At 61.2% G+C, this 57,335-nt stretch carries 48 protein-coding genes and 1 pseudogene (2 of these 49 running past the window's edge); 26 read left to right on the top strand and 23 right to left on the bottom strand.

All coding sequences use genetic code 11. The features are described 5' to 3' along the window. Positions 1–887: the 5' portion of a Gfo/Idh/MocA family protein gene (locus tag ACWKWE_RS12740; protein WP_483850708.1), read on the bottom strand. Its footprint begins 37 nt before the window's first position; only the first 887 of its 924 coding nucleotides appear in the window; it begins with the start codon at positions 885–887; its stop codon lies off the left edge, out of view. Between the two features lie 25 nt (positions 888–912). Further along, positions 913–2,133, bottom strand: a complete 1,221-nt coding sequence (locus ACWKWE_RS12735; RefSeq protein WP_483850707.1) for a XylR family transcriptional regulator — start codon at positions 2,131–2,133, stop codon at positions 913–915. Between the two features lie 164 nt (positions 2,134–2,297). Between ACWKWE_RS12735 and xylA the strand changes: the two genes are divergently transcribed. The 5 genes from xylA to ACWKWE_RS12710 all read left to right on the top strand — a co-directional run bounded on the left by xylA (position 2,298) and on the right by ACWKWE_RS12710 (position 8,282). Beyond that, positions 2,298–3,614, top strand: a complete 1,317-nt coding sequence (gene xylA / locus ACWKWE_RS12730; RefSeq protein ID WP_483850706.1) for a xylose isomerase — start codon at positions 2,298–2,300, stop codon at positions 3,612–3,614. A 169-nt stretch (positions 3,615–3,783) separates the two neighbouring features. Beyond that, a complete protein-coding gene (gene xylF, locus ACWKWE_RS12725; protein WP_341963962.1) occupies positions 3,784–4,785 on the top strand; it encodes a D-xylose ABC transporter substrate-binding protein in 1,002 nt (333 codons plus the stop codon). 194 nt (positions 4,786–4,979) lie between these two features. Then, positions 4,980–6,554 carry a D-xylose ABC transporter ATP-binding protein gene (gene xylG / locus ACWKWE_RS12720; protein WP_483850705.1) on the top strand — a complete coding sequence of 525 codons (1,575 nt, stop codon included), beginning with the start codon at positions 4,980–4,982 and terminating at the stop codon, positions 6,552–6,554. Next, positions 6,551–7,687 (top strand): sugar ABC transporter permease, encoded by a 1,137-nt coding sequence (locus ACWKWE_RS12715; RefSeq protein WP_483850704.1) that lies wholly within the window; start codon positions 6,551–6,553, stop codon positions 7,685–7,687. The genes xylG and ACWKWE_RS12715 overlap by 4 nt, the downstream gene beginning before the upstream one ends. Before the next feature lie 151 nt (positions 7,688–7,838). Continuing rightward, positions 7,839–8,282 carry a hypothetical protein gene (locus ACWKWE_RS12710; RefSeq protein WP_166595156.1) on the top strand — a complete coding sequence of 148 codons (444 nt, stop codon included), beginning with the start codon at positions 7,839–7,841 and terminating at the stop codon, positions 8,280–8,282. Positions 8,283–8,356: 74 nt separating this feature from the next. Here the strand turns inward: ACWKWE_RS12710 and dusA are convergent, their stop codons facing one another. Continuing rightward, complete coding sequence (gene dusA / locus ACWKWE_RS12705) at positions 8,357–9,358, bottom strand: tRNA dihydrouridine(20/20a) synthase DusA (protein WP_166595184.1); 1,002 nt, start codon at positions 9,356–9,358, stop codon at positions 8,357–8,359. A 571-nt stretch (positions 9,359–9,929) separates the two neighbouring features. Between dusA and tal the strand changes: the two genes are divergently transcribed. Beyond that, the gene (gene tal / locus ACWKWE_RS12700) at positions 9,930–10,856 is read left to right on the top strand and encodes a transaldolase (RefSeq protein ID WP_166595155.1); all 927 of its coding nucleotides are present in this window, start codon (positions 9,930–9,932) and stop codon (positions 10,854–10,856) included. A 302-nt stretch (positions 10,857–11,158) separates the two neighbouring features. Here tal and rssC read toward each other — a convergent pair whose 3' ends face one another. Together rssC and rssB are read right to left on the bottom strand one after the other, a co-directional pair. Then, complete coding sequence (rssC, locus tag ACWKWE_RS12695; protein ID WP_037009276.1) at positions 11,159–11,641, bottom strand: anti-sigma factor antagonist RssC; 483 nt, start codon at positions 11,639–11,641, stop codon at positions 11,159–11,161. Beyond that, positions 11,641–12,822 (bottom strand): two-component system response regulator RssB, encoded by a 1,182-nt coding sequence (gene rssB / locus ACWKWE_RS12690; RefSeq protein WP_166595154.1) that lies wholly within the window; start codon positions 12,820–12,822, stop codon positions 11,641–11,643. Before rssB ends, rssC begins: the two co-directional genes overlap by 1 nt. 266 nt (positions 12,823–13,088) lie before the next feature. On the opposite strand from rssB, the gene ACWKWE_RS12685 reads away from it, so the two are divergent. Beyond that, positions 13,089–13,388 carry a PilZ domain-containing protein gene (locus tag ACWKWE_RS12685; protein WP_166595153.1) on the top strand — a complete coding sequence of 100 codons (300 nt, stop codon included), beginning with the start codon at positions 13,089–13,091 and terminating at the stop codon, positions 13,386–13,388. Between the two features lie 111 nt (positions 13,389–13,499). On the opposite strand, the gene ACWKWE_RS12680 is transcribed toward ACWKWE_RS12685, so the two are convergent. Continuing rightward, positions 13,500–14,201 carry an MlaA family lipoprotein gene (locus ACWKWE_RS12680; RefSeq protein ID WP_166595152.1) on the bottom strand — a complete coding sequence of 234 codons (702 nt, stop codon included), beginning with the start codon at positions 14,199–14,201 and terminating at the stop codon, positions 13,500–13,502. A gap of 204 nt (positions 14,202–14,405) precedes the next feature. Here ACWKWE_RS12680 and pcrP point away from each other — a divergent pair, with 204 nt between their 5' ends. Next, positions 14,406–15,041: an HAD superfamily inactivated hydrolase PcrP gene (pcrP, locus tag ACWKWE_RS12675; RefSeq protein ID WP_166595151.1), complete on the top strand. Its 636-nt coding sequence runs from the start codon at positions 14,406–14,408 to the stop codon at positions 15,039–15,041. Between the two features lie 108 nt (positions 15,042–15,149). Continuing rightward, positions 15,150–15,413: a DUF4404 family protein gene (locus ACWKWE_RS12670; protein ID WP_166595150.1), complete on the top strand. Its 264-nt coding sequence runs from the start codon at positions 15,150–15,152 to the stop codon at positions 15,411–15,413. Between the two features lie 142 nt (positions 15,414–15,555). On the opposite strand, the gene queF is transcribed toward ACWKWE_RS12670, so the two are convergent. Together queF and copI are read right to left on the bottom strand one after the other, a co-directional pair. After that, positions 15,556–16,386 (bottom strand): NADPH-dependent 7-cyano-7-deazaguanine reductase QueF, encoded by an 831-nt coding sequence (gene queF, locus ACWKWE_RS12665; RefSeq protein ID WP_483850703.1) that lies wholly within the window; start codon positions 16,384–16,386, stop codon positions 15,556–15,558. A gap of 85 nt (positions 16,387–16,471) precedes the next feature. Then, positions 16,472–16,978: a copper-resistant cuproprotein CopI gene (copI, locus tag ACWKWE_RS12660; protein WP_166595148.1), complete on the bottom strand. Its 507-nt coding sequence runs from the start codon at positions 16,976–16,978 to the stop codon at positions 16,472–16,474. 160 nt (positions 16,979–17,138) lie between these two features. Here copI and ACWKWE_RS12655 point away from each other — a divergent pair, with 160 nt between their 5' ends. Continuing rightward, complete coding sequence (locus ACWKWE_RS12655; protein WP_483850702.1) at positions 17,139–17,819, top strand: heavy metal response regulator transcription factor; 681 nt, start codon at positions 17,139–17,141, stop codon at positions 17,817–17,819. Next, complete coding sequence (locus tag ACWKWE_RS12650) at positions 17,819–19,177, top strand: heavy metal sensor histidine kinase (RefSeq protein ID WP_483850701.1); 1,359 nt, start codon at positions 17,819–17,821, stop codon at positions 19,175–19,177. Before ACWKWE_RS12655 ends, ACWKWE_RS12650 begins: the two co-directional genes overlap by 1 nt. Positions 19,178–19,353: 176 nt before the next feature. On the opposite strand, the gene ACWKWE_RS12645 is transcribed toward ACWKWE_RS12650, so the two are convergent. The 3 genes from ACWKWE_RS12645 to ACWKWE_RS12635 form a co-directional block, all read right to left on the bottom strand. Then, positions 19,354–20,598 (bottom strand): lipoprotein-releasing ABC transporter permease subunit, encoded by a 1,245-nt coding sequence (locus ACWKWE_RS12645; RefSeq protein ID WP_166595145.1) that lies wholly within the window; start codon positions 20,596–20,598, stop codon positions 19,354–19,356. A 65-nt stretch (positions 20,599–20,663) separates the two neighbouring features. Then, positions 20,664–21,347 carry a lipoprotein-releasing ABC transporter ATP-binding protein LolD gene (gene lolD / locus ACWKWE_RS12640; protein ID WP_166595144.1) on the bottom strand — a complete coding sequence of 228 codons (684 nt, stop codon included), beginning with the start codon at positions 21,345–21,347 and terminating at the stop codon, positions 20,664–20,666. A gap of 7 nt (positions 21,348–21,354) precedes the next feature. Next, positions 21,355–22,605 carry a lipoprotein-releasing ABC transporter permease subunit gene (locus tag ACWKWE_RS12635; RefSeq protein ID WP_401144052.1) on the bottom strand — a complete coding sequence of 417 codons (1,251 nt, stop codon included), beginning with the start codon at positions 22,603–22,605 and terminating at the stop codon, positions 21,355–21,357. Between the two features lie 126 nt (positions 22,606–22,731). Here ACWKWE_RS12635 and ACWKWE_RS12630 point away from each other — a divergent pair, with 126 nt between their 5' ends. Further along, complete coding sequence (locus tag ACWKWE_RS12630) at positions 22,732–23,319, top strand: PilZ domain-containing protein (protein ID WP_166595142.1); 588 nt, start codon at positions 22,732–22,734, stop codon at positions 23,317–23,319. Positions 23,320–23,359: 40 nt separating this feature from the next. Then, complete coding sequence (locus tag ACWKWE_RS12625; protein ID WP_166595141.1) at positions 23,360–24,082, top strand: glycerophosphodiester phosphodiesterase family protein; 723 nt, start codon at positions 23,360–23,362, stop codon at positions 24,080–24,082. A 42-nt stretch (positions 24,083–24,124) separates the two neighbouring features. On the opposite strand, the gene sthA is transcribed toward ACWKWE_RS12625, so the two are convergent. After that, on the bottom strand, positions 24,125–25,519 hold the full coding sequence (gene sthA / locus ACWKWE_RS12620; RefSeq protein ID WP_166595140.1) for a Si-specific NAD(P)(+) transhydrogenase: 1,395 nt from the start codon (positions 25,517–25,519) through the stop codon (positions 24,125–24,127). 508 nt (positions 25,520–26,027) lie between these two features. Here sthA and ACWKWE_RS12615 point away from each other — a divergent pair. Next, positions 26,028–26,594 (top strand): chalcone isomerase family protein, encoded by a 567-nt coding sequence (locus ACWKWE_RS12615; protein ID WP_483850700.1) that lies wholly within the window; start codon positions 26,028–26,030, stop codon positions 26,592–26,594. A 1-nt stretch (position 26,595) separates the two neighbouring features. Here the strand turns inward: ACWKWE_RS12615 and ACWKWE_RS12610 are convergent, their stop codons facing one another. Then, a complete protein-coding gene (locus tag ACWKWE_RS12610) occupies positions 26,596–30,798 on the bottom strand; it encodes a dermonecrotic toxin domain-containing protein (protein WP_483850699.1) in 4,203 nt (1,400 codons plus the stop codon). A 298-nt stretch (positions 30,799–31,096) separates the two neighbouring features. On the opposite strand from ACWKWE_RS12610, the gene tcuC reads away from it, so the two are divergent. After that, positions 31,097–32,386, top strand: coding sequence for an MFS transporter (gene tcuC, locus ACWKWE_RS12605; RefSeq protein WP_166595137.1), 1,290 nt, complete (start codon positions 31,097–31,099; stop codon positions 32,384–32,386). A gap of 373 nt (positions 32,387–32,759) precedes the next feature. Here tcuC and ACWKWE_RS12600 read toward each other — a convergent pair whose 3' ends face one another. Then, positions 32,760–34,223 (bottom strand): glyceraldehyde-3-phosphate dehydrogenase, encoded by a 1,464-nt coding sequence (locus ACWKWE_RS12600; protein ID WP_166595136.1) that lies wholly within the window; start codon positions 34,221–34,223, stop codon positions 32,760–32,762. A 169-nt stretch (positions 34,224–34,392) separates the two neighbouring features. Between ACWKWE_RS12600 and mfd the strand changes: the two genes are divergently transcribed. The 3 genes from mfd to ACWKWE_RS12585 are packed head-to-tail and all read left to right on the top strand — an operon-like array spanning position 34,393 to position 41,110. After that, on the top strand, positions 34,393–37,845 hold the full coding sequence (mfd, locus tag ACWKWE_RS12595) for a transcription-repair coupling factor (protein ID WP_483850698.1): 3,453 nt from the start codon (positions 34,393–34,395) through the stop codon (positions 37,843–37,845). Between the two features lie 9 nt (positions 37,846–37,854). Next, complete coding sequence (locus ACWKWE_RS12590; RefSeq protein ID WP_341963897.1) at positions 37,855–38,391, top strand: CsiV family protein; 537 nt, start codon at positions 37,855–37,857, stop codon at positions 38,389–38,391. 13 nt (positions 38,392–38,404) lie between these two features. Further along, positions 38,405–41,110, top strand: a complete 2,706-nt coding sequence (locus ACWKWE_RS12585; RefSeq protein WP_483850697.1) for a DEAD/DEAH box helicase — start codon at positions 38,405–38,407, stop codon at positions 41,108–41,110. Positions 41,111–41,269: 159 nt separating this feature from the next. On the opposite strand, the gene ACWKWE_RS12580 is transcribed toward ACWKWE_RS12585, so the two are convergent. Then, positions 41,270–42,937, bottom strand: a complete 1,668-nt coding sequence (locus ACWKWE_RS12580) for a VRR-NUC domain-containing protein (RefSeq protein WP_483850696.1) — start codon at positions 42,935–42,937, stop codon at positions 41,270–41,272. 153 nt (positions 42,938–43,090) lie between these two features. Between ACWKWE_RS12580 and ACWKWE_RS12575 the strand changes: the two genes are divergently transcribed. Beyond that, positions 43,091–43,612 carry a nucleoside 2-deoxyribosyltransferase gene (locus tag ACWKWE_RS12575; RefSeq protein WP_166595131.1) on the top strand — a complete coding sequence of 174 codons (522 nt, stop codon included), beginning with the start codon at positions 43,091–43,093 and terminating at the stop codon, positions 43,610–43,612. Positions 43,613–43,626: 14 nt separating this feature from the next. On the opposite strand, the gene ACWKWE_RS12570 is transcribed toward ACWKWE_RS12575, so the two are convergent. Both ACWKWE_RS12570 and ACWKWE_RS12565 read right to left on the bottom strand, forming a co-directional pair. Next, positions 43,627–43,833, bottom strand: a complete 207-nt coding sequence (locus ACWKWE_RS12570; protein ID WP_166595130.1) for a hypothetical protein — start codon at positions 43,831–43,833, stop codon at positions 43,627–43,629. Positions 43,834–43,904: 71 nt separating this feature from the next. After that, positions 43,905–44,807: a LysR family transcriptional regulator gene (locus ACWKWE_RS12565; protein WP_166595129.1), complete on the bottom strand. Its 903-nt coding sequence runs from the start codon at positions 44,805–44,807 to the stop codon at positions 43,905–43,907. Positions 44,808–44,929: 122 nt separating this feature from the next. Here ACWKWE_RS12565 and ACWKWE_RS12560 point away from each other — a divergent pair, with 122 nt between their 5' ends. Next, positions 44,930–46,009, top strand: a complete 1,080-nt coding sequence (locus tag ACWKWE_RS12560; RefSeq protein WP_483850965.1) for an AbrB family transcriptional regulator — start codon at positions 44,930–44,932, stop codon at positions 46,007–46,009. A gap of 71 nt (positions 46,010–46,080) precedes the next feature. Here ACWKWE_RS12560 and ACWKWE_RS12555 read toward each other — a convergent pair whose 3' ends face one another. The 4 genes and pseudogenes from ACWKWE_RS12555 to ACWKWE_RS12540 form a co-directional block, all read right to left on the bottom strand. Continuing rightward, entirely contained in the window at positions 46,081–46,695 is a 615-nt protein-coding gene (locus tag ACWKWE_RS12555; protein WP_166595128.1) for an LbetaH domain-containing protein, read from the bottom strand. Beyond that, positions 46,692–47,936 carry a D-mannose isomerase gene (locus ACWKWE_RS12550; RefSeq protein WP_483850695.1) on the bottom strand — a complete coding sequence of 415 codons (1,245 nt, stop codon included), beginning with the start codon at positions 47,934–47,936 and terminating at the stop codon, positions 46,692–46,694. The genes ACWKWE_RS12555 and ACWKWE_RS12550 overlap by 4 nt, the downstream gene beginning before the upstream one ends. Positions 47,937–48,109: 173 nt before the next feature. Beyond that, positions 48,110–48,973 (bottom strand): methyl-accepting chemotaxis protein, encoded by an 864-nt coding sequence (locus tag ACWKWE_RS12545; RefSeq protein WP_444860685.1) that lies wholly within the window; start codon positions 48,971–48,973, stop codon positions 48,110–48,112. After that, positions 48,968–49,735 (bottom strand): annotated as a pseudogene (locus ACWKWE_RS12540) (MCP four helix bundle domain-containing protein); the annotation flags it as partial. The pseudogene ACWKWE_RS12540 and the gene ACWKWE_RS12545, both read right to left, overlap by 6 nt. A 183-nt stretch (positions 49,736–49,918) precedes the next feature. Here ACWKWE_RS12540 and ACWKWE_RS12535 point away from each other — a divergent pair. The 3 genes from ACWKWE_RS12535 to ACWKWE_RS12525 all read left to right on the top strand — a co-directional run bounded on the left by ACWKWE_RS12535 (position 49,919) and on the right by ACWKWE_RS12525 (position 52,346). Then, the gene (locus ACWKWE_RS12535; RefSeq protein ID WP_166595125.1) at positions 49,919–50,407 is read left to right on the top strand and encodes a GFA family protein; all 489 of its coding nucleotides are present in this window, start codon (positions 49,919–49,921) and stop codon (positions 50,405–50,407) included. Between the two features lie 183 nt (positions 50,408–50,590). Beyond that, positions 50,591–52,144 carry an FAD-dependent oxidoreductase gene (locus ACWKWE_RS12530; RefSeq protein ID WP_483850694.1) on the top strand — a complete coding sequence of 518 codons (1,554 nt, stop codon included), beginning with the start codon at positions 50,591–50,593 and terminating at the stop codon, positions 52,142–52,144. Positions 52,145–52,181: 37 nt separating this feature from the next. Then, positions 52,182–52,346: a hypothetical protein gene (locus ACWKWE_RS12525; protein ID WP_166595123.1), complete on the top strand. Its 165-nt coding sequence runs from the start codon at positions 52,182–52,184 to the stop codon at positions 52,344–52,346. 183 nt (positions 52,347–52,529) lie between these two features. On the opposite strand, the gene ACWKWE_RS12520 is transcribed toward ACWKWE_RS12525, so the two are convergent. Further along, on the bottom strand, positions 52,530–53,627 hold the full coding sequence (locus ACWKWE_RS12520) for an MBL fold metallo-hydrolase (protein ID WP_483850693.1): 1,098 nt from the start codon (positions 53,625–53,627) through the stop codon (positions 52,530–52,532). A gap of 218 nt (positions 53,628–53,845) precedes the next feature. On the opposite strand from ACWKWE_RS12520, the gene ACWKWE_RS12515 reads away from it, so the two are divergent. Beyond that, complete coding sequence (locus ACWKWE_RS12515; protein ID WP_166595121.1) at positions 53,846–54,475, top strand: TetR/AcrR family transcriptional regulator; 630 nt, start codon at positions 53,846–53,848, stop codon at positions 54,473–54,475. Here the strand turns inward: ACWKWE_RS12515 and ACWKWE_RS12510 are convergent. After that, positions 54,472–55,149 (bottom strand): DJ-1/PfpI family protein, encoded by a 678-nt coding sequence (locus tag ACWKWE_RS12510; RefSeq protein ID WP_483850692.1) that lies wholly within the window; start codon positions 55,147–55,149, stop codon positions 54,472–54,474. The two genes, ACWKWE_RS12515 and ACWKWE_RS12510, sit on opposite strands and share 4 nt — an antisense overlap. A gap of 111 nt (positions 55,150–55,260) precedes the next feature. Here ACWKWE_RS12510 and ACWKWE_RS12505 point away from each other — a divergent pair, with 111 nt between their 5' ends. Both ACWKWE_RS12505 and ACWKWE_RS12500 read left to right on the top strand, forming a co-directional pair. Then, positions 55,261–56,241 (top strand): GlxA family transcriptional regulator, encoded by a 981-nt coding sequence (locus ACWKWE_RS12505; RefSeq protein WP_483850691.1) that lies wholly within the window; start codon positions 55,261–55,263, stop codon positions 56,239–56,241. Between the two features lie 385 nt (positions 56,242–56,626). After that, positions 56,627–57,335 carry the 5' portion of a GntT/GntP/DsdX family permease gene (locus tag ACWKWE_RS12500; protein WP_166595118.1) on the top strand. The gene runs 641 nt beyond the window's last position, so the window shows 709 of its 1,350 coding nt (coding positions 1–709); it begins with the start codon at positions 56,627–56,629; its stop codon lies beyond the right edge, outside the window.

The following is a 57,335-nucleotide window of genomic DNA, read 5'->3' as shown; positions in this document are numbered from 1 at the left end:
ACAAAGAAACTGTCGGCCACGATCCGCAACGGCTGCAGGTCGAGGTCACTGCGCCCGTCGGCGATCAATTGCGCGAAATGCCGGTACATTGCGGGGTACTCGCCCTCTTCCGACACGGCCTGCGCCACGCCATCGAGGCTGACCTCAGCCCCGCCCGAATCCAGACGCAACACGCCGTCATCACTGTGCAACTCGATGCGCCACAGCTCATTCACGCTGTGGTCGAAATCGAACGCCGCCTTCACCGGCACGTGCCCGTCGCGGATATTCAACGACGCGGCGATGGGCGACTGACAGTTGCTCGGCATGCTCAGCGCGGCGGACTCGACGAACAGCGCGCCCGGCAGCAGATCGGTGACAATGGACAGCGCGTTGATCCCAGGGTCGAAGACGCCCAGCCCGCCCGCCTGCCAGATCCAGGTCTGACCCGGATGCCACTTGCGCACCTGCTCTTTCCACTCGATGCGCACCTCGTTCAGCGTCGTGCCTGCAAGCCACGCCTTTGCAGTCGCCACGCCTGGCGCAAACCGTGAGTGCCAGGCGAACAAACCGCTCACCCCGGCCCGTTCGACGTGGTCGATCAGCGCGAACGCCTCGCCTAGCGTCGAACACGGCGGCTTTTCCACCAGCACATGCTTGCCCGCTTTCAGCGCTTCGTCGACCAGCGCGAAACGCCCCTGGGGCGGCGTGCAAAAGGCAATCGCGTCCACCTGAACGTCGCTGTCCAGCAGTTCGGACAGCGACCCGAAGTTCTCGACACCCGGACAGTGCGGCCCCAACGTCGCCACCGCTACCAGTTCGAATTGCGGGTTGGCGCGGATCGCCGGCACGTGCTGGTCCTGTGCGATCTTGCCGTAACCCACCAGCCCTAAACGAATCGGATGCATCGATGACTCCTGTGATCGTAACGTGTCATGTAAAGACGCGCTCCGCAGAACGCGCCTGAGAATTGAATGAATGAACGGTGTTTTGCTGGTATTCCCGAGGCGTGCAGCCGAACTCGCGGCGGAACACCGTGTGCAGGTATTGCGCGGATTTGAAGCCGCAGTGCTGGGCAATGTCGGCAATGGCCGAATCACTGTTCTGTAGCCGTGAAGCCGCCGCCGCGAGCTTGAACCCGAGGATCTCGTCGTGCACGGTGCAGCTGCGTTCCTTGCGGAAATGCGCTTCCAGTGACGACCGGGAGATACCGACATAGCCCGCGACCTGGGCCGTCTTGATGCCTTGGCAGGCGTACTGCCGGATGAAATGCAGCGCCTGCATCACATACGGATTGCCCAGCGGCTGATGAAGGCTCGATGCCTGGACGTTGATCGCCTCGGGCGGCACGAGAATCTGATGGGTCGTGGACGGCATGCCGTGGAGCATCTGGTGCAGCATGTGCGCCGCCATTCGCCCCATGCTTTGCGTGCCCTGAATCACCGAGCTCAACGGCACGCGGGTCAGGGTGCGGGTCAGTGGGTCGTTGTCGATGCCAATCAGCGCCACTTGCTCCGGCACCGCGATGCCTGCGGTCAGGCACGCCTGAAGCAACTGCCGGGCACGGGCGTCGCTCACGGCAATGATGCCGATGGGCTTGGGCAGGCGTTGCAGCCAGGCGATCTGCTGCTCCACCGCGCTGTCCCACAACGGCGCACTGGTGCTCAAGCCGCGATAGACCTCGCCGCGCAGGCCGTCGCGCTTGAGCAGGCTGCGAAAGGCGTTTTCCCGCTCCTGGGCCCAGCGATTGCTCTGCGCCTCGGGCAGGCTGAAGCAGGCGAATCGGGTCAGCCCCGCTTCGATCAGGTGCTCGTACGCCATTTTGATCAGGCCGACGTTGTCGGTGGCCACGTAAGGAATGTTTTTCGGGTAGGCGTCGGGGTCCGCGTAGGAGCCACCCACCGCCACCACCGGCAGCGTGCTGTGCGCCAGCGCTTCGCCAATCAGCGGGTCGTCGAAATCGGCAATGATCCCGTCGCCTTGCCAGCGCTCGATGCCTTTCAAACGGCAGAGGAAATCCTCCTCAAGGAACAGGTCCCAGGACGCGCGCGTGCTGCTGAGGTAATCGCCAATGCCGGTGATGATGCCGCGATCATAGATTTTGCCGCCGTTGAACAACAGCGCGATACGGTGCACGGGCGGGACGGTTTTCATTGTTTTTCTCCCGGGCCTGCCAAACAGGTGGGCACAGACTAGGCCTGCCGAGAGGGAATCTCAATACTCAAAATCGAACACCGAGTTGGTGATTTTCGTAATCGGAAGGCCCAAGGCCGTTGCTAGTATCGGGGCAACGCCAAGAACAATAAGGAAATACTTCGATGCCCTGCTTCCCCGAAATCGACACCATCCGCTACGAAGGCCCGCACAGCGAATCCCCCCTTGCCTTTCGCCATTACGACGCCAACAAACTGGTCCTCGGCAAGCCGATGCGCGAGCACCTGCGCATGGCGGCCTGTTACTGGCACACCTTCGTCTGGCCGGGAGCCGACATGTTCGGCGTCGGCACGTTCAAGCGCCCCTGGATCAAGACGGGGGATGCCATGGAGGTTGCGCGCTTCAAGGCCGACGCGGCGTTCGAGTTCTTCTCCAAGCTGGGCATCGACTACTACAGTTTCCACGACACCGATGTCGCCCCCGAAGGCGCGAGTCTCAAGGAATACACCCGCAACTTCGCCCAGATGGTCGATGAGCTCGAACGCCATCAGGCCCGTACCGGCCTGAAACTGCTGTGGGGCACCGCGAACTGCTTCAGCAATCCGCGCTTCGCCGCAGGCGCTGCGAGCAACCCGGACCCTGAGGTGTTCGCCTTCGCTGCCGCCCAGGTGTTCAACGCGATGAACGCCACGCAGCGCCTCAACGGTTCGAACTACGTGCTCTGGGGCGGTCGCGAAGGCTATGAAACCCTGCTCAACACCGACCTCAAGCGCGAGCGCGAACAGCTCGGACGCTTCATGGCCATGGTGGTCGAGCACAAGCACGCAATCGGCTTCAAGGGCGACTTGCTGATCGAGCCCAAACCCCAGGAGCCGACCAAGCACCAGTACGATTACGACAGCGCCACGGTCTTCGGTTTTCTGCAGCAGTTCGGCCTGGAAAAGGAGATCAAGGTCAACATCGAAGCCAACCACGCGACCCTCGCCGGGCACAGCTTTCACCACGAAATCGCCACGGCGGCGTCCCTCGGTATTTTCGGGAGCATCGACGCCAATCGTGGCGACCCTCAGAACGGCTGGGACACCGACCAGTTCCCCAACAGCGTCGAAGAGCTGACCCTCGCCACCTACGAGATCCTCAAGGCGGGCGGCTTCCAGAATGGCGGCTTCAATTTCGATTCGAAGGTGCGTCGCCAGAGCCTCGATGAAGTTGACCTGTTCTACGGCCATGTGGCGGCGATGGATGTGCTCGCCCTGTCCCTCGAACGTGCCGCCGCGATGGTGGAGAACGATGTCCTGCAGCAGTTCAAGACCCAGCGTTATGCCGGGTGGGACCAGCCGTTCGGTCGCGCCGTGCTGACAGGCGAATTCAGCCTCGAATCCCTCGCCCGACATGCGCTGGAACATGACCTGAACCCCCAAGCCGTCAGCGGCCGACAGGAGATGCTCGAAGGCGTTGTGAACCGGTTTATCTACCGCTGACGGCATTCACCGGGAATTGAATCGGTGGGAGTTGCCGGCGAGTTCCAACCAAAACGTGGTGACAAACTCGCGACAATTCTCTGCATCACGTCGCCACTGAAGTCTCTACAGTTTCCTCCGCGACACGCTCATGAAGTGCCTCTAAACAACAATAAAAGGACGCACCACAATGAAGAACCTGAAACGCACCTTGCTCGCCTCTGCCCTCGCCTTGCTCAGTCTGCCGGTCATGGCGGATGCGGCTCATCCGAAAATCGGCTTTTCCATCGACGACCTGCGCCTCGAACGCTGGTCCCGGGACCGTGACTACTTCGTCGCGGCGGCCGAAAAAATGGACGCCAAGGTGTTCGTGCAATCGGCGGACGCCAACGAGCAGAAGCAGATTTCCCAGATCGAAAACCTGATCTCTCGTGGCGTCGACGTGATCGTCATCGTGCCGTTCAATGCCACCGTGCTGACCAATGCCGTGGCCGAAGCGAAGAAGGCGGGGATCAAGGTCGTGTCGTATGACCGGCTGATTCTCAACGCCGACATCGACGCCTACATCTCCTTCGATAACGAAAAAGTCGGCGAAATGCAGGCTTCAGGGGTCTTGAAGGCGCAGCCCAAAGGCAATTATTTCCTGCTCGGCGGCGCGCCCACCGACAACAACGCCAAAGTGCTGCGCGAAGGCCAGATGAAAGTGCTGCAACCGGCCATCGACAAGGGCGACATCAAGATTGTCGGCCAGCAGTGGGTCAAGGAATGGAACCCGACCGAAGCCCTGAGCATCGTCGAAAACGCCCTGACCAAGAACAGCAACAAGATCGACGGCATCGTCGCCTCCAACGACGCCACGGCCGGTGGCGCGATCCAGGCCCTGGCGGCGCAGAAACTCGCTGGCAAGGTGCCGATCTCAGGCCAGGACGCCGACCTGGCGGCCGTCAAACGGGTGATCGACGGCACCCAGACCATGACCGTGTACAAGCCGCTCAAACTCATCGCTTCGGAAGCCGCCAAGCTCTCCGTGCAACTGGCGCGCAACGAAAAACCGGCCTTCAGCTCGCAATATGACAACGGCACCAAAAAGGTCGACACCATCCTGCTGACGCCGACGCCATTGACCAAGGACAACATCGACGTGCTGGAGAAGGACGGGTTCTACACGAAGGATCAGATAGCGGGGAAATAACGGATCGCGTTGAACAGACCCGATCGGCTGCCGTGACGCGCAACCTGTGGGACCGAATTCATTCGGGAGGGGCCGGTACATTCGGCATGGATGTATCGCCTGATACGACGCTTCCCGAATGAATTCGGTCCCACAAGGTATTGCGCAAACCGGCAGCGTTGCACCCGCCTCTGGCTTTTGTGTGAGACCCCGCAATGTCCGACTACCTGCTGCAAATGAACGGCATCGTCAAAACCTTTGGCGGTGTCAAAGCCCTCAATGGCATCGACATCAAGGTGCGCCCCGGTGAATGCGTCGGCCTGTGTGGTGAAAACGGCGCGGGCAAATCGACGCTGATGAAAGTGCTGTCAGCGGTCTACCCCTACGGCACCTGGGAGGGGGAAATCGTCTGGGACGGCGAGCCCTTGGCAGCGCACTCCATCGCCGAAACCGAGGCCGCCGGGATCGTCATCATCCATCAGGAGCTGACCCTCGTCCCCGACCTTTCGGTGGCGGAAAACATTTTCATGGGCCACGAGCTGACCCTGCCCGGCGGGCGCATGAACTATCCCGCCATGATCCACCGCGCCGAAGCGCTGATGCGCGAGCTCAAGGTGCCGGACATGAACGTCTCGCTGCCGGTGTCGCAATACGGCGGCGGGCATCAGCAACTGGTGGAAATCGCCAAGGCGCTGAACAAGCAGGCCCGCTTGCTGATCCTCGACGAGCCCTCTTCAGCCCTGACCCGCTCGGAAATCGAGGTGTTGCTGGACATCATTCGTGACCTCAAGGCCAAGGGCGTGGCCTGCGTCTACATCTCTCACAAGCTCGATGAGGTGGCGGCGGTCTGTGACACCATTTCGGTGATTCGCGACGGCAAACACATCGCGACCACGGCCATGGCCGACATGGACATCGGCAGGATCATCACTCAGATGGTTGGCCGCGAAATGAGCAACCTCTACCCCACCGAGCCCCACGAAGTCGGCGAAGTGGTTTTCGAAGCACGCCATGTCACTTGTTACGACGTCGACAATCCGAAACGCAAACGCGTCGACGACGTCTCGTTCTCCCTTCGGCGCGGGGAAATCCTCGGCATTGCCGGGCTGGTGGGCGCGGGCAGGACCGAGCTCGTGTCAGCGTTGTTCGGTGCCTACCCCGGTCGCTACGAAGCAGAGGTCTGGCTGGAGGGCAAACCCGTCGACACCCGCACGCCGCTGAAATCCATTCGCGCCGGGCTGTGCATGGTCCCTGAAGACCGCAAACGCCAGGGCATCATTCCCGACCTGGGGGTCGGCCAGAACATCACCCTTGCCGTACTCGACAGCTTTTCGCGCCTGACCCGCATCGACGCCGAAGCCGAGCTGGGCAGCATCGACAGAGAAATCGCGCGCATGCACCTCAAGACCGCAAGCCCGTTCCTGCCGATCACCAGCCTCTCCGGTGGCAATCAGCAAAAGGCGGTGCTGGCGAAAATGCTGCTGACCCAACCCCGCGTGCTGATCCTCGACGAGCCCACCCGGGGCGTCGATGTGGGTGCGAAATACGAGATCTACAAGCTGATGGGTGCCCTGGCCGCCCGTGGCGTATCGATCATCATGGTGTCGTCGGAGCTGGCTGAAGTCCTGGGCGTGTCTGACCGCGTGCTGGTGATCGGCGAAGGCCAATTGCGTGGCGACTTCATCAATCAGGGCCTGACCCAAGAGCAGGTGCTGGCGGCGGCCCTGCACCCCGCTGGCGCCAATCACAATAACGATCAGCCCCGTGATGCGAGGGAAACGCGTACATGAATCAGCTCAAACACCTGTTCACCCGCTACAAGATGCTCGCGCTGGTCATCGCCATCGCGGTGATCTGGCTGTTCTTCAGTTGGCAAACCGAAGGCGGCTTCATAACCCCGCGCAACCTCTCCAATCTGCTGCGGCAAATGTCCATCACCGGCATTCTTGCCTGCGGCATGGTGCTGGTGATCATCAGCGGGGAAATCGACCTGTCGGTCGGTTCGTTGCTGGGTTTGCTGGGGGGCGTTGCGGCGATTCTCGACGTGGTCTATCACGTGCCGCTGATCCTGAACCTGAGCGTCGTCGCATTGTGCGGCCTGGCCATCGGGCTGGCGAACGGCTGCATGACCGCTTACCTGCGCATCCCGTCCTTTATTGTCGGTCTGGGCGGCATGCTGGCGTTTCGCGGGATTTTGCTGGGGATCACAGGCGGGACCACCATTGCGCCGGTGTCCCCACAGCTGGTGTATGTCGGCCAGGGTTATCTGCCGCCGTTGGTGGGCGTCGTACTGGGCGTTTTGCTGTTTGCCCTGACGCTGTTCCTCACCTGGCGCCAGCGTCGCAACCGCGCGCTGCACGGCCTCGCAGCTCACGCGTTGGTGCGAGACATTCTGCGCGTACTCGCCATTGGCGCGGTCCTCGCCGGTTTCGTCTACACCCTCAACAGCTACGACGGTATTCCGGTCCCGGTCCTGCTGCTGTTGGTATTGCTCGGCGTGTTCAGCTACATCACCAGCCAGACCGTGTTCGGTCGCCGCATTTATTCGGTGGGCAGCAACATGGAAGCCACGCGCCTGTCCGGCATCAACGTACAGGCGGTGAAGCTGTGGATCTTCGGCCTCATGGGGGTGATGTGCGCGCTGGCCGGGCTGGTCAACACGGCGCGACTGGCCGCAGGCTCACCGTCGGCAGGCAACATGGGCGAACTGGACGCCATCGCCGCCTGCTTCATCGGCGGCACCTCCATGCGCGGCGGATCGGGCACGGTGTATGGCGCGCTGCTGGGTGCTCTGGTGATCACCAGCCTGGACAACGGCATGTCGATGCTCGACGTGGACAGCTACTGGCAGATGATCGTCAAGGGCAGCATTCTGGTACTGGCGGTGTGGGTCGATGTCAGCACGCGCACCGGGAGGCGCTAGCGGCGGGCGCGAATACCGGCTTCACGCATCGCTCAAGCACCTGAAAACTTGTAGGATGCGTGTCGCAAGACGCCTCACAGGCCCCCACTGATGTGCGCCTCGGACACCTCGGGCGCAGACCATTCCAGACAGGAAGTACGGAGCAAATGGCATGACACAGCCGTTCGTCATGATTGTGGCAAAACGCATCACCCTCACCCTGCTCGCCGCGGCCGCCTTGCAGGGCTGCGCATCAAACCCCACCGGGCGCCAGTGCCTCGACAACTTCCGCACCGATGGCAACATCCTCGTCGGCAAAAGCTTCAGCACCTACGCCTACCTGCCCGACACGCCTTACAAAAAGGCCTTCAAGAACGTCAATAACATCCTGACCACCGAAGGCTTTCAGATGAAAGTCTCTAACCCTGAAAGCGGCATCATCAATGTCTACCAGCAGGTCGGGGCCAGCAAGGTCGCACCGCTGAATGCGCTGGTGGAGAAGTCAGGCAGCGGCTCGAAAGTGACCATGACCTTTGTCACACAGGCAGGGCTGTACACCCCCGAGGATGAGGCGAAGAAGCATTTTTGCGATTATCTGGACCGGGCGGCGAAATAGCCCTCAGCGCAATGCCGGTCGGAAAAGTCGGTCCGATGATGGACAGGCCCGACCGGCATTCTCGGCGTGAACGACTAGCGCCCTTCCAGCAACGCCCCGGCCTTGTCCAGCAAGCCCAGCGGGTCGTCGGTCTTGTGAATGTCCACTGACAACAGTTGACGGAATTTGCGCGCGCCGGGGAAGCCGGTGCCCAGGCCCAGCACGTGACGGGTGATGTGATGCATCGAGCCGCCGTCGCGCAAATGGGCTTCGACGTAAGGCCGTAGTTGCGCGAGCGCTTCCGCGCGGGTGATCGGCGGCGCGTCACCGCCAAACAGCTCGCGGTCCACTTCGGCCAGCAGGTAGGGGTTGTGATAAGCCTCGCGGCCCAGCATCACGCCGTCGAAGGTTTTGAGGTGTTCCCGGCAGTCTTCCAGGGTTTTGATGCCGCCGTTGAGAATGATCTCAAGGTCGGGGAAATCCTGTTTCAACTGAGCCACCACGTCGTAGCGCAACGGCGGGATGTCGCGGTTTTCCTTGGGCGACAGGCCTTCGAGAATCGCGATGCGGGCGTGGACAGTAAAACTGGTGCACCCGGCGTCGCGCACAGTGCCCACGAACTCACAAAGTTGCTCGTAGCTGTCCCGCCCATTGATGCCGATGCGGTGCTTGACCGTCACTGGTATCGAGACCGCGTCGCGCATGGCCTTCACGCAATCGGCGACCCGTTGCGGATGGCCCATCAACACCGCACCGATCATGTTGTTCTGCACCCGGTCGCTCGGGCAACCGACGTTGAGGTTCACCTCGTCGTAACCGGCCGCCTGAGCCAGATGCGCACTGGCCGCGAGGTCCGCCGGGGTGCTGCCGCCCAATTGCAGGGCCAACGGATGCTCGCTCTGATCGTGGCGCAGGAAACGTTCGCTGTCGCCATGCAGCAGCGCGCCGGTGGTGACCATCTCGGTGTAGAGCAGCGCGTTTTTGGAGAGCAGACGCAGGAAGAACCGGCAATGGCGATCCGTCCAGTCCATCATCGGGGCCACGGAGAAACGGCGAGAAGGTTCGTCTGGCTGGGGGGCGGTGCGCGGGGCGGTCATTGGCAACATGTGAGCGATCAGGCGGGTCGGGCGTAATGGGCGCACAGTTTACCAGTTCGCGCGGGGGGAAGTGTCCGGGCAAGAAAAAACCCGCCGAAGCGGGTTGTTTTCAGGTCATGGCCATTCCAACATCCTGTCGGTAGCGCTTCGCGCAATGGCTGATCATCCGTGATCTCCGAAGCGGTTCCTTTGCTCCAGTTGATGGATCCAATGTAATCCTCGGCGTGTGGCTTTGGAAGGGCGTTTTCGCTGGATAGCGTGTAAGCCTTTCGCTATGGCCTCAGGACGAAAAACGCCTGATGCCCCATTCCACTGAAGCCGGCGCAAGGAACGACTGCCGCCCTTCGTGCTCCAACCAGTCTGGATCGAGTTTCCGCCCTCCTCGTGAACCGATGAACATGAACCCTACAGACCCAAAAACGTTTGCGAGTACCCGGTTCGTGGCTGGTGTACAGGCCTGCTGTTTGCGCAAACGCGGGCCTCTGGATCAGCGTGTTTGTTGCGGTTTACGCCCTTGAGTGACCGGCGGCGCTCGGGTAATGTCATCAAACCCACAGGACAGAGCACGCTCATGACTTCCAAGCTGGAACAACTCAAAAAAATCACCACCGTCGTTGCCGATACCGGCGATTTCGCTGCGATTGAAAAGCTCAAGCCGGTGGACGCCACCACCAACCCTTCCCTGCTGCTGAAAGCTGGCTCGAGCGACAGTAACGCCGACCGCCTGAAAGAAGCGTTCAGCGGCAGCAACGATGACATCAATCTGGCCAGCGACCGTTTTGCCGTCGCCATTGGCCGTGAAATTCTTAAAGTCGTGCCGGGCCGCGTGTCGACCGAAGTCGATGCCCGAATCTCGTTCGACACTCAAGCCTGTATCGCACGTGCTGAACGTCTGGTGGGCTTGTATGAAGAATTTGGCATTGGCCGCGACCGCATCCTGATCAAGCTGGCCTCAACCTGGGAAGGTATCAAGGCTGCTGAGCAGCTGGAAAAGAAAGGCATTCAGTGCAACCTGACCCTGCTGTTCTCCTTCGCCCAGGCTCAAGCCTGCGCTGACGCCGGCGTGTTCCTGATTTCACCGTTCGTAGGCCGTATCTACGATTGGTACAAGAAGGCAGAAGGCAAGGACTACGTCGGTGCAGAAGACCCGGGCGTGAAGTCCGTGACCCGCATTTACAACTACTACAAAGCCAATGACTACAAGACCGTCGTCATGGGCGCCAGCTTCCGCAACCTGAGCCAGATCGAAGAACTGGCCGGCTGTGACCGCTTGACCATCAGCCCGGACCTGCTGCAAAAGCTGTCGGAAGACAACGGCACGCTGACGCAGAAGCTCAAGCCAGGCAACGGCGGCGAACCGCGTCAGACCCTGAACGAAAGCCAATTCCGCTGGGCGTCCAACGAAGACGCCATGGCCACCGAAAAACTGGCCGAAGGCATACGTCAGTTCGCCCGTGACCAGGAAAAGCTGGAAGCACTGCTGCGCGCCAAGGCGTAAGGCACCGGCCACGCAGTCACAAAAAGGCGGCGCCCTTGGGGGTGCCGCCTTTTTTTGTGCCTGGGGTTTGGAATGGTTTTTTTAGCAGCAAGCCGGACTGCTCACCGCAGCCCCCCCTGTAGGAGCGAATTCATTCGCGAAAAATGGGTCAGGCGATGGGGATGTGTTGGCTGCACCGGCCCTTCGCGAATGAATTCGCTCCTACAGGGAGATCGGATGCTTGGGTCGATGTGGGTGCAACCCTGTAGCAGCACGGCGACAGAGGTGAGGCCGCTTAGGCCTCAGCGAACATTCGAAACCGCTTATTGGTGTTCGAGTGCATTCACCAGATCACGAAACGCTTCGCGATTGGAGTCATTCAAACCCATCAGAATCTTATGCGCTTCCAGCACCTTGGCTTTCACCACGTCCTCGCACTGATCCTGCGACGGCAAGTCGCTCAGTGCTTCGGGACGGGGAATCGGACGACCGACGATGTTGAACACCTGATCGAAGCCCATTGACTGCAACAGGCGCGTGATGTCCTCGTGAGTGGTCACGACGGTGGGCAACAGGCCCGCTTTCTGACGGGACAGGATCGACAGCTTGGCCAACAGGCCGAGGGTCGTGCTGTCAATGCTGCGCGTTTCGGTCAGATCGATCACCACGGTCGAAAAATTCATCGAGGTGAAGATCCGCTCAATCGTCGCATCCAACGCCGAACAGAGGGTCAGGCGCACTTCTCCCACGAACTTCAGGACGAAGGTGCCATCTTGCTCGGCAAACTGGATTCTACCGGTACTCATTAAAGGTTCCTGCTCAACACTAACAAGGCGATATCATCCGGCATCTCCCCGAGCGTGGCCAATCCAAACTTACGACGCAGACCATCCAGGCTGCCGCCCGCCGACTTCACCAATTCAGGCAAGTTGGCCTCTTTCTCTTTGAGTGTATCACCTGGCAACAGGTCCAGAATGCCATCAGACAGCAGGGTCAGACTAAAGGACTCCGGCAGGTCCAGCACATGATCCGAATACGTTGCTTCGTTGAACAACCCCACCGGCAGGCCGCGCCCTTCAAGGTAGCGGGTTTCTGTCGGCGTATACAGCACCGGCAACGGCAAATGTCCGCCGACGCTGTAAGTCAATTTACCGCTTTGCTCGTCGATCACGCCGCCCACCATCGTCACGTGCTTGCCCAGCTTGCAGCTGATCAGACCCCGGTTGATGTGGCCCAACACCTCGGAAGGCTTGAACTCGGGCAGCGTGCCGCCGCGCTTGGACTCGAACAACAGACGCGTGGTCATGAACTTCAACAACACGGTGATGAAAGCCGATGACGCACCATGGCCCGACACGTCGGCGAGATAGAACGCGACGCGGCGCTCATCGACGCGGAAATAATCGACGAAGTCACCGGACAGGTACAGCGACGGGATGATTTCGTGTTCGAATTCGAACGAGTCAATCGCCCACGGGTTGGTCGGCAGCATGTTCATCTGAACCTGGCGACCGGCATCCTGGTCTTCCTGCAGCAGATGCAGGCTGGCTTCGAGTTCGCGGTTGGCGGTCTCAAGCTTCTGACGGTAGAGCTGGTTTTCCTGAAGGAGGCGCGCGCGATCCAGTGCCCGCTTGACCGAGTGCTCAAGCACTGCAAGGTCTTCCAGCGGTTTGATCAGGTAGTCGGCCGCGCCAAGACGCAACGCTTCGACAGCATCGCTCATGACACCCGCGCCGGAGACCACGATCACCGGAGTGTCCGGCGACAGGCTGGTGACCTGACGAATCAGCTCCAGGCCTCCAACTTGAGGCATGCGCAGATCGCAGATCACGAGATCAGGTGTGTTTTTCTCGAAGGATTCCAGACCTTGCTTGCCATTGCTGGCCTGCAAGACGCTGAACCCACTGTCTTCCAAGTAGGCCGCGAGGCTCGCGCGCACCACTTCGTCGTCATCGATAATCAGCAGCGTGGCACTGGTTTTTTGCATGTGGGCAAACGGCGCCAGATCAGGTTGGCGTAAGCGGTCGGATTCTGTCAGGCCGCTTACTGGATTCGCTTCTAGCCTCTCTGTACGGTGGCAGCGGACTTTTGGTCAAACGCTTCAGTCGCCAGAGGTGCCCTTCAAGGCGCAGACGGTACTCCCATCCGCCGGGCGTTTCAAGCTCGCTCCAGCGGTCGGTCGGCGTCTTTACATCTCAAATCGCCCGGAGTTATAAGAACCCCTAAATCAGCAACAAAAATGAAGGATGCACCATGGGTCAGATTGATCGCGACTATGCAGAGAAACGAGACTACATCCGCATGCGTGTCGACGCGGACATCAGCCTGATCTACGCAGGCCAGATCATCCCCGCCGTGTGCGTGGATTTATCCAGCTCCGGCATGCAGATACAGGCGCCTCGGTCGTTCAAGGTCGGTGACCGGATCAGCGTCCGAATCGAGTCCGAACACGCCGCGCTCAAAGGCCTGGAAGCCGACACCGAGGTGGTCTGGATCGCCGACGTCGAAGGTGACGAGCAGAAATTGGGGCTGACCATTTTGACCATGAAGTGATATCGAAACGGAACCACTTCACAGATTCGGCAAAAAGAATTACGAAAAAATACGAAAAAAAAGGCGACTCGGAAGTCGCCTTTTTTGCATCTGCGCAACAGTCAGTCGCGATTAAAAATCGTCGACGACCTTGCCATCCTTGACCTTGAACTCGCGGTTTTGCAAGTAGGCGTTACGGATGAAGATGTATTTGTCGCCGTTGACCAGTTTTTCAGCCGACAGCAGGCTCGCACGGGTGTCCACCACGCTCACGCCAAACGCCGTGTTGCGGGTCGGCACGTGATCGATGTAGCGGTACGGCATGGTGTAGGTGTCAGGGTATTTGGCGAAGGCATCACGCACGGTGCTCGGACCGAAGAACGGCAGCATCACGAAAGGCCCGCTGCCCACACCCCAGTGACCCAGGGTCTGGCCGAAGTCTTCGTCGTTGCGTTGCAGGCCCATCTTGGTGCCAACGTCGAAGAAGCCCAGCAGACCGAAGGTGGTGTTGATGATCAAGCGCGCTGTATCCACGCCTGCCGCGTGCGGTTTGGCCTGCAGCACATCGTTGGCGAAGTTGGTGACCTCGCCGACGTTCTTGAACATGTTATGGATGCCGTCTTCGAGAAACTGCGGTGTGATGAAGTCATAGCCTTGGGCGATGGGCTTCAGCGCGTAAGTGTCGACAGTGTCGTTGAAACGGAAGATCGCACGGTTGACGCCTTCCCACGGATCATCTTCAGCGGCCTGAGCGGCCATCGGCACCAGGGCCAGACTGGCCCAGAAACACGTTCGAGCCAGACGATTGATAAAGCCTGCACCGGTCACGGGCATAGCAAAGACTCCCAGTCAAAAGTGATGAAGCGGGCGCTACGCCCCCCAATCAAAGGCGAGAGTATAAAGCGTTCTGTGACTATTTACGTCGCCGAACACTGACGGAATGTGCTGTTCTTTAAACATCCGCTCACAATGTCACCCGTTGGTCATCGCACTGTCATGAAACTCCCTTAGCGTCTTGGGCATTTGAGAGGGAATTTCATGCTTGCCCCGGTCGCCGTCCCCGCCCCTTCGTTCACCGCCGTGCTCTTTGGTCTGAGCGGCTGCCTGGTCGATTTTGGCGCTCAGGTGCGGACCCTGCGCAGCCGCGATGGCCAGTCGTTCGACTCACACGACGCCACGCCCTTCTCCCACCCCACGCCCGGCGCGATGGTGGCTTTGCGAAACCTCAAGCAGCAAGCCATCCCGTGCGCGTGGATCGATGAATACCCCGCCGCGATCACCGAGCAGTTGGCGTCTCCACTCGCCGGTCTGGTGCACCCCACCCCAAGCCCGAACAACCACTGGCCTGCGCCGGACGCCTGCTGGCAGGCCCTGATGAGCCTGAATGTCGCCCAACTCGACGGCTGCGTGCTGGTCAGCGGCGACCCCCGCCTGCTCACGGCCGGGCTCAACGCGGGCTTATGGACCGTGGGCCTCGCGTCCTGTGGACCGTTGTGCGGGCTGTCACCGGCGCACTGGGACGCCTTGAGCGACCTGGAGCGTGAGCGCCTGCGAGGCCGCGCCACCCTGGAGCTGTACGCGACGGGCGCGCACTCGGTGATCGATCATCTGGCCGATCTGGAATCTTGCCTGGCGGACATCACGCTGCGCCGCATGAAGGCCGAAAAGCCCTGATTGATCAGGGTCATGCAGAAAGGCCCGGTGTGGATTAGTCTTAGCGACAAAGGACCTTTGCCGAGGCGCTGAGGTCCATGCAGAGACTATTCACAAAGGGAGCACCCTATGCCCGCCCGCGAACTGCAAGAACAACTCGATACCTTGCGCGAGCAACTGGAACAGAACCCGCCGCTGACCCAAGAAGAACGCGAAGACCTGCATGCACTGATGGCGCAGATCGAGGCCGAGATCGCCGTCGAAAACGCCACCCCCGACAACAATCTGGCCGATGGTGTGAACCTGGCAGTCGAACGCTTCGAAGTCGAACACCCCACCATTGCTGGCACGTTGCGCAACATTGTGCTGACGTTGGGGAACATCGGGATTTAAGTCGAATCGACTAATGCACGAACACCTGTAAGTGAATTCATTGGCGAAGGGGCGCTACGGCTAATACATCTTCATCGCCTGAACCCCTTTTCGCGAATGAATTCGCTCCCACAGGGACATTGGTCAGCGCCCCATCATCGGGCTATTGCCGCGCCAACCGCCCGTTCTCCAGCGTCAGCGTCTCAGTGCTGCGGTACGGGTTGATGTCCAGCCCGCCACGACGCACGTAACGCGCGGAGACCGTCAGCTTTTCCGGTTTTAGCAGTCGTTGCAGGTCCATGAAGATGCGCTCGACGCACTGCTCGTGGAAGTCCGAGTGCTGGCGGAAGCTGACGATGTAGGCCAGGAAGCTGGCGTGATCCAGCGCTGCGCCGCGATAGGCCACGGCAACGCTGCCCCAGTCCGGCTGGCTGGTGACCGGGCAGTTGGATTTCAGCAGGTGGCTGTGCAGCGCCTCTTCGATCACCCGCGACTCGTCGCAACGCAGCAATTCAGGCTGCGGGCGGTCGTAGCTGTTGATGCTCACGTCCAGATCGTCGACGCACACACCCGGCACCGCCACGATGCCCTCGGCTTCGATGTCCTTCAGGGAACGGATGCGCACGCCCACCGGCTTGCCAGCGGCGGCCGACAGGTCTTTCTCCAGCACACTGACCAAATCGCCCTGCGACGCGAACGGCGTCTGATTCAGCGAGTTGAGGTACAGCTTGAAGGATTTCGATTCGATGATGTTCGGCGAATCGGCGGGAATGCAGAACTCGCCAATCGCCACCACCGGTTTGCCCGACGGCAGCAGCCACGACAGTTCGTAGCAATTCCAGAAATCGACACCCTGATACGGCAGCGTCTCGGCGGTCAGTCCCAGCTCGGCCCACTTGGCGGTGCGCGGAATGGGAAACAGCAGGGACGGCGTGTAGGTGGCGATGTATTCACTGGACTTGCCCAAGGGCGAGTGTTCGGCTGCGGGATGCATGGCGGGACCTGAAAACGTATAAAAAGAAGGCGGAAGTAAAATCCTGACCGCCGAGTTTATAGGTTTTGTCCCGCTTTTTCAGCGATTACTCGGCGATCGATACCTTGCCGACCATGCCCGCCTGATAGTGACCCGGCAGATTGCAGGCGAATTCCAGGTTGGTGGCCTTGGCGAACGTCCACGTCAACTCGGCGGTCTTGCCCGGCTCCACCAGCACGCTGTTGGCGTCGTCGTGCTTCATCGCACTGTGATCCATCCCGGCCATGTCATGCTTCATGCCGGTCGACGTCAACATGCCGCTGGCGACCATCTTGAGCATTTCCTGCTGATGGGCCGCGTGCATGGCGGCGTCACCTAGGTTGAATTCGTGCAGCAGTTGGCCCTTGTTCACCAGCACGAAGTGCACGGTCTCGCCTTCTTTGACGTCGAGGGCCTTGGGTTCGAAATACATGTCGCCCAGCGTCAGCTCGACAGTGCGGGTTGCCTGATCGGCCTTGGCCGGGTGACCAAAATCAAAATGCTCGCTAGGGGAAGCCTGAGACGAAAGGCTCACACCCAGCAATACGGCGGCAGCGACAAAACGAGCGAACATGGGAATCTCCAGTCAACGACAATCGATGACCTTAAGGTAGGCTCCCGCCACTGGCAATCAGCTGACCGCAAGATTACAACTTTGTAAGCTTGGCCCCTGCTCGCCCCGCTCACGTTATAAAGCGCGACGAATGAGCGTCACTGGAAGCGACCGATCACCCATGAAATTACTGATCATCGAAGATCAAGCGAAAACCGGCCATTACCTGCGCCAAGGCCTGTCCGAAGCCGGGTTCACCACGGAACTGGTCGCCGACGGCACCAGCGGTCAGCATCTGGCGTTGACCGGGGACTACGCGCTGCTGATTCTGGACGTCATGCTGCCGGGGCGGGATGGCTGGCAAATCCTGCAGGCCGTGCGCAGTGCGGGCCTAGAAACGCCAGTGCTGTTCCTGACTGCCCGCGACGCCGTCGAAGACCGTGTGCGCGGCCTGGAATTGGGCGCGGACGATTATCTGGTCAAGCCTTTCGCATTTTCCGAGCTGCTGGCCCGGGTGCGCAGCCTGTTGCGCCGAGGCGGCAGCGCCAGCCCGGAAACCCACCTGCAACTGGCCGACCTGCGACTGGACCTGTTGCGCCGCCGCGTCGAGCGCAATGGCCAGCGCATCGACCTCACCGCCAAAGAGTTCGCCCTGCTGGAGCTGATGCTGCGACGCCAGGGCGAAGTGTTGCCCAAATCGCTGATTGCCTCCCAGGTCTGGGACATGAACTTCGACAGCGACACCAACGTGATCGAGGTCGCCATCCGCCGCCTGCGCCTCAAAGTCGATGACGATTACCCGAACAAGCTCATCCACACCGTGCGGGGCATGGGTTACGTCCTTGAAGAGCGCGGCCTCTGATGTTCGGGCGCATTGCTCTGGGCAGCCGACTGGCCCTGCTGTTCGCCGCCTGCACGGCGGTGGTGTCGTTGACGGCAGGCGTCCTGTTCAACCAAGCCAGTGAAAGCCATTTCATGGAGCTGGATCAGCAACTGCTGGACAGTAAACTGCCAACCGTGCGCGATGCCCTGAAGGATGTAACCAGCGCGGAGCAACTGAACCAGCGCCGTCCGACGTTGATGAGGGAGCTGGCCCACTCGCCGGACCTGGCCTTGCAGCTTCGCGGCCCTGATGGCGCGCTGTGGTTCGACAGCCTTTCCCCTTCAATCCCGACACCTGCAGCCCATGAAGGTCTGCACACCCTGACCGACAACGGCACGGCTTACCGCGCTTACACCGTGCCCCTGCAACCCGATCAGCCAGGCACGCCGCAACTGACCCTGCTGCTGGACATCACCCATCACCAGCATTTTCTGGAACGCATGCAACACCTGATCTGGCTGACCGTCGGCCTGTCAGCGCTGGCCACCGCCGTGCTGGGCGCCTGGGCGGCACGCAGCGGTTTGCGGCCCTTGCGTCGAATGAGTGAGGTCGCGGCCAGCGTTTCCGCCAGCTCGCTGACGACACGCCTGCCGCACGCCGAGATGCCCAGCGAGCTGGCCGAGCTGAGTCAGGCTTTCAACGCCATGTTGGGTCGTCTCGATGATGCGTTTCAGCGCCTGTCTGCGTTTTCCGCCGACATCGCCCATGAACTGCGCACGCCTCTGTCGAATCTGCTGACCCACACCCAGGTCACCCTCACCCGCCCCCGCGATGTGGCGGAGTACCGCGAAGCATTGCTGGGCAATCTGGAGGAGCTGCAAGGGATGGCGCAGATGGTCAACGACATGCTGTTTCTCGCAAAGGCCGAGCATGGGTTATTGAACCCCAACCGAGAGCGTCTGGCGCTGGATGAAGACGTCGATGCCTTGCTGGAGTTTTTCCTGCCCGTCGCCGAGGACGCGCACGTGGCGCTGAGTCGTGAGGGCGAGGCTGTCGTGGAAGGCGATCGCCACATGCTGCGCCGCGCCCTGTCCAACCTGCTGGACAATGCACTGCGCTTCACCCCTGTTCAGGGTCGGGTGTCAGTGAAACTGGAATCGTCCGTCCAGCGCGTGCGAATTGGCATTGAAAACACAGGCCCGACCATTCCGGCGGAGGTGCTGCCGCGGCTCTTTGACCGGTTTTATCGCGCTGACCCGGCACGTCATGAGGGCAGCAGTGAACATGCGGGCCTGGGGCTGGCGATCACCCAGTCGATCATCAAGGCCCATGGCGGGACGATCCGCTGTGAATCGCGGGAAGGCGTGACGCGGTTTTTAATTGAGTTGCCCATCTGAGTACTGTCACCAGCCCCAGACACACCACGGTGTAACCGGGTGAACACAGATCTCCTGTGGGAGCGAATTCATTCGCGAGGGGGCCTCCCGACCGATACCTCTCTGTAGGCAGAAAGACTTTCGCGAATGAATTCGCTCCCACAGATTATGCGTACGCCCAAGCCAACGAGGCAGACCTATTCATACCGCAACGCATGGGCCGGCTGAATCTGCGAGGCGCGGTACGCCGGGTAGATGGTCGCCAAAAAGCTCAGGATCAGCCCCGCCGCACAGATCATCACCACGTCACTGCCTTCCAGTTGCGATGGCAGGTTGCTGATGAAGTACACGTCCGAGGTGAAAATGTGCTGGCCGGTGACGCGCTCGACCCAGCCCACCAACTGACTGACGTTGATGGCGGCGATCACGCCCAATACGCCGCCGATGATCGTGCCGATCACGCCGATCACCGAGCCTTGCACCATGAAGATGGTCATGATCTGACGAGGCGTCGCGCCGAGGGTGCGCAGGATTGCGATGTCGGCGCCCTTGTCGTTCACCACCATGATCAGCGTGGCGATGATGTTGAAGGCCGCGACGGCGACGATCATCAGCAACAGCAGACCGATCATGGTCTTTTCCATTTTCATCGCGCTGAACAGACTGCCCTGTGTGTGGGTCCAGTCATCGGCCTTGTAGTCCGCGCCCAAACTGCCCGCGATGGCGGTCGAAACCTGCGGCGCCGCGTACAGATCGGTCAGCGCCAGACGTACGCCCTGCACCTGATTCGGCTGCCAGCGCTGGATCGTCGCGGCATCGGCCACGTTGACCAGCGCCATGGAGCCGTCAAGCTCGGCGCCGACCTTGAACACGCCGACCACGGTCAGGCGTTGCAGGCGCGGGGTGATGCCGCCCGGATCGCTGCTGATTTCCGGGACGATCAGGGTGATTTTGTCGCCCACGTTCAGGCGGAAGCGCCGTGCCGTGATTTCACCGATGACCACGCCAAACTCGCCAGCCTTCAGGTCCTGCAGGCGGCCCTGAACGATGTGCTGAGTGACGATGGACACTTGGGATTCCAGCGCGGGATCGACACCGTTGATTTCGATCGGCTGCATCGACCCCTTGTACGAGAGCATGCCGTCCATTTGCGTGAACGGCACAGCGGCCGTGACTTGCGGGTTCTTCAACGCGGCGTCGGCAGCGGCTTTCCAGTCGTCCAGCGGCTTGACCCCGTCGATGACCGCGTGGGGCACCATGCCGAGAATCCGCGAGCTCATTTCCTTCTGAAAGCCGTTCATCACGGACAGCACGACGATCATCGCCAGCACGCCCAGCGCCAGCCCGATCATCGAGGTCATCGAAATGAACGAGATGAAGTGGTTGCGCCGCTTGGCCCGCGTGTATCGCGTGCCGATGAAGATGGATAACGGTCTGAACATTCGTGGAGCACCGTAGCTAAATAGGAACACCCCGACGCCATGAAGCGGGCGTCGGGTTCAATGCATCACGCCTCGACGAGACGGCCTTCTTCCAGACGCCACACGCGGTCCATCTGGCGAGCCAGCGACAGGTCGTGGGTCACCACCAGAAACGCGGTGCGCGACGAGGTGCTGAGCTCCAGCATCAGGTCCTGAATGCCTTGGGCCGTGTGGGAATCGAGGTTGCCGGTCGGTTCGTCGAGCATCACCAGACCCGGCTGGTTGACCAGCGCCCGGGCAATGGCCACCCGCTGGCGTTCGCCACCGGACAGCTCGGACGGTTTGTGCGCCAGGCGGTGCTTGAGCCCTACCCGCTCCAGCAACGCGGTGGCGCGCTGACGGGCTTCCGGGATCGGGGTCTTGCCGATCAGGAGCGGCATGCAGACGTTCTCCAGCGCGGTGAACTCTGGCAGCAGATGGTGGAACTGGTACACGAAACCCAGCGCCCGGTTGCGCAACAGACCACGGGCCTTTTCGTTCAGCGCGGACAACTCTTCGCCGGCCAGCCATACGCTGCCCTCGGTCGGCGTGTCCAGACCGCCCAACAGGTTGAGCAAGGTACTTTTGCCGGAGCCGGAACTGCCGACAATCGCCACGCGTTCGCCAGGGTGCAACTCCAGTTGCAGGCCCGACAGCACGACCACGGACTCCGGGCCTTCCTCGTAGGATTTGCCCAGGTTGCGGCAACTCAGTACAGCTTTATCACTCATGCGCGACTCACTCATAACGTAGCGCCTCCGCCGGCTGGGTGCGCGCGGCACGCCAGGCGGGATACAAGGTGGCGAGGAAACTCAGGACCAAAGCCGCGCCGCATACCATCAGCACGTCACTGGTCATCAATTGCGAAGGCAGATAGTCGATGAAATAGACATCCGCGTTGAGAAACTTGTGCCCGATCAGGCCTTCCAGCGCCGAGATCGCGGCACTGACGTTCAGTGCAGCAAGAATGCCGACGGCCGCGCCAATCGCCGTGCCGACCACACCGATCACCGTGCCCTGCACCATGAAGATCGCCATGATCTGCCCCGGTGTCGCCCCCAGCGTGCGCAGGATCGCGATGTCGCCGCGTTTGTCGTTGACCACCATCACCAGCGTCGAAATGATGTTGAACGCCGCCACCGCCACGATCAGCAGCAAGAGCAGGCCGATGATGGATTTCTCCATGCCGATGGCCTGGTACAGGTTGCCGTGGGTGCGGGTCCAGTCGCGGGAGTAATACTGATGATCGCCGAGGCTCTGGGCGATGTCGTAAGCCGTGCGCGGCGCCTTGAACAGGTCGGTGAATTTCAGGCGCAGCCCCTGCACCTGATCAGGCTTCCAGCGGTGCAGACGGGCCAGGTCCTGAAGGTTGGTCACGCCGAGGTAGCCGTCGAGTTCGCCCGCGCCGACGTGGAAGATGCCGACCACGGTGAAGCGCTTCATCCGCGGGAACATCCCGGCGGGCGTGACCGTGACTTCAGGGGAAACGAAGGTGACCTTGTCGCCGATGCCGACGCCCAGCTTGGTCGCGGCCTTGTCGCCGATGACTACGCCGAAGCCGCCTGACACCAGGTCGTCAAGCCGGCCCTGTTTCATGAAGCCATCGATAATCGAAACTTTGCGTTCCTGAACCGGGTCGATGGCATTGAGCAGGATTTTCTGCACATTGCCGTTGTTCGTCAGCAGACCCTGCATCTGGGTGAACGGCGCAATGGCTTCGACCTGAGGGTTCTGCTTGACCTTGGCCGCGAGGCTTTGCCAGTCGTTGATCGGCTCGCCGGATTCGATGGTCGCGTGGGGCACCATGCCGAGGACGCGGGTGCGCATCTCATGATCGAAACCGTTCATGACCGATAACACGACTATCATCACCACTACGCCGAGGGCGAGACCGATCATCGACGTCAGGGAAATGAAGGAGACAAAATGATTACGGCGTTTTGCACGGGTGTAACGCGTGCCGATAAATACAAAAAGAGGTCTGAACATGTAGGGGCTTGTTCGGAGGAATGGGAACGTCCTTGTGGCGGGCCTGGGCCTGCGGCTTTACACTCGAATCGCTGAGTCGCAAACGAGAGCAATCACTCTGACAACCGCCGCTACCATGGGTTCGCCATGTCGACATTAGATGAAGAAGAACGCCGCGAATACTACCGTATCGAGGACAGCGTCGCACTGGAAATTCAACGCATTCCAGCGTCCGGCTCGGTCGATGAGCTCGCTCATCGGGACACCTCGACCCTCTTCGATCTGCTGAGCGAGTTGCACGTCGCCGAGTTCGAATCGCAGCACCTGCTGCGCCAGCTCGACGACCGCGACCGTACCACCAACAGCTTCCTGCGGGCCATGAGCAAACGCATCGATTTGCTCGGCCAAGTGGTGGCTCAAACGGTTCTAGGCAAGCTCGGCGCTCCGCAAAAAGTGATCATGTCCGAGGGCGGCCTGCAATTTAACGCTCACCAGCCCTTCCCCGTCGGAAGCCTGTTGTCGGTCAAAATGGTGCTCATGCCCCAGGCGTCCGGGATGATGCTGCGGGCCAGGGTCACGCAATCCCAGTCCCTCACCCTTGGCGATTTCGAGATCGGCACCGAGTGGGTCGAGCTGAGCGATGCCCAGCGACAGCTCCTGGCCAGACACATCCTGCAACGACAAGCCGCGCAACGACGCCTGGCCCGAGAGCAAAACACCCCTGATCCATCCTGATTTTGAGCCTGTAGGCGCCTTCGTAATTCAAGGAGTATTTGTGACCCTTATCTATGGCCACCGCGGCGCTAAAGGCGAAGCACCGGAGAACACCCTCACCAGCTTTCAGGAATGCCTGAAGCACGGGGTCAAGCGTTGTGAACTGGACCTGCACCTGTCCCGTGACGGCGAACTGATGGTCATCCACGATCCGACCCTGAAGCGCACCACCGACCGGCGCGGCAAAGTGGTCGAGCATGATGCGAAGGACCTGGTGACCTACGACGCGCGCAAGGGCGGCCCGGGCTGGGTCAATCCGTGCCCGATTCCGCGCCTGGAAGAGCTGTTCGAGAAATGCGATTTCGACCACTGGCAACTGGAGGTCAAGAGCGCGTCACGCACCCGAGCGGCCACGACCGTATTGGCGATCCGCGAGATGGCGCAACGTCACGGTCTGCTGGACAGGGTCACCATTACGTCGAGTTCGCGGGAAGTGCTCAAGGCGGCGCTGGAGCTGACCCCAGACCTGTCGCGAGGGCTGGTGGCGGAATACGCGTGGCTCGACCCGTTGAAGGTCGCCACGAGTTATGGCTGCGAGATTCTGGCGCTGAACTGGACGCACTGCACGCCCGAGCGCCTGAAGAAAGCACAGACCCTGGGCCTGCATGTGTCCGTCTGGACCGTCAACGAGCCCGCGCTGATGCGCAGACTCGCCGACTTCGGCGTTGACAGCCTGATTACAGACTTTCCCGGTTTGGCCAGCGCCACCCTCGGGAATTACTGAAATCGGTCTCCCCGGCCGGCTCAGGCCACCGGCCGGAGCCGCTCAAAAAAGCCGGTTGAGGCCGTCGTACGCCGCGACCCGATAGGCTTCGGCCATGGTCGGGTAGTTGAACGTGGTATTGACGAAATACTTGAGGGTATTCGCCTCGCCGGGCTGGCTCATGATCGCCTGACCGATGTGCACGATCTCCGACGCCTGGTCGCCGAAGCAATGCACGCCGAGAATCTGCAAGGTTTCGCGGTGGAACAGGATCTTCAACATGCCCACCGGCTCGTTGGAGATCTGCGCGCGAGCCATGCTTTTGAAGAACGCCTTGCCCACTTCATACGGCACTTTGGCCTGGGTCAGGTCGTGTTCGTTCTGACCGATCGAGCTGATTTCCGGGATGGTGTAAATGCCGGTCGGCACGTCGTTGACGAAGCGCCAGGTGCCGTTGTCTACCGCCTTGCCCGACGCCGAACGCCCCTGGTCGTACGCCGCACTGGCCAGACTCGGCCAGCCAATCACGTCGCCAGCGCCAAAAATGTTCGGCTTGCTGGTGCGGTATTCCTCATCCACTTCGATCTGGCCACGGCCATTGGCCTTGATGCCGACGTTTTCCAGACCCAGTTTGTCGGTGTTGCCGGTTCGGCCGTTGCACCACAGCAACGCGTCGGCCTTCACTTTCTTGCCGGACTTGAGGTGCAGGATCACGCCGTTTTCCAGGCCTTCGACGCGCTCGTATTCTTCGTTGTGGCGCACCATCACGTTGTTGTTGCTGAAGTGATAGCTCAAGCCTTGGGAGATTTCGGCGTCGAGGAAACTCAGCAACTGGTCACGGTTGTCGATCAGCTCGACGTCCACGCCCAGACCGCTGAAGATCGACGCGTATTCGCAACCGATCACGCCAGCCCCGTAAATGATCAGCTTGCGCGGGGTGTGGCTGATGCTGAGGATGGTGTCGCTGTCGTAGATACGCTTGTGGGAAAAGTCGATATCCGCTGGGCGATAAGGCCGTGAGCCGGTGGCGATGATGATCTGGTTGGCGACCAACTTTTCCACGACGCCGGTGTCGCAGACCACGTCAACGGTGCGCTCGTCGGCAAAGCTGCCGGTGCCGAAGAACACGTCGACGCGGTTACGGGCGTAGTAGCCGGTGCGGGACGCGACCTGTTTGTTGATGACTTTTTCAGCGCTTTTCAGCACGTCCGGGAACGAAAACCAGCGCGGCTCGCCAATGGCCCGGAACATCGGGTTGGTGTTGAACTGGATGATCTGCTTGACCGAGTGACGCAACGCCTTGGACGGGATCGTGCCCAGGTGGGTGCAGTTGCCGCCGACCTGCCGACGGCTGTCGACCATGGCTACCTTGCGCCCAGCCTTGGCGGCGTTCATTGCCGCGCCTTCTCCAGCTGGGCCGGAACCCAGTACCACTACGTCGTAGTTGTAGACAGCCATGCGTACTCCTTAGAACGGGCCGAGGCGCCACTCTGGCGTCTCTGGCTAACCCATGCCGCGCCCGGCGGCATGAAGAATCGAAACTCGCGGCGCAGTCTAATCGTCCGGCGTCGCGGGGAACATTAACCCTTGGTCGCGTCGCAGGCCAATTTTGTCTGCGTTACGTGACACTCGTCACCCTCGTGAGGCGCGGAAAATGCCCAATGGGTTCGGATGATAAATGTGTTGGTGGGGGGAATCCCAATAAAAGCTGCATTTTTTGTGGGGTTGAGGCGTGGAGGGCGTTTTTTGCCGTACAACTACAGGGATTCGACGGCGCGACTCGGCATCAGGCAGGACGCGTTCTTCACTGTGGGAGCGAATTTATTCGCGAAAAATCTATCGGTCGCTGGAGATGCTCCGCCATGTCTGTGCGAATAGCGTAGGCCGTTTGCATACCCCGCCGCACCGCGCACCGCTAAAAATGTCATACCCTTACCTCACCCCCCTCGCCACAGAAGACACCCTCATGCGCCACCGCCTCATTCACTGGATGCTCCTGCTTGCCGCGTTCGCCAGCCCGATGGCCATGGCGTCTCAGGCGGACTTGCTCAAGCAGGCCAACTTCCCTGCCCGGCTCGACGGCCATTCCCCGGCGCTGGAGCGCAAGAACCAGGCGATACTCACCTACCTCTGGACCGACGTTTACGCCGCCGCCTTTTATGCCGAGCCTTCAATCAGCGCCAAACAGGCTGCCTTCACCCAGTCACCCCAGAAACTTGAGCTGTATTATTTTCGGGACATCGACCGCCAGGACGTGATCAAGGCCGCCAACGCGGCCCTCGAAAAACAACAGCCGCAAGACACCCTCGTTCGTTTGAAACCCGAACTCGACCGCCTGCACCAAAGCTTCCAGAACATCGTCAAAGGCGACCGTTACGACCTGACCTGGGACCGCACCGATGGCTTGAACCTGACGCGCAATGGCAAGGTGATCTTTGCCAGCCCCGACCCTGAGCTGGCAAAGGTGTATTTCGCGATCTGGCTGGCGCCGGACGGTCTGTCGACTGACCTGCGCGACGCCCTGCTTAAATAAGCTAGCCCGCGAGGCTCAGAAACAACCGCTGCGCGATCTCCTTGCCGATGGCGCTGCGGTACACGCGAATCACGTCCTTGCTCTCCTTCGCCGCCTTGACCTGCGCCTTGTACCCCACAAACCGCTGCTCCGGGCGTTTCAGGTGAGCAGCGGTGAACGCCTCGGCTGCCGCGTTTTCACTGGCGTAATGAAAATGCGCCCACCACAGCACCCGCTGATCCGTGTCACGAATCACGTATTCCTGCAGGAAATCGTTTCGTTTGGCGCCTGACATATTCTTGCGTCCCTCGAACCGGGCGATGTCCACCTCACGTTCCTGAGCCAACCAGGCGAGACGTCCCGCCGTCGGCGGTTGCGCCTTGATCATCGCGATGCGCAAGGTCCGTCCCTCCTCCACCAGCCGGGAGGCAGACGCCCGCAACGCGCTCACCTGAATCTGAGCCGCTTCGTCACCGGCCCCCGCGCTCGTGAGCTTTTCCGCGAGCGCCGTCAGCCGGTCGGCCTTGTGGGTCAGGATGTCCTGCATGTCCGCAGGCTCATCCGCTTTTTTCGACTGACGCCGGGCGTTGGCAATGTCTGCCTCGACGCGCTCCAACAACGAGGTCGCCTGACGTTTGAGTTCCGCCAGTGCCACCACAGGCACGGGCTTTTCAGGTTGAGCAGGCGCGACCGTATTAACCTCGACCCACTCCCCGTTCTCATGCAGGTGGTACGTCTCGATCACGGTGTTGCCCATGGATTGCGTGACATCGACCACCGCACCCGGCATGTCGGGTTCGCCTTCGCGCAACCGCCCCACCAACGTGCGGTGGGCGCGGGTCTTGAACACCCGTTTGCGCGGCTGCCGAACGCGTGGCGCGTAATCCACAGGACGCGCCACAGGCTCGGTGCTTTCACGGATCAGATCCGACAAGCGTTTTTCCGCCCGGTCGGCGATCCAGCCGAATTCGTCCAGAAACCGGGTGAATCGCACGGGTTCGAACGCTTCGGGCACGCTTTGCTGGGCGCACACAGCGATAAGGATGCCCCGATCGTATTCCCGCAACGAGCTCTCCAACACGTCGATCTGCTCGGCGAGGGTGTAATCGTTGGGTTTTTCCAGCTCGATCTGCGAACTGACGGCCGCGTGGAGGCGGTCGTCCGTGCGCAATGATTTAAGCTCCAGGCTGCCCTGTTTGGACAGAATCACATCCTTGCTGAAGCTCAGTTCCAACAGCGACCACAAACGCGTCGCCCGCCAGTCCAACTGGGTGAACACATTGCTGCGGACCAGATCCAGCACCTCGTCATGCCAGATCTTTTCGCCCACCTTGGGCACGTCCCGCAGTTGCTGCCACAGGCTTTCCCTGAGTCCGGACCACTGGGTCCCCCGCTCTTCGATCTGCAACATGTCTTCGAACAGCGCCACGTAGCCGTCCACATTCTCTTGCGTCACCGCCGACACTGAAACCGCTTCAAGCCGGTCCATTTGGTTGCGCGCCAGCTTGACGAGGTTTTGCAGCAACACGCCCTCGTAAAACGCGATACGTCGGACCAGCGCCTGAAGGTCTTTGGCCACGGTCGTCTCGGGCGCCCGGTCGGCGGGTCGCAAGGAAGCCTGTAAGCGCTGGCGTTCCTCAACGATGGCTTTCAGTTCGTTCAGGTCGGTTTCGATCAGGTCGTACAAGGTGCCGGGCAGCTGCGCTTTCGCACCTCGACACGTTTTGTTCCAGCCGACGAACCTTTTAAACAGCACGACCTGGTGCTGATCCAGCACCGCTTCACGCTCCGTCACCGCCTTGAGCTTCGCCGCGTTTTCCAGGGCAACCTGTCGGGCGTTACGTTTCGGACCTCCGCCCCGCAGGCCGAGAGACAGATCCAGTGTCCACCACCCGCCTGTACGCCGTAGCCTGGGACCCACGATCGCCGACGACCGAGGGTCGATCACTCGCACGTCTTCATCCTTGAATGCCACGCGATACACGCCACTGTCCAGCCGGGCGTGCCACTGTCCGTCGTGCAGATACAGGCCTTCGCTGTCCCGTTCCGCAGACGGCGCACCCAAGTCCGGCTCAGGCGTGACTTTCAGACGCTCCAGGTCTCGGGCCTGTGCCGGGGTCAGCCGATGCCGCACGCTGGACCAGGAAAAATCCAGCAAGGGTGTCAGGGCAGTCGCCTGCGACTCGCCGTCCACCGTCTCCGGCGCTTCGGTGGGCCCATGCCCTGCCCGCGTCGCCTCCCCCTCCGCGACTTCGGCTCGCGGCGTTCGCAGGCGGGGCACGAATCCTTCGTGCATAAGCATCATGGACACCGTCAGTAACAGCGCCGTCCACGCTTGCCGCTCCGGGTCACCGACCGCACGCTTGCGCGCCACCAGCACTTGATCCACGGCACTCATCAGCTGCACCAGCCACAACGCGTTGCCGACCGCGCCGGACAGAAAGGGCATCACCAGGTCCAGCCCGAGCCAGCCTGCCCGCTGAATCATGGCCCAGCGGCTTTCGGCATTGGAGACTGACTCACGATCCGCGAGCTCCACCAGCGCCCGGGCGTTCGCATTGAACAGCGCAACGAGCACGTCACCGTCCACGTTGGCGACAGCCAGTTGCGCCGGTGCGGGGTTCCCGATCGGTGCAAAATCGGAGCCCAGCCCGAAACGGACGATGTGAGGTTGATCGAAGCCGCCGTTGCCGTAGCGCTGTCGCCCATGATCGGTCATCCAGACGAGCGCGTCGCCTTGCAGTTCGCCTGTCGTGGCAATGGCTGCGCGCAGTTCCGGCCACGCGGCGAACTCCATCAGCGGCATCGGCGCCAAGGGTCGATACAACACGAACGGACCCACAGCGGTATCCGACGCACCGATCACGAACTGGTTGCAGACGTCATCCGCCACGGCGCCCGGCTGCGCCACCCACGCCAGCGGGCGCAACACCGTGTCGCTGCCAGCGTGTGCAGCAGAACGCTCAAACAGCCAACAGACCCGCCGATAGCCCGCGTCCGTCAGCCCACCTTCGCCACGGAGTTTCTGCTCCAGCGCCTTCAACGGCAGTTGCACACGCAGTTGGTTGCCGAACAGCCGTTGCCGTCGCGACTCCTCTACAGGGTCAGTCATCAAATACTGACGCATCAACGCCGGATACGCGCGGCCGATGTCAGCCCGCACCACCAACTGCTTGAGGTAGTCGATCGTCAGCCATCGCGGCAGCGGTCCGCCATCGCGCAACGACAATACGATCGTGCCGCTGGGAACACTGCACAGGTTGCCCAACGCAAAGTGGGCCACGCTCATGCGCTGATGTTCGATGCTGCCAATGGGAATGAACTGCCCCGCCGACGGGACGGGGACGGCCACCACCTTGTCGATGTGCACCGTGACGTCGTCCAGTGTCAGCCAAGTGACGTCCGGGTGATCGCCACGCATCAGGTCTTGCAGGGTCTTGCGCGCGTAATCGAGCAGCGGCGGCACGTCATCGTCCCAGCAGCGTCCCGCCGCTCGCGCGTTCACGACCGCCAAAGCCGCGAGTCGGCGGCTGAAATCGAGACGGTCGGCGGACGAGGCACGGCTCAACCAGTCGGGCACCTGCTCGAACCGTGACAGGTGCCGGGTAATCGCGGCGTCTTGTGCGTCGCTCAGCCACGGCAGGATGTCCGTGGTCTTGGCCACGTAGCGCTCGATCTCGTCGAAGTCATTCAGGCCAAGCGAGGGAATGGCCTGAAGATCGGCGAGTTGCGCATCAAGTATCGCCAGCGCCTGCTGTTCGAAAACGCTCGCGTCAGTGTTTTCCGGGCGCCGCTGAGCCAAGGCATTCGCCAAGCGGGTACAGGGCGTCGCGCCGTCTGCACCCGCACGATCCCAAAAAGCGATCAAGGACCCGGTGAAATCATCGAGCAGACCCAGAGAGACCGTGTCGACGAGGATGGCCAGCGCCTCCATGTCGCCGCTGGGGGCGGGGGCAAGTGACGCGGCCGGATCGACGACCAGCGCATCGGCCCCGCTCTTCCAGCGGGGTGTCTGGCCGCTGGCAAAAAACCGCTGCAAACAGGCCGTCAGCGTCGCAGTCCTCGCTTCTCCGTTTTCGGCCTGTCCGGTGACGACGGCCACGTCGGGGTCGAGGTGAACGTCAGGGAAGTAAGACGTCAGGGCAGCCCTCAGCGAATCGCGGGCCTGCTCAGACAGGGAGGGGCGTCGGGAAAACAGATCGATCAGGTCAAATTTGTCAGTCATTGTGCACTCAACTCGCAAGAATGAGCCGTAACCTGCGAGGTAAATAGCGGGCACGGCCGAACAGATCAGGCGAGTTAAAGGCACACGGGCCAACGAGGTGACATAAACAAATAGTGCGATGGCCCGCTCAGGGCAGTGATGCGAGAAGGCCGATGCGAGGCTTCTGATTGCCATCCGCCACTTTTACACATATCGTTACAAATCTGTGCAGTGCGAGGCCAAGCTCGTACCGTGCGGCAGAGGACGTACAAATACAACGGATTCCCCCCAGCTAGACAGCCTAAGTGAGTAATTCCAAATGGCCTCGACCACAGGCAAAGGCAAAGCGATTTTTCGCGTTGTCAGCGGCAACTTCCTTGAAATGTTTGACTTTATGGTCTATGGCTTCTACGCCACAGCCATCGCCAAAACCTTCTTCCCGGCCGACAGCGAATTCGCATCCCTGATGCTGTCGCTGGCCACCTTCGGCGCAGGTTTTCTCATGCGCCCGCTGGGTGCCATCTTCCTCGGCGCCTATATCGACCACCATGGTCGTAAGAAAGGTCTGATCATCACCCTGGCCATGATGGCGATGGGTACGATCCTGATCGCTTGCGTACCGGGTTACGCCACGCTGGGCGTTGCCGCGCCGCTGCTGGTGTTGATCGGCCGTCTGCTGCAAGGCTTCTCCGCCGGTGTGGAACTGGGCGGTGTGTCGGTGTACCTGGCTGAGATCTCGACGCCGGGCCGCAAAGGCTTCTTCGTCAGCTGGCAGTCCGCAAGCCAGCAGGCAGCGGTGGTGTTCGCAGGGCTCTTGGGTGTTGGCCTCAACCACTGGCTGAGCCCGGAAGAAATGGGCCAATGGGGCTGGCGTGTGCCGTTCCTCGTGGGCTGTGCGATCGTTCCGGCGATCTTCATCATCCGTCGTTCGCTGGAAGAAACCCCTGAGTTCGAAGCCCGTGCACGCAAACACCGTCCAACCATGGGCGAAGTGATGAAGTCCATCGGCTCGAACTTCGGCATCGTCATCGCTGGCATGGCGCTGGTGGTCATGACCACCGTGTCGTTCTACCTGATCACCGCGTACACGCCGACCTTCGGCAAAAACGAACTGCACCTGTCCGACCTGGACAGCCTGTTGGTGACCGTCTGCGTGGGTATCTCGAACTTCATCTGGCTGCCGGTGATGGGCGCGGTGTCTGACAAGATCGGTCGCAAACCCCTGCTGCTGGCGGCGACCATTCTGGCCATCGTCACGGCGTACCCTGCCCTGTCCTGGCTGACCGCCAACCCGAGCTTCGGTAACCTGCTGATGGTCGAGTTGTGGTTGTCCTTCCTGTACGGCTCCTACAACGGCGCGATGGTGGTCTCCCTGACCGAAATCATGCCCGTCGAAGTGCGCACCACCGGTTTCTCCTTGGCCTACAGCCTCGCGACCGCAACCTTCGGTGGCTTCACTCCAGCGGCCTGTACCTACCTGATCCATGAGCTGAACAACAAGGCGGCTCCCGGCATCTGGTTGAGCGGCGCTGCCGTGCTGGGCCTGATCGCCACGCTGGTGCTGTTCCGCAAAGGCGGTCATGCGCACGTGGAAGCGGTCACGAGCTAAAGGCTGCAAGCTGCAAGCCGCAAGTGGAAACGCAAACGCCCCGACTGGTTCGGGGCGTTTTTTTGGGCGGTCGATTTTTCTGCAACGCCGACGACATCTGTTTTGACACCACTCCCCTGTGGGAGCGAATTCATTCGCGATGGACGCTACAGCCCACGCATCTCTGGCGTCTGACGCGCTTTTCGCGAATAAATTCGCTCCCACAGGGAAATCCGGCGAGTCTCGGAATTTGGCCGGACTCAAACCCCCCACACAAAAACGCCACGACCGGATGTTTCGGTCGTGGCGTTTTATGTTTGGCCTGCGGCTTGCAGCTCGCGACTCGTCGCTGCTCTATCAGCTTGCAGCTTTCAACTCGCCGCTCGCAGCTGCCTTACTTCGGGAAAGCAGGCGGGTTGACCCCGGCCATGTCTTCCATCACGCGAACCACTTGGCAGCTGTAACCGAACTCGTTGTCGTACCAGACGTACAGCACGACGCGGTTGTCGTTGACGATGGTGGCTTCGGCGTCGACCACACCAGCGTGGCGCGAGCCGACGAAGTCGGTGGAGACCACTTCCTGCGAGGCCACGAAATCGATCTGCTTGTGCAGGTCCGAGTACAGCGCGGTGTGGCGCAGGTATTCGTTGACTTCTTCACGGGTCGTTTCAGTGCCCAGGTTCAGGTTCAGGATCGCCATCGACACGTTCGGCGTCGGAACACGGATCGCGTTGCCGGTCAGCTTGCCGGCCAGCTCAGGCAACGCCTTCGCGGCCGCGGTGGCAGCGCCGGTTTCGGTGATGACCATGTTCAACGCGGCGCTACGGCCTCGGCGATCGCCTTTGTGGAAGTTGTCGATCAGGTTCTGGTCGTTGGTGTACGAGTGAACCGTTTCAACGTGACCGTTGACGATACCGAACTTGTCGTTGATGGCCTTGAGGACCGGCACGATGGCGTTGGTGGTGCAGGACGCAGCCGAGATGATCTTGTCATCGGCGGTGATCTGCTGGTGGTTGATGCCGTGAACGATGTTCTTCAGCTTGCCTTTGCCCGGTGCGGTCAGCACGACGCGGTCGATGCCAGGGCATTGCAGATGCTGGCCCAGGCCGTCGGCATCACGCCATACGCCGGTGTTATCGACCAGCAGCGCGTCCTTGATACCGTACTGGGTGTAGTCCACCTCGGTCGGGCTCTTGGCGTAGATCACCTGAATCAGGTTGCCGTTGGCGCTGATGGTGTTGTTCGCTTCGTCGATGGTGATGGTGCCGTCGAACGGGCCGTGAACCGAGTCACGGCGCAGCAGGCTTGCACGCTTGACCAGATCGTTCTCGGCGCCTTTGCGCACGACGATGGCACGCAGACGCAGGCCGTCGCCGCCACCGGTTTTTTCGATCAGGATGCGTGCCAGCAGACGACCGATACGGCCGAAACCGTACAGCACGACGTCGGTGCCCTTACGGTCGCCGGAATTCTGTTGGCCAACGATTTCAGCCATTTCTTCGCGGACGAACTGCTCAGCCGTGCGGCCGTTGGCTTCGGCCTTGTATTTAACGGCCAGCTTGCCCAGGTCCACCGAAGCGGCACCCAGTTTGAGCTCGCTCATCGCTTTGATGAGCGGGAAAGTTTCGTGTACGGACAACTCGGTCGCGTCGGCTTGACGATGACGCGCAAAGCGGTGTGCTTTGAGAATCGCAATCACTGAACGATTGATCAGGGTGCGGCCATAGATCGAACTCACCACATTATTATTGCGGTAGAGCTGACCGATAAGCGGGATCATCGCCTCGGCGAGCGCTTCACGATCGATCCATTCACCAAGACACTGGTCGGGCTTCTGAGTCACGGGAACCTTCCACATGTAGGGGCTGAAAAAAGGGACTACATTATGCCCAAGCCTTTGTTTATGAGCAATCCAGTCTTTTTCGATCGTGGAGCACTACATAATTCGGCGAGCACAAAACTGACAGCGGATTCCCGATTTAGTTACAATCCCCGGCTTTGCCGCAACGCCTGGAGCTTTATCTTCCGTGCCCGTTCTGCGCCTACCGATTCTTCCTGCTGCCGCAGGCAAACAACATTGGGGCAACCTGCCCGGTGCCGCTCAAAGCCTGGCCATCGCCGAGGCTGCAAGCGCCGCGAAACGCTTCACCCTGCTTTTGACCGCTGACAGCCAAAGTGCCGAGCGACTGGAACAGGAACTGAAGTTTTTCGCCCCCGATCTCCCGGTGCTGCATTTCCCTGACTGGGAAACCCTGCCCTACGATCTGTTCTCGCCCCATCAGGACATCATCTCCCAGCGCATCGCCAGCCTGTACCGGCTGCCGGAACTGGGGCATGGCGTGCTGGTGGTGCCGATCACCACGGCCCTGCACCGCCTGGCGCCGACCAAGTTCCTGCTGGGCAGCAGCCTGGTGCTGGACGTCGGCCAGAAGCTCGACGTCGAAGCCATGCGCACCCGGCTCGAAGCGACCGGTTACCGCTACGTCGACACCGTCTACGAGCACGGCGAGTTCACGGTGCGCGGCGCGCTGATCGACCTGTTCCCCATGGGCAGCAAACTGCCCTACCGGATCGACCTGTTCGACGATGAAATCGAAACCCTGCGCACCTTCGAGCCGGAAACCCAGCGTTCCATCGACAAGGTCGATTCGGTGCGTCTGCTGCCCGCCAAGGAATTCCCGCTGCAGAAAGAAGCGGTCACCCGTTTCAAGGCGCGTTTCCGCGAGCGCTTCGACGTCGATTTCCGCCGCAGCCCGATCTTTCAGGACCTGAACAGCGGCATCACCCCGGCAGGCATCGAGTACTACATCCCGCTGTTCTTCGAAGAAACTTCCACGCTGTTCGACTACCTGCCCCAGGACACGCAGGTGTTCTCGCTGCCGGGCATCGAAGCGGCGGCGGAAACCTTCTGGAAGGACGTGCGTAACCGCTATGAAGAGCGCCGCGTCGACCCCGACCGTCCGCTGCTGCCGCCCGCTGAATTGTTTTTGCCGGTCGAAGACTGTTTTGCCCGCCTCAAAAGCTGGCCCCGCGTGGTCGCCAGCCAGGACGACGTTGAAACAGGCATCGGTCGCGAACGCTTTCCGGCGCTGGCACTGCCGAATCTGGCCATCGAAGCCAAGGCCAGCCAGCCGCTTGCGGCACTCTCGACCTTCCTCGACGAATTCCCCGGCCGCGTGCTGTTCACTGCCGAGTCCGCCGGTCGTCGCGAGGTGCTGCTGGAGTTGCTGGAGCGCCTGAAACTGCGGCCGAAAAACCTCGACAGCTGGCAGGAGTTCGTCGACAGCAAAGAGCGGCTGGCGATCACCATCGCGCCGCTGGACGAGGGTCTGGTGCTTGAACAGCCAGCCTTGGCGCTGGTCGCCGAAAGCCCGCTGTTCGGTCAGCGGGTCATGCAACGCCGCCGTCGCGAAAAGCGCATGGACGGCCACTCCAGCGACGCGGTGATCAAAAACCTCGCTGAGCTGCGCGAAGGTGCGCCGGTGGTGCACATCGATCACGGCGTGGGCCGCTACCTTGGGCTGGCGACGCTGGAAGTGGAAAATCAGGTCGCCGAATTCCTGATGCTGGCCTACGCGGAGGACGCCAAGCTGTACGTCCCGGTGGCCAACCTGCACCTGATCGCCCGCTACACCGGCAGCGATGACGAACTCGCGCCGTTGCACCGCCTCGGTTCCGAGGCCTGGCAGAAAGCCAAGCGCAAAGCCGCCGAACAGGTGCGCGACGTCGCCGCCGAACTGCTCGACATCTATGCTCGCCGCGCCGCCCGCGAAGGTTACGCGTTTGCCGATCCGAAGCTGGATTACGAAACGTTCAGCGCCGGGTTCCCGTTCGAAGAGACCCCGGACCAGCAGACCACCATCGAAGCCGTGCGCCACGACATGCTCGCGCCGAAACCGATGGACCGGCTGGTCTGTGGCGACGTGGGCTTCGGCAAGACCGAAGTGGCCATGCGCGCGGCGTTCATCGCCGTGCACGGCGGCAAGCAAGTAGCGATTCTGGTGCCGACCACCCTGCTCGCCCAGCAGCACTACAACAGTTTCCGCGACCGCTTCGCCGACTGGCCGGTGACGGTCGAGGTGATGAGCCGCTTCAAATCTGCCAAGGAAATCAACGCCGCCGTGGCCGACCTGGCCGAGGGCAAGATCGACATCGTCATCGGCACCCACAAGCTGTTGCAGGATGACGTCAAGATCAAGAACCTGGGCCTGGTGATCATCGACGAAGAGCACCGTTTCGGTGTGCGCCAGAAAGAACAGCTCAAGGCCCTGCGCAGCGAAGTCGACATTCTGACCCTGACCGCCACGCCGATCCCGCGCACCCTGAACATGGCCGTGGCCGGCATGCGCGACCTGTCGATCATCGCCACCCCGCCTGCCCGACGCCTGTCGGTACGGACTTTCGTCATGGAGCAGAACAAGCCCACGGTGAAAGAAGCGCTGTTGCGTGAACTGCTGCGCGGCGGTCAGGTGTACTACCTGCACAACGACGTGAAGACCATCGAGAAATGCGCCGCCGACCTCGCCGAACTGGTGCCGGAAGCGCGGATCGGCATCGGTCACGGGCAGATGCACGAACGCGATCTTGAACAGGTGATGAGCGACTTCTATCACAAGCGCTTCAACGTACTGATCGCCTCGACCATCATCGAAACCGGCATCGACGTGCCGAGCGCCAATACCATCATCATCGAACGGGCTGACAAGTTCGGTCTGGCCCAGTTGCACCAGTTGCGCGGTCGGGTCGGTCGCAGTCACCACCAGGCCTACGCTTACCTGCTGACGCCGCCGCGCAAGCAAATCACGCCGGACGCCGAGAAGCGTCTGGAAGCCATCGCCAACACCCAGGACCTTGGTGCAGGCTTCGTGCTCGCCACCAATGACCTGGAAATCCGTGGTGCGGGCGAGCTGCTGGGCGAAGGCCAGAGCGGGCAGATTCAGGCGGTCGGTTTCACCCTCTATATGGAAATGCTCGAACGCGCGGTGAAGTCAATCCGCAAGGGTGAGCAGCCGAACCTGGACCAGCCGCTGGGTGGCGGTCCGGAGGTCAACCTGCGGGTGCCGGGGCTGATTCCCGAGGATTACCTGCCGGACGTCCACGCGCGGCTTATTCTCTATAAGCGCATCGCCAACGCCGCCGACGAAGAAGGCCTGAAGGACCTGCAAGTGGAGATGATCGACCGCTTCGGCCTGCTGCCGGAGCCGACCAAGAACCTGGTGCGCATGACGTCGCTCAAGCTCAAGGCCGAGCAGTTGGGCATCAAGAAAGTCGATGCCGGCCCTCAGGGTGGACGAATCGAATTTGCCGCCGATACGCCGGTAGAACCCTTGACGCTGATCAAGCTGATTCAGGGCCAACCGAAACGCTACAAATTCGAAGGTGCCACGCTGTTCAAGTTCACGGTGCCGATGGAGCGTCCCGAGGAGCGTTTCAATACGATCGAAGCGCTGTTCGAGCGCCTGACCCCGACATCTGCCTAAGGATTCACCATGCGTGTGCTTCGCTCGCTCACCCTGCTGCTGGTGCTGATCGCTCCGGCAGCTTTCGCCGATGGCATTTATCAGGTGGAGCTGATTCTCTTCCGTCAGAACGGCGAGCCTGCGGCCACCAATCAGGCGGCTCCGGAAGATTGGGCTGCGGGTGCGCAACCCTTGGGCGCCGACAACCAGACCTCCACCGGGCTGGACGCGTTGGTGAGCAAGCTTGAATCCAGCGACACCTATAAAGTGCTGCTGCACCGCGCCTGGCAACAACCCCTGAGCGCGACGCCAAGCAAGGTGGCGATCAGCAGCGGCCAGGAACAGTTCGGCCATTACCCCATCGAGGGCACAGTGAGCCTGGGCCTGGCGCGCTTCACGGACATCGACGCCAACTTCTGGGTCAATCAGCTCGACGAGCATGGCGTGCTGGTCACCAGCGAACGCATGCGTCAGGCAACCCGGGTCAGGAACGGAGAACTGACCTACATGGATAACGGGAGTCTGGCCATGTTGATCAAGGTCACTCCTCTTCAAGCACCGCGTTGACGTAGGAAAAGACGTGTCATCCCTATTGGAAAAAGTCCTGGCCCTGCCATGGGAACCCCTGTTCAAAGCACAAAGCGTGGAGCGCGGGCTTGAGTATGCCCAGCAGAAACGTGTGGCCGTCGAACACCTCAGCGGCGACCTTGTGCGCACGGTTTGCCGGGGTTCGGGCCTGGAAATGTACACCCAGACCTTGATGTTCAAGGACCCTGAGCGCACGCGCACGTTCGTGATCGGCAAATGCACCTGCCCGGTCCGCACCAACTGCAAGCATTGTGCGGCAGCGCTGTTCTACCTGCAGGCGCCGGAAAACCAGCCGGACATACTCGCCGTCGTCAACCGCCAGTCCACCGAGCGTGCCACCGTCGTCCAACCGAAGCCCAACCTGCCTGAAAAGCTGGAAAAAAACATCAAGCCCAAGCCTCGGCTGATCCTCGCCAGCTTCGAATTCAGCGCCTACGAACCGCGCAACGGCAAGATGCAGCGGCACATCCAGCACCGCGCCGCGCTGGCCTTCCGTTATCGCGAACTGTACGCCTCGGGCACCCCAAGCCCTGGCCGTTCCAGCGATCTGCTCTGGCACCTGAAAACCGAAACCCTGCGCATCCGGCGGCATCTGGAGGTCGAAGCGCAGTTCCGCAGGCAGTTGCAGGACCTCGGCTTTCGCATCGCCACCCGCCAGAGCAAAGCCTTGCCGGACAGTGCCGGGGAAATGTTCGAACTGCCCACCGACAAGGCCTGGCTGAGCTTCATCCTCGAAGAACTGCCCAAGCTGCGGGACAAAGGCTGGCAGGTCGAAATGAATGACGATTTCGGGTTTGACGTCACGGCCGTGGACGACTGGTACGCGGTGGTCGACGACGAGCCGGAGCGCGACTGGTTCGACCTGGAACTGGGGATCATCGTCAACGGCGAACATCTGAGCCTGCTGCCGATTCTGATCAACCTGCTGCGTACCCACCCGGAATTGATGACCGCGGCGGGCATCGCCAAACGTCGGGACGACGAGCAACTGCTGGTGCAGCTCAACCACTTCACCCAGCGCGGCGGCGTGCCGATTCAAGTGGCGCTGCCCTATGGCCGCCTGAAAACCGTGCTGGCGACCCTCGGCGATTTCTACTGGCGTGAAGACGGCAATAACGCCATCCGCCTGAGCACCGCCGACGCCTCCCGCCTCAAGCACTTGGACGACCTGCCACTGGTGTGGCAAGGCGGCGACCGGCTGCGGGAGTTTTCCGAACGGCTGGTCAACATCAAGGATGCACCGGTCACTGCACCGGAAGGGCTGAACGCCACACTCCGGCCTTACCAGCTGGAAGGTCTGAGCTGGATGCAGGCCCTGCGCGAGCTGGAAGTCGGCGGTGTGCTGGCCGACGACATGGGCCTGGGCAAGACCCTGCAAACCCTGGCGCACTTGCTGATGGAGAAACAGGCCGGACGCCTGGATCGCCCGGCGCTGGTGGTGATGCCCACCAGCCTGATCCCCAACTGGGTAGACGAGGCAAAACACTTCACCCCGCAGCTCAACGTACTGGCGTTGTACGGCGCGAATCGGCATCAGGACTACGATCACCTTGAGGATTACGACCTGATCCTCACCACCTACGCCCTGCTGCCCCGCGACGTCGAGTTGCTGAGCAAGCAACTCCTGCACGTGCTGGTGCTGGACGAAGCGCAGTACATCAAGAACCCCAACAGCAAGGCGGCGCAGGCCGCGCGTCAACTGAACGCCCGCCAGCGTCTGTGCCTGAGTGGCACGCCGCTGGAAAACCACTTGGGCGAGTTGTGGTCGTTGTTCCACTTCCTGATGCCCGGCTGGCTGGGGGATGCCAAACAGTTCGGCAGCAACTACCGCACGCCCATCGAAAAGCTCGGTGACGGCGCCCGGTTGCAGCACCTGAATGCGCGGATCAAGCCGTTTCTGCTGCGCCGCACCAAGGAGGAAGTCGCCACCGAGCTGCCGCCGAAAACCGAGATTGTGCACTGGGTCGAACTCAACGACGCCCAACGCGACGTGTACGAGACCATGCGGCTGGCGATGGACAAAAAGGTCCGTGATGAAATCACGCGCAAGGGCGCGGCGCGCAGTCAGATCATTATTCTCGAAGCCTTGCTCAAATTGCGGCAGGTCTGTTGCGACTTGCGTCTGGTCAAAACCGCGCCCCTCAGCGCCCGTCAATCCAGTTCGGCCAAGCTGGAAAGCCTGATGGACATGCTGGAAGAGCTCCTGGCGGAGAATCGCAAGATCCTGCTGTTCTCGCAGTTCACGTCGATGTTGGGGCTGATCGAAGCGGAATTGACCCAGCGCGGCATCGAATACGCCCTGCTGACCGGCCAGACCAAGGATCGCCGCACGCCGGTGCAGGAGTTCCAGAGCGGCAAGCGTTCGATCTTCCTCATCAGCCTCAAGGCCGGGGGCACGGGTTTGAACCTGACGGCGGCGGACACGGTGATTCACTACGACCCTTGGTGGAACCCAGCGGCGGAAAACCAGGCGACGGACCGGGCGTATCGCATCGGCCAAGAGAAGCCGGTGTTCGTCTACAAGATGATCGCCCGGGGCACCGTGGAAGAGAAAATCCAGCAGTTGCAGCACGAGAAATCAGCGCTGGCGGCGGGTGTGCTGGATGGCCGAATGTCGGGAGACTGGCGACTGCAGGACGACGACATCGAAGCGCTGTTCGCGCCACTGCCCCTGCCGCCGAAGCGGGTGAAGCGGTAACCCCGGAAAGTACGCCGCCGTCCTGCGGGAGCGAATTCATTCTGGGCTGCATTCCGACGAAGAATGGAACAGGCGATAGAAGGTGTCGACGATACGATCCCTTTGCGAATGAATTCGCTCCCATAGGTCAGCACAGGATTCCCGGCAACCGAACGGTTGCTACAGGGAACTGACTTCCATCATAGGGCTGTGCGCCCACTGCACATAACACACCACCACTGGCATCTCATGTTGGGCGCAGAAGTCCAGCCAGCGCAGTTGGTTGTCCTGCAAGCGGTCGCCCGGCCCTTTCACCTCGATCATCCGATAGCGGCGCTGTTCGGGGTAGAACTGGATCAGGTCGGGCATACCGGTGCGGTTGGCCTTGATGTCTTGCAGCAAACGCCGGAACCAGCGTTTGAGGTGGCTGGAAGGCAGACAATGCAGCGCTTGTTCCAACAGCTCCGGCGTGAGCGTGCCCCAGAACACGAACGGCGATTGCAGGCCGAATTTGTTCACGTAGGTGTCGCGGATGACCGTCAGATAACGCTCATCGTCCAGTTGCGACAGGCATTCCTCGAACAACACCGCCCGCCGCTGATAAAAGTCGGGGCTGTACAGGTCGCTCGGCGCGCTGTGGAACGGGTGGAAGAACGCCCCCGGCAGCGGCGCGAAAATCGCCGGCCAGCACAGCAACCCGAACAGCGAATTGACCAGCGCATTCTCGACGTAGTGCACCTCGCTGCCCTCTTCGGCCAAGTGCTGCTGGATCAGCCGCTCGACACTGTGGTCGGGCAGCGGCGTCACACTCAGGTCCAGCCGCGTGACTGTCCGCGCCTTGCGTTTCACACCTCCGCCCTGCCCCAGCTTCTTTAATAGCCGTGGTTGAATCCGCAGCAGGTGCTGGGTTTCTTCGTCGTTTTCAGGCGTGGCCTGAGCCTCTTGCAACAGCGCCATGGCCTCGGCGTACTGCTCGCCACGTTCCAGCACCCGAACCCTGCGCACCCGTGCGCCGGGGTAGCTGGACTGGGCATAAACGCTCAGCGCCAGCGGCCATGCCTGTTGGCGCTCGGCTTGCTGGCCAATCTGGAACAGCAGCTTGGCCCGGCGCATCGACAGCCACGGATTGAGGGTCTGGATCGCCAGGGCCTGAGTCGCCAGCTCTTCCAGTTGCTCCGCTTCGTCCAGCGCCTGCCGACAGCTGTGCAGGTTCAGGCAGGTGTCGATGTCTTCGCGCTGACTGATGCCTCGCGATTCAAGGGAAAACTCGACCTTTTCGTAACGATAAATGCCCAAGTCCGCGAGCACGAATTCGGACCATTCCTGATAAAGATTGCCGAAATACAACAAGCGCAACCGGTCGCACAGCGGCATGACCTGCAAGGCAAAAATCACTTCATCGACGCCTGAAAACCAGTGATCCAGCGGCTGAATGTGTTCGAAATCCGGCAGCAGACGCGCCAGCAGATCGGCTTTTTTCTCGGTGGCTTTGACGCCATGAGCCTTGAAGCACTGACTCAGTTCGTCCTTGCGCAACAGGGCGAACAGCGCTGAAAGGTCGAGATGTGGCTGATCGTCAACCCAGCCACACGCCAGCAACGGCGCAACGGCCTGGCGGGCGTCACCGATTTCCGCGTAGGTCAGCTTGCTGGCGCGAAACAGCACGCCCTTGCGCATGACCATCCGCACCAACAAGGCCTGCGCAGGCTGTGGCAGTTGGGCGAAGTCGTCGATGAACGTGCGTTCTTCCTCGTTCAGCAGGTCGTCGTAACGCTGGCCGATCCAGCCCAGCACCTGGCGAAAGTTCTCCAAGTAATAGAACGGATTGTCGAGGGGGGAAGTGCTCACGGCGCGGTCACGTTACGGCTGGCGGAAAGGCGTCAGGATACTGGTTATCCGTACAGATTCCAGCCCCCACTGATGAGGATTTTGCGTTGGACTGATCAACGGCAACCGAGCGAGGGGCTACAATCGGGCCACTGTTTTTGCGAGGGGCCTGTGATGCCTTCCCTTTCCACACCGCGCATCTATCTGGCCGGTTTCGATGTCTTTCGCGCCGATGCCATTGAACACGGGCGCTACCTCAAAACGCTGTGCGAGGCCCACGGGCTGGAAGGCCTGTACCCGTTCGACAACGAGGTCGAACAGGGCCTGTCGCCCCACGACACCGCCAGACGGATCTGCCACGCCAACATCGACATGATCAAACGCTGCGACGCCGTGCTGGCGAATCTCAACCCTTTCCGGGGAATCGAGCCGGACTCCGGAACGGCATTCGAAGTGGGCATGGCCGTGGCGCTGGGCAAGCCGGTCTGGACCTACTTCGAAGACACGCGGCCCCTGCGCGAACAGATTGAGCACGATGCCGACGGTTCCGATGCGCAGGGGTATCAGGTGGAGGATTTTCAGCTGCCGAAGAACCTGATGCTGGCGTGTACGTGGGTGGGGTTCAGCGGGACGGTGGAAGCGGCCGTTGAGGCATTGGCCGGGCATTTGAAACAATCACCCGGCAACGCGATATAGCTGTCGGCGCGGTGTTACCCCAACGTCGAAGACCCGATGTCCAGCTTGTCCGCATCCTCGAACTCATCCAGCCGCAAATCCCCCAGGTCCAGATCGCCTTCCGGGTCGCTGTCTTCGTCCGCATCGGCGTCGTTGAGGGGCGATTGATCGCCGCCAAAATGCTGGTCTTCGTGGTTCATGAAATACGGAATCCGGGTGTATTCGTGTGGCTGTGCCTGCATGCTTCTAGCCTCCAGATGGCTGTTCACTGTTGTTGCTGTCTGTTTCAAGGCTACTCCCGAACGCCTCGGGATTACACCCAACTGAAAAACGAGCCCCCGTCGTCGCGCAGCATTTGCACCATCGCGTGGGCCGCGGGCGAGAGGTAGCCCTCGCGGCGCAGAATGACGCAGATAGTCCGCGTCATGGTCGTAGCTTCCAGCGGCACCTCCCGCAGATATTGCATGTTCTTGCCATATTCGAGGGTTTCCCGGGCGATGAAGCTCAACAGGCTCGTCTGGGCGATCAGCCTCGGCAACAGCGAAATGGAATTGGCCTCGATCTGCACCACGGGCAGCGGGAGGTGGTGACGGGTGAACGCTTCATCGACCCAGATCCGCGACGACACTCCCAACGGCGGCAACACCCAGCGGTAGTTGCACAGGTCGCTCATCTGGTAGGGGGCGTTGAAGATCGGGTGATTGCGGCTGGCGATGACCACCGCTTCGTCGGTGAGGATCGGGTAGGCGGTGAATTCGTCTTCGATGCCGCGTTGGGAACAGATGATCATGTCCAGATGCCCTGAGCGCAGTTGCTCGCGCAGCATGTCGTCCTGACCGATGACCAGCTTCAGGGTGATGTCCGGCGCCCGTTTGAGCAGCGCATTGGTCAGCTCGGGCAACAGGTATTCGGCCATCGTCGCCGCACAGCCCAGTCGGATTTCCCCGACCGCGCCACTGGCAAAGTCCCGCACCTCGCGCTGGGTCTGGGCGATGCTTTGCTGCAACATCTTGCCCCGTGCCTGCAACAGCTCGCCCACCGGGGTCAACTTGATCCGGCGCCCGTCGCGCTGAAACAGCTTGGTGCCAAACGACTCTTCCAGGCGTTGAATGCTTTTGGTCAATGCCGGCTGGCTGCGATTGAGCTTTTCAGCGGCCCGACCGAGGTGACCGAGTTCGGCGATGGTTTCGAAATAGGTGAGGTCCCGCAGGTCCATATATCAACCAAAGTTATCGATTCATGATTATTAGAAAATAGACTTGATCAATTGAAGTGTCGATAATTTTGCGCATTGGACAGAACTCCATCAGGAAACCGCCCATGCTTTGGAGATCCTCGTTGTCGCGCCCCACCCCGTTTTCCCTCGACACCCTGCACCCGCTTTTGCAATGGCTGCTGCTCATCCTTCTCGCCGGCAGCGCCGGTCAACTGTTCCGCTACTTCCACGTTCCTGCTGCGCTGTTTCTCGGCCCAATGCTGGTGGCGATCGGCTTTGGCGTGTCCGGTGCGTCGATCCGGATCAACAAACACGTGTTCCGTCTCGGCCAAGGCTCGGTGGGGGTACTGGTGGCGCACTCGATGACCATGGGTGTGTTGCTCACGGCCATGCATTCCTGGCACGTGATGGTGTTCGCCACCGTGCTGACCATCGCGCTGAGCGCCGTGGTGGGCATCGGGCTGGCACGCTGGGGCGGGATTCAGGGCAGCACGGCGGCATGGGGCACTTCGCCGGGGGCGGCGTCGGCGATGGTCGCGATGTCCGAAGACTACGGCGCCGACTCGCGGGTCGTGGCGACCATGCAATATGTGCGGGTGGTGTGTGTGGTGATGGTCGGCGCACTGGTGAGCCGGGTGATTGGCGCCGATGTCGGTGGCACCGATGCGCACAGCACCAACGCGATGCTGCAAGGGGTGAACCTCCTGAGCCTGGGCCTGACCGTGCTGACCATCGTGGTCGGCGTGACCCTCGGCGCCAAAGTACCGGCTGGTGCGCTGCTGGTCCCGCTCTTGTTGGGTGGCGCGCTGCAATTGAGCGGGATTTTGCAGATCACCATGCCGACCTGGCTGCTGGCGATTGCCTATGGCGCCATCGGCAGCTACATCGGCCTGCGGTTTGACCGGGTGACGATCAACTACGTCTGGCGTCGCCTCCCCGCGATGATCCTCGGGGCGCTGCTGTTGATCCTGCTGTGCGCCCTCTCGGCCTGGGTGATCGCCGAAATGATGGGCAAGGACTTTCTCTCGGTGTACCTCGCTACCAGCCCCGGCGGCCTCGACGCCATGGCGATCATCGCCATCGACACCCACTCGGACGTCGGCTTCGTGCTGGCCATGCAGACCCTGCGCCTGTTCGGCGTAATCGTCACCGGCGCCTACATCGCGCGGCAAGTGATTCGCGTGACCCAACGGTTGGCGTGAGGGATCGCAGCGTGCTGCGCACCGCACCGCTGTCCACTTGCAGCTTGCAGCTCACCACTCACCGCTGCTTTTCACCGCTGCTGTTCACTGTCAAACACTTCCCCGCGCCGGATGATCGTGGCCTTCGCCAATAATGCCCCCGGCGCGAGCACAGCGTTGGCGCCGAGGCGGGAGCGGTCGCCGATCAGCGCGCCGAATTTGTCGCAGCCCGTGGCACGCAGACGGCCGTCGACGCGCACGCGAACTTCCTTGTCGTCGCGCTCGTTGCGGTAATTGCAGACGATGCTGCCCGCCTCCAGATTCACCCCCGCGCCCAGCACCGAATCCCCCACAAAATTGAAGTGCGCGAGCTTGGTGCCATCGAAGACGAACGAGGTTTTCAGCTCCGCGCCGGGACCGAAGATGCAGCGCTCACCCACCCAGCAACCACCCCGCAGGTACGCGCCGCTGGCGACGAAGCATTCAGGGCCAATGATCAATGGCCCTTTGAGCACCGCCCCCTCCTCGACCACCACCGTTTTGTGAACGGCAATGTCGCCACGGATTTCGTAGTCGTCGCCCAGCGTCACCAACAGTTCGCGAATGATTTCAGGGGCACGGCTGACCAGTTCCCACGGCGTGAGCGAGGCCCAGCGCGACAGGGCTGAGGTGTCCAGCGATTCGATAAAGTCGCCGATGCGGATCATTGCAAACGCTCCAGCGCCGTGGCGAGGCTTTGCGCCAGCGGCAAGACGGGCAACAACGTCGCCTGGTACGCGTGATACAGGTCAGGCTTGCCCGGCCAGATATCAGCGCTCGGCTGATTTTGCGGATTCAGCTCATGGCGCCAGCTGCCGTGTTCGCGGTCGATGAACAGGGTTTCGTTGAATTCCCAGAAGGTCCGATACCAGGTTTCGTATTGCTGCTCGCCGGTGCGCTGAAGCAAGGCGGCCGACGCGGCGGCGGCTTCGGCGTGGGTCCAGTGCAGACGATGACGCACCACCGGGCGATTATCCCAGTCCAGCGTATACACGATGCCCGGCGCGCCATCGACGTCCCAGCCAAAGCGGCACGCGTTTTCGAACAGCAGCCGTGCGTCCTCCAGCAGCCAGGCCGGGGAGTCCAGTTTCGCCGCCTGACGCGCCGCTTCCAGGTGGAGCACCAGCCGCGCCCATTCGAAGGCATGGCCCGGCGTCGTGCCATAGGGGCGGAAGCCGTCGTCCGGCTTGTCGGCGTTGTACTCCGGCACCGGCTGCCATTGCAGGGTGAAATGCTCGATGACTTGATGATGATTGGCGGCGGCGTGCTGATGAATCACCCGCTCGACAATGCTCAGCGCCCGGTCCAGCCAGCGCGCATCGCCGGTGACATCGGCCAGGGCCAGAAACGCCTCCGTGCTGTGCATGTTGCTGTTGGCGCCGCGGTAGGCTTCTTCGTCGCTCCAGTCCCGGGCGAAGGACTCGCGCATGGCGCCTTCTTCTTCGCTCCAGAAGTGCTGGCTGATGACCTGAATCGCCTGATCGAGCAAAGCCTTGGCGCCGGGGCGCTGGGCAACGACCGCAGAAGAAGCGGCCAGCGCAACGAAAGCATGCAGATAGGCAGCTTTACCCGTGCTGCCGCCTTTATCGAGGGGCTTGTCGAACCAGCCGCCATGCTCGGCATCCCGCAGCGGTCCCGCCAGCGCCGCAACGCCATGGTCGACCAGCTCGGCGCAACCAGGAATGCCATTGATGTGAGCGAGGGCAAAGCTATGGGTCATGCGGGCGGTGTTCATGGTTTCCGCGACGGCGTCGGCGGGCAACCGTCCCTGCTCGTCCAGATTGCCGAAGCCCTGAGGCAGCCTGGCCGCCTTGGCGAACGCCAACAGGCGATTGCCCTCCTGTGCCAACCACGCCTTGTGTCCAGGGGCGCGCAACCAACTGCTGAAACCGCGATTCACATCATCCATTGCCTTGTCACCTATCTGCTCGGCAGGTTCAGCCCGCCAGGAATTATTAGTCGGGGAGAATCATGCAAGCCAACGCCGGGTCAGGCAAGTGAATGAGGTGAATCCTTTAAGCAGCGCTTGCCAGAGGGAGCGCTGACATGCGCCAAACCGCAGAGGCGACATCAGCAACACGATCACACGCGAAACCGCGTCACCACTTGGTTCAACTCCCCCGCCAGGCGCGACAGCTCGGTGCTCGACGCGCTGATCTGGTTGGCACCGGAGGACGACTGTTGCGACAGGTCGCGGATGTTGACGATGTTGCGGTCCACTTCCCGCGCCACTTGCGCCTGTTCTTCCGCGGCGCTGGCGATGACCAGGTTGCGTTCGGAAATCTGGTTGATCGACGAGGTGATGCGGGTCAGCGACTCCCCCGCGCCTTGCGCCAGTTCCAGCGTTTCCGTCGCCCGCGTGCGGCTGACCAACATGGACGCCAGCGCGTCGCTGGAACCGCTGCGCATGGTCGAGACCATCTTGTCGATTTCCAGCGTCGATTGTTGGGTGCGATGGGCCAGTGCGCGCACCTCATCGGCGACTACCGCAAAGCCGCGTCCCGACTCCCCGGCGCGTGCGGCCTCGATGGCGGCGTTCAGCGCCAGCAGATTGGTTTGCTCAGCGATGGAGCGAATCACGTCCAGCACCTTGCCGATGTCCTGGGACTGATCGGCCAGGGTCTGCACCAGTACCGAGGTGTGTTGCACGTTGCTGGAGAGGTTCTGGATCGAGGTCACGGTTTCAATCACCCGCGCTTGCCCGTCTTGCGCCGCGTCGTTGGATTCGCTGGACGCCTGGGACGTGGACACCGCGTTGCGCGCCACTTCTTCCACGGCAGAGGTCATTTCGTTGACTGCCGTCGCGGCCTGCTCGATTTCCGCGTTCTGTCGATTGAGCCCGCGATGGCTGTCTTCGGTGACCGTATTGAGTGCGGTGGCGGCCGAGGCCAATTGGCTAGCAGAACTGCCGATCAGGCTCAAGGTGCCGCGCAGATTGGTTTGCATCAGACGCAGCGCGGTCAGCAGACGCGTGACCTCATCCTTGCCTTCGACGCGAATGTCATGGGTCAGATCGCCCTTGGCGACGAATTCCGCCGCCGTTACCGCTTCTTCCAGCGGCTGGATGATGCTGCGGGTCAGCCACAGGGCCAGGATGACGGTCGCCAGCGCTGCGATCAGCACGAACACCAACACCACATTGCGCGAGGCGCGGTACTGAGACTCTGCAGCCTTGCCTTCCTGTTCGACCTGCTGCGAATAGAAGTCCGTCAGGTCGCCGAGCTGCGCGCCCGAATTATCGACGGCGGTTTTCATGTCCACCAGCAGCAACGTGTTCATGGCTTTCGTATCGCCACTTTCCGCCAACACGAACGACTGGCTCAGGCCACGCTGGTAATCGGCCAGCGTACTGCGGAATTTGTCGTACAACACCTTCTCTTCAGGGGTGTCGATGAACGTGTCGAGGGTCCCCAGTTTGTCAGTCAGCACCTTGACCCGTGCGTCCATCTGGCCCTTATACGTGCCGACGCTCTTGGGGTCGGTGTCCAGCGCCATGCGCAGCGAAATCGTGCGGATGCGCAACATGGCTTCGCGAATCTCGCTGACCAGCCGCATGCTCGGCATCCAGTTGCTCTCGACCGCCACCTCGCTCTGACGGATGGTGGACATCTGGCTTAATGCAAACCAGCCCAGCAACGCGACGAGCAGGGAAATCAGGGTAAAACCGAGGCCCGCACGTCGGGCGATGGTGAGGTTGCGTAGGTTCATGACCGTAGGCTCATTATTGTGGGGGCAGTGATCGCAGTTGTCGTACGACCTCTGCTTATCGACGTGTAGCGGGGCTTCTTTAGCGAACACTTCATGAAACATCCGATCGAGCGTTCGGGGAAACCTTGGGCCAGTGCGAGGTCTAGACCTATGAGTCAACCCCAGTGAGAACGGAGGCCCATCATGCATCTGGAAGGTTCCTGCCATTGCGGCGCGGTGGAGTTCAGCCTGAACAGCGCCCACCCCTACCCCTATCAACGCTGCTATTGCTCGATCTGCCGCAAGACTCAAGGCGGAGGCGGCTATGCCATCAATCTCGGTGGCGACGCCAAAAGCCTGAAGGTCAAAGGCAAAAGCAGCATCGCCATCTACCACGCAAAAATGCGCGACGATGAACACAAACACGTGCACACCAGCAGCGCCGAGCGGCATTTCTGTAAGCAGTGTGGCAGTGCATTGTGGCTGTTCAGCCCGGAATGGCCGGAGCTGATTCACCCGTTCGCCTCCGCCATCGACACGCCCCTGCCCACCCCGCCCGAGCACACGCACCTGCTGCTCGACTCCAAGGCGTCGTGGGTCGAAGTCCAGGCCGGCCCGAAGGATCAGCAGTTCGAACAGTATCCGGAAGAGTCGATTGCCGACTGGCATCAGCGCCTGGGTTTAGAGCGGTGAGTGACGAGCTGCAAGCGGCAAGCTAAAAGCAGCGCTCAAGATGCTCACGATTGCGTTTTTGCTTGCAGCTTGTAGCTTGCTGCTCGTAGCTGGCACCTTGCCACTCGAAGCTTGCAGCTGAAAAATCGGTGAACCTCTATTGAGCCCGCCGACTCCCAACAGAAAGCCTGGGAGGAATTGAACATGGCAATGCATCGAGTCGCAATCCTGGCCGATCTTCGTCGAGATCGCGGGATTCAGGTTGAAGCAGGCGAGAAAAAAGTCGTACTGGTGCGCCATGGCGATGAGGTTCGCGCTTATCAGGCGGAGTGCCCTCACGCGGGCGCCCCTTTGGCCGACGGCGCGGTGTGTAACGGCCATTTGATCTGTCCGTGGCACAAAGCAGAATTTGCCATTTCCGACGGGCATCTGTGCGAACCGCCTGCGCTGGACGCCCTGACCCGCTACCCGCTGCAAGTGATCGACGATCAGATTCACGTCGACGATCAGGCGCTATCTGTCGAGCACGACACCCGCCCCGACGACGACCGCTGCTTTGTCATCATCGGCGCCGGTGCCGCCGGAACGGCCGCCGCGTGTGCGCTGCGGGAAAAAGGCTTCAATGGCCGCTTGTTGCTCGTGGACCGGGAGGTTGCGCCGGGTTACGACCGGACGGCGCTGAGCAAATTCGTACTCGCGGCCGACATGCGCCCCGACGAAACCCCGCCCCTTCGCGACGACACGTTTTACGATGAAAACCACATCGAGCGTATCGAAGGCGAGGTCATGAAGCTGGACGTCGTCAACAAGCGTCTGACCCTGTCAGACGGCCGCCGCTTTGCCTACGACGCCGTACTGATTACCACCGGCGGCGAACCTCGCGCCCTGCCGTTGATTGGCGCGGACCTGCCGCAAGTCCTGACCCTGCGTTCCCGTGACGATGCAAAGAAAATCCTCGCCGCTGCCAAGCCGGGCAAACAGGCACTGATCGTCGGCGACAGCTTCATCGGCCTGGAAGCCGCGTCTGCGCTGCGCAAGCACGGGGTTAACGTGACCGTGCTCGCCCACCATGAAGTGCCGTTCGCCGATCAATTGGGCGAGCGAATCGGCAAGGCGTTGCGCGCCCTTCATGAACAAAACGGTGTGCTGTTCCGCACCCATGTGGACATCAGCCGCTTTGAAGGCGAAGGCCATGGCGGCAAAAAACCTCTGGAAACTGCCGTTCTGAACAACGGTGAGCGGCTGCCGGTTGACCTCGCACTGATCGGCATTGGCGTCTCTCCATCCACGCAATTTGTCGACGGCCTGCAACTGGAAGAAGACGGTTCGGTGAGCGTGGACTCAGGCATGAAAGCAGGCAGGGACGTGTGGGCGGCGGGCGACATTGCCACCTTCCCGATCAACGGCCAGCCCCTGCGGATCGAACACTGGCGATTGGCGCAACAGCAGGCTCGGATCGCCGCAAGCAACATGCTGGGCGCTGAAAAACATTACAGCGACGTGCCGTATTTCTGGACCTTCCATTTCGGTAAGCGGCTGGACTATCTGGGTCACGCGGACAGGTGGGACGACATCGTTTACCTCGGCGAACCGGAGACCTTCGAGTTTCTGGCGCTGATCTGCAAGCAAGGGGCCGTTGCTGCCGTGGTCGGTTGCAAGCGCGAACGGGAAGTCGCCCTGCTGGCCGAACGCATGAAACAGCCCTTGTTCAAGGACGAGGCGCTGATGCTGATCAAGCAAATGAGCGAAGGTGCGTGACAACACGCACGACGATCGATTCGAAGGAGACATAGCCATGACGAAAGCCTCAGACCGGGAAGACCTGAAACACGCGCCGGAAAATGCTGGCAAGGTCGGCGAGCAGCACAAACAGGCGAACCAGCAAGGTGAGCAGCCTCGTCATCCTGAGCATCCGAAAGGCCAGGATCAGGACACAGACCGTAACCGCAACAAGCCCTGAGTGCTGACTGAGGTGCGTTGAAGCCTGAGGTCGCGACGATAGGTGGCGCCTGACCCGGACCTGACTGTGGGAGTGAATTTATTCACGAAGCGATATAACAGCCGATCTTTCTCTGTCGCCTGATCCATCGTTCGCGAATGAATTCGCTCCTACAGAAGATCTTCACCGGGCTATCTGGCTGACTTACCCGCGGCTCGCGGCCTGCTGTCGGTTGCATCGCCGACTGTGGCGACGCTTCGCCGGGGTCTCCGACGCTTTTTCGACTTTCATCCACCACGCCTCGCCTCGGCTCGGGTAATCGATGTAGAACGGCTGGCCCATTTCCGGTGTGGTGATCGAAATACTACGATCCCAGGCCAGTGCCAGAATCCGGTCGAACGGTTCGTGCCAGGCATGCATCGCCAGGTCGAACGTACCGTTGTGGATCGGCAACAGCCATTTGCCGCGCACATCGATGTGGGCTTGCAGGGTTTCTTCCGGCTGCATGTGCACGTCTGGCCAGTCGACGTTGTAGGCGCCGGTTTCCATGAGCGTCAGGTCGAACGGGCCGTACTCCTCGCCGATCAGCTTGAAGCCCGCGTGGTAGCCGGTGTCACCGCTGAAGAAAATCCGTTGCTCGCCATCGAGCATCACCCACGAACACCACAGCGTCTGGTTGCCGTCGCGCAGGCTGCGCCCGGAGAAATGCTGGGCGGGCGTGGCGACGAAGCGAATGCCGTGAATCTCCGTCGATTGCCACCAGTTCAGTTGCTGGACCTTCTCGGCCGGCACGCCCCATTCGATCAGCGTGTCGCCCACGCCCAGCGGCGCGATGAAGTGCTCAGCCTTGTCCTTGAGCACCTGGATGCTCATGTGGTCGAGGTGATCGTAGTGGTTGTGCGACAGAATCACCGCCTTCAGTGGCGGCAGGTCTTCGAGGCTGATCGGCGGCTGGTGGAAGCGCTGAGGACCCGCCCACTGAATCGGCGACGCACGCTCGGCGAACACCGGGTCGGTCAGGAAATATTGGTTGCGCAGCTTGAGCAGCACCGTCGAATGGCCCAGGCGGTACACCGTGTTGTTCGGCGCGGCCAACAATTGCTGACGGGACAGCGGCTGAACCGGAATCTCACCCACCGGGCGGGTGTGGCGAGGCTTGTTGACCATGGCGTTCCAGAAAATGCGCAGCGTCTTCAGGAACCCGGAGCGCTGCATCGGCTTCTGGTTGCGGTAGCGGCCCTCCTCGCGAGAAAGAACGGGCAACGGGGAAGCGTTATCGAGGTTTTTTTCGATCGAGGCCATGAGGTGCTGACTCCATGAAACGGGTGGAGGTTTCTGCAACGGCGGACGCGTTGCAGAATGTTGCATACGACGGAAAGAAGTAAGCGAGAAGTTGTAACAGGCTTTTACACTACACAGTGTAGTTTCAAGCTTGCACGAACGGCAAAGAGAAGTAAACTGCTCGGTGTAATTTTCTCGCTGGCGATCATTCCCAGCCTCACCTTTCCAGAAGCGATGCCATGACTGCGCCCCAACGACTGACTGACCGAAAACGTGAATCCATCGTGCAGGCAGCGATTGCCGAATTTCGCGACAACGGTTTCGAGGTCACCAGCATGGACCGCATCGCCGCTCGGGCTGAGGTCTCCAAGCGCACTGTCTACAACCATTTCCCGAGCAAGGAAGAGTTATTCTCGGAAATGCTCCATCGCTTATGGGCACGGGCCACGGCACAGCCTGAAGCCATTTATCGGCCTGGCGTGGCCTTGCGCGATCAACTGCGCGACTTGCTCGACGCCAAGATGAAAACCCTCGCCGACAGCAACTTCCTCGACCTCGCGCGCGTCGCCATCAGCGCCACCATTCACTCCCCCGAACGCGCCCAGGCGTGGGTCAACCGCCTCAACGAACGCGAAGAGACGTTCACTGTCTGGGTGCGAGGCGCCCAGCAGGACGGCCGTTTGAAAGCCGTCGAGCCGGGGTTCGCTGCGTCGCAGATTCACGCGTTGCTCAAGGCGTTCGCGTTCTGGCCGCAGGTCACCCTCAACGAACCGATCCTGACGCCCGAAAAACAGGCGTCCGTGGTGGAGTCGGCGCTGGACCTCTTCCTCTGTTGGTACGAAATACCGTTGCAGGCCCCAACCGTTTAGCGGTTGGCCGCCACGCGCTCTACGATCTGCCGACGCGCCTCCAGCCCAGCGGCCGCACGCTGCTGGGCGAGGGCAAGGATGTGAGCGGGCGCGGTGTCCGGACGACCTGAATCGAACGGCTGCGCGGGTGCGTATTCGATTTGCAGCTGAACGGCCTGCGCGGTGTCTGCATCGAAGAGTTCGCTGATCAGGGTCAGGGCGAAATCGATCCCCGCCGTTACGCCGCCACCGGTCATCAGGTTGCCATCCCGAACGACACGTTCATGAACCGGAATCGCCCCGAATTTCTCCAAGAGGCTGTGAGACGCCCAGTGCGTGGTCGCGCGCTTGCCTTCCAGCAACCCTGCCGCGCCCAGCACCAATGCACCGGTGCAGACCGAGGTCACGTATTGCGCGTTTTTTGCCTGGTGCTGGATGAACGCGAGGGACTCGGCATCTTCCAGCAACGCGTCGATGCCCACGCCGCCGGGCACGCAGATGACGTCAAGGTCCGGGCAGCTTTCATAGGTTTGGGTCGGAATCAGGCTGAGACCGGTGCTTGATAGCAAGGGATCGAGGTTTTTCCAGACCAGGTGCACCGTGACGCCCGGCAGGCTGGCGAACACGTCATAAGGACCGGTGAGGTCGAGTTGTTGAACCTTGGGAAAGACCAGCAGGCCGATGTGCAGGGTCATGAGGGTGGCTCCTGATTGAGTGAAGTGGACGAATTCACTGTAGCGAGATAGGCTCTGGCGGATACGCCATTCAGCCCACATTTTCCGCCAACCCTGTAGTTGAGTCCGGCCATGACCCACGCCCTCAGAGCCATCCATATTCTGGCCTTCCCCAATGTGCAGTTGCTTGATGTGACCGGGCCGTTGCAGGTCTTCGCGTCGGCCAACGAACACGCAGTGGAACAAGGCTTCGAAACCCCGTACGCCCCTGCCGTCATCGCCAGACAAGAAGGCAGCGTCGTGTCTTGGGCGGGCCTGGGTCTGCACACGCAACCCCTGCCCGAAACGCCCTCTGACACCTTGATCATTGCGGGTGGTCGCGGGGTTCACACCGCGTTGAAGGATCAGACGCTGGTGCAATGGGTGCGTGATCAGGCGGCAGGTGCGCGGCGGGTAGCGTCGGTCTGCACTGGCGCCTTTTTGCTGGCGGAAGCGGGGTTGCTGGACGGGCATCGCGTGGTGACCCATTGGGACAGTTGCGACCAACTGGCTCAGCGCTACCCGGCCTTGCAGGTCGACCCCGACCCGATCTTCATCAACGAAGACGCGCTGTGGACCTCGGCAGGCGTGACGGCGGGCATCGACCTGGCACTGGCGATGGTCGAAGCCGATCTTGGACGCCCGGTGGCACTGGCCGTGGCGCGGGACCTGGTGGTGTTCCTCAAACGGCCAGGGGGACAATCGCAGTTCAGCACCGCGCTGTCGATGCAGCACGCCACGCGCAGTCAGGACAGCCGCTTTGGCGATTTGCACGCCTGGATGCTCGACAACCTCGCGAGCGACCTTTCCGTCGCCACCCTCGCCGCCCAAGTGGGCATGAGTGAACGCAGCTTCGTCCGCCATTACCGCGCCCACACCGGCAACACCCCGGCCCGCGCCATCGAACAGCTGCGGGTCGAAGCGGCGCGCCGGTTGTTGGGAGACAGCGCCTTGCCGATCAAACGCATCGCCGACCGTTGCGGATTCGGCACCGAAGAAACCCTGCGCCGCAGCTTCATGCGCGCGGTGGCGGTCACGCCGCAGGCGTATCGGGAGCGGTTTAGTGCGGGGTGAATGTCGCCAATCCCAAGGACGAGCGTAATCCTCCTGTAGGAGCGAATTCATTCGCGAGGCAATGGTGCATCCGAAGAAGACGTGTTGGATGCACCACCGATCGCGAATGAATTCGCTCCTACAGAAGATTGACCGTGCGACGTCGAAAAGAAATTAATTTTCATAAATTGATATTCTTATCAGTTTTCGTGTAGTTTAATTTTCATCACGAACTCAGAGATAAAAATAATGCCTGCCTGTGATCGTCGTTTTTCGACCCCTGCTGCACCCCGCTCCCCTTTCGCAACGCCCACTGCCGAGACCGTTTTCATCGCTGAACCCCGTTCGGACTGACCTCCGCCGTGCTTCCGCCTGACTGACCCTTTTCTCTGCAAGGAATCGTTGCATGCCTCCGTCTACCGGCCTGTCCCTGTTGATCTACGCCGCGATCGCGATCATTGCCCTGATCGTGCTGATCGCCCGTTTTCGTCTCAATCCGTTTGTCGTCATCACTCTGGTGTCGGTGGGCCTGGCGCTGGTCGCCGGGATGCCCGCGACATCGGTGGTCGCCTCCTATGAGGGCGGGGTCGGCAAGACCTTGGGCCACATCGCCTTGGTGGTGGCGCTGGGCACCATGCTTGGCAAGATGATGGCCGAGTCCGGGGGCGCCGAGCGGGTGGCGCGGACGCTGATCGACCGCTTCGGCGAGCGCAATGCCCATTGGGCCATGGTCTGCATCGCCTTTCTGGTGGGGCTGCCGCTGTTCTTCGAAGTGGGCTTTGTGCTGTTGGTGCCGATTGCCTTCACCGTGGCGCGCCGGGTCGGGGTGTCGATTCTGATGGTCGGCCTGCCGATGGTCGCGGGCCTCTCGGTGGTCCATGCACTGGTGCCGCCTCACCCCGCCGCGATGCTGGCAGTCCAGGCCTATCAGGCGTCGGTGGGCCAGACCCTGTTCTACGCGATCCTGGTCGGCATCCCGACGGCAATCATTGCCGGGCCGGTGTACGCAAAATTCATCGCACCGCGCATTCACCTGCCGGACGAAAACCCGCTGGCCAAACAGTTCCTCGACCGCGAACCGCGCAAACAATTGCCCGGTTTCGCGATCACCATGG

Source organism: Pseudomonas salicis (assembly GCF_057128705.1).
Note: the sequence above shows the minus strand (reverse complement) of the source record. Positions and strands in the feature narration are given on the sequence as shown.

Excerpts from the sequence above, each read along its gene's own strand:
- queF (WP_483850703.1), bottom strand. The coding sequence starts at position 16,386 with ATGCATCCCGCAGCCGAACACTCGCCCTTGGGCAAGTCCAGTGAATAC.
- ACWKWE_RS12670 (WP_166595150.1), top strand. The coding sequence starts at position 15,150 with ATGCCCGCCCGCGAACTGCAAGAACAACTCGATACCTTGCGCGAGCAA.
- ACWKWE_RS12680 (WP_166595152.1), bottom strand. The coding sequence starts at position 14,201 with ATGCCCGTGACCGGTGCAGGCTTTATCAATCGTCTGGCTCGAACGTGT.
- ACWKWE_RS12505 (WP_483850691.1), top strand. The coding sequence starts at position 55,261 with ATGACCCACGCCCTCAGAGCCATCCATATTCTGGCCTTCCCCAATGTG.
- ACWKWE_RS12610 (WP_483850699.1), bottom strand. The coding sequence starts at position 30,798 with ATGACTGACAAATTTGACCTGATCGATCTGTTTTCCCGACGCCCCTCC.
- sthA (WP_166595140.1), bottom strand. The coding sequence starts at position 25,519 with ATGGCTGTCTACAACTACGACGTAGTGGTACTGGGTTCCGGCCCAGCT.
- ACWKWE_RS12710 (WP_166595156.1), top strand. The coding sequence starts at position 7,839 with ATGACACAGCCGTTCGTCATGATTGTGGCAAAACGCATCACCCTCACC.
- tcuC (WP_166595137.1), top strand. The coding sequence starts at position 31,097 with ATGGCCTCGACCACAGGCAAAGGCAAAGCGATTTTTCGCGTTGTCAGC.
- ACWKWE_RS12575 (WP_166595131.1), top strand. The coding sequence starts at position 43,091 with ATGCCTTCCCTTTCCACACCGCGCATCTATCTGGCCGGTTTCGATGTC.
- ACWKWE_RS12570 (WP_166595130.1), bottom strand. The coding sequence starts at position 43,833 with ATGCAGGCACAGCCACACGAATACACCCGGATTCCGTATTTCATGAAC.
- tal (WP_166595155.1), top strand. The coding sequence starts at position 9,930 with ATGACTTCCAAGCTGGAACAACTCAAAAAAATCACCACCGTCGTTGCC.
- pcrP (WP_166595151.1), top strand. The coding sequence starts at position 14,406 with ATGCTTGCCCCGGTCGCCGTCCCCGCCCCTTCGTTCACCGCCGTGCTC.
- ACWKWE_RS12530 (WP_483850694.1), top strand. The coding sequence starts at position 50,591 with ATGGCAATGCATCGAGTCGCAATCCTGGCCGATCTTCGTCGAGATCGC.
- ACWKWE_RS12630 (WP_166595142.1), top strand. The coding sequence starts at position 22,732 with ATGTCGACATTAGATGAAGAAGAACGCCGCGAATACTACCGTATCGAG.
- rssC (WP_037009276.1), bottom strand. The coding sequence starts at position 11,641 with ATGAGTACCGGTAGAATCCAGTTTGCCGAGCAAGATGGCACCTTCGTC.
- ACWKWE_RS12590 (WP_341963897.1), top strand. The coding sequence starts at position 37,855 with ATGCGTGTGCTTCGCTCGCTCACCCTGCTGCTGGTGCTGATCGCTCCG.
- ACWKWE_RS12550 (WP_483850695.1), bottom strand. The coding sequence starts at position 47,936 with ATGGATGATGTGAATCGCGGTTTCAGCAGTTGGTTGCGCGCCCCTGGA.
- ACWKWE_RS12545 (WP_444860685.1), bottom strand. The coding sequence starts at position 48,973 with ATGCAAACCAATCTGCGCGGCACCTTGAGCCTGATCGGCAGTTCTGCT.
- ACWKWE_RS12655 (WP_483850702.1), top strand. The coding sequence starts at position 17,139 with ATGAAATTACTGATCATCGAAGATCAAGCGAAAACCGGCCATTACCTG.
- ACWKWE_RS12645 (WP_166595145.1), bottom strand. The coding sequence starts at position 20,598 with ATGTTCAGACCGTTATCCATCTTCATCGGCACGCGATACACGCGGGCC.
- ACWKWE_RS12615 (WP_483850700.1), top strand. The coding sequence starts at position 26,028 with ATGCGCCACCGCCTCATTCACTGGATGCTCCTGCTTGCCGCGTTCGCC.
- xylG (WP_483850705.1), top strand. The coding sequence starts at position 4,980 with ATGTCCGACTACCTGCTGCAAATGAACGGCATCGTCAAAACCTTTGGC.
- xylF (WP_341963962.1), top strand. The coding sequence starts at position 3,784 with ATGAAGAACCTGAAACGCACCTTGCTCGCCTCTGCCCTCGCCTTGCTC.
- ACWKWE_RS12685 (WP_166595153.1), top strand. The coding sequence starts at position 13,089 with ATGGGTCAGATTGATCGCGACTATGCAGAGAAACGAGACTACATCCGC.
- ACWKWE_RS12635 (WP_401144052.1), bottom strand. The coding sequence starts at position 22,605 with ATGTTCAGACCTCTTTTTGTATTTATCGGCACGCGTTACACCCGTGCA.
- ACWKWE_RS12525 (WP_166595123.1), top strand. The coding sequence starts at position 52,182 with ATGACGAAAGCCTCAGACCGGGAAGACCTGAAACACGCGCCGGAAAAT.
- ACWKWE_RS12735 (WP_483850707.1), bottom strand. The coding sequence starts at position 2,133 with ATGAAAACCGTCCCGCCCGTGCACCGTATCGCGCTGTTGTTCAACGGC.
- xylA (WP_483850706.1), top strand. The coding sequence starts at position 2,298 with ATGCCCTGCTTCCCCGAAATCGACACCATCCGCTACGAAGGCCCGCAC.
- ACWKWE_RS12650 (WP_483850701.1), top strand. The coding sequence starts at position 17,819 with ATGTTCGGGCGCATTGCTCTGGGCAGCCGACTGGCCCTGCTGTTCGCC.
- ACWKWE_RS12510 (WP_483850692.1), bottom strand. The coding sequence starts at position 55,149 with ATGACCCTGCACATCGGCCTGCTGGTCTTTCCCAAGGTTCAACAACTC.
- ACWKWE_RS12715 (WP_483850704.1), top strand. The coding sequence starts at position 6,551 with ATGAATCAGCTCAAACACCTGTTCACCCGCTACAAGATGCTCGCGCTG.
- ACWKWE_RS12565 (WP_166595129.1), bottom strand. The coding sequence starts at position 44,807 with ATGGACCTGCGGGACCTCACCTATTTCGAAACCATCGCCGAACTCGGT.
- ACWKWE_RS12535 (WP_166595125.1), top strand. The coding sequence starts at position 49,919 with ATGCATCTGGAAGGTTCCTGCCATTGCGGCGCGGTGGAGTTCAGCCTG.
- rssB (WP_166595154.1), bottom strand. The coding sequence starts at position 12,822 with ATGCAAAAAACCAGTGCCACGCTGCTGATTATCGATGACGACGAAGTG.
- ACWKWE_RS12600 (WP_166595136.1), bottom strand. The coding sequence starts at position 34,223 with ATGTGGAAGGTTCCCGTGACTCAGAAGCCCGACCAGTGTCTTGGTGAA.
- ACWKWE_RS12515 (WP_166595121.1), top strand. The coding sequence starts at position 53,846 with ATGACTGCGCCCCAACGACTGACTGACCGAAAACGTGAATCCATCGTG.
- ACWKWE_RS12555 (WP_166595128.1), bottom strand. The coding sequence starts at position 46,695 with ATGATCCGCATCGGCGACTTTATCGAATCGCTGGACACCTCAGCCCTG.
- lolD (WP_166595144.1), bottom strand. The coding sequence starts at position 21,347 with ATGAGTGATAAAGCTGTACTGAGTTGCCGCAACCTGGGCAAATCCTAC.
- dusA (WP_166595184.1), bottom strand. The coding sequence starts at position 9,358 with ATGACCGCCCCGCGCACCGCCCCCCAGCCAGACGAACCTTCTCGCCGT.
- copI (WP_166595148.1), bottom strand. The coding sequence starts at position 16,978 with ATGTTCGCTCGTTTTGTCGCTGCCGCCGTATTGCTGGGTGTGAGCCTT.
- ACWKWE_RS12520 (WP_483850693.1), bottom strand. The coding sequence starts at position 53,627 with ATGGCCTCGATCGAAAAAAACCTCGATAACGCTTCCCCGTTGCCCGTT.